32 protein-coding genes and 1 pseudogene are annotated in these 41,161 nt (G+C 39.8%); 11 read left to right on the top strand and 22 right to left on the bottom strand.

Annotated features, from left to right (window positions below):
• Nucleotides 1–26: 26 nt before the first annotated feature.
• Both gntK and gnd read right to left on the bottom strand, forming a co-directional pair.
• Nucleotides 27–1,562 carry a gluconokinase gene (gene gntK, locus BSG1_RS11105; protein WP_044022762.1) on the bottom strand — a complete coding sequence of 512 codons (1,536 nt, stop codon included), beginning with the start codon at nucleotides 1,560–1,562 and terminating at the stop codon, nucleotides 27–29.
• A gap of 194 nt (nucleotides 1,563–1,756) precedes the next feature.
• Nucleotides 1,757–2,659, bottom strand: coding sequence for a phosphogluconate dehydrogenase (NAD(+)-dependent, decarboxylating) (gnd, locus tag BSG1_RS11100; RefSeq protein ID WP_006837116.1), 903 nt, complete (start codon nucleotides 2,657–2,659; stop codon nucleotides 1,757–1,759).
• A gap of 146 nt (nucleotides 2,660–2,805) precedes the next feature.
• Here gnd and BSG1_RS11095 point away from each other — a divergent pair, with 146 nt between their 5' ends.
• The 3 genes from BSG1_RS11095 (at nucleotide 2,806) to treC (ending at nucleotide 7,530) form a co-directional block, all read left to right on the top strand.
• Complete coding sequence (locus tag BSG1_RS11095) at nucleotides 2,806–3,660, top strand: MurR/RpiR family transcriptional regulator (RefSeq protein ID WP_006837115.1); 855 nt, start codon at nucleotides 2,806–2,808, stop codon at nucleotides 3,658–3,660.
• A 494-nt stretch (nucleotides 3,661–4,154) separates the two neighbouring features.
• Nucleotides 4,155–5,570 (top strand): PTS system trehalose-specific EIIBC component, encoded by a 1,416-nt coding sequence (gene treP, locus BSG1_RS11090; RefSeq protein WP_006837114.1) that lies wholly within the window; start codon nucleotides 4,155–4,157, stop codon nucleotides 5,568–5,570.
• A gap of 265 nt (nucleotides 5,571–5,835) precedes the next feature.
• Nucleotides 5,836–7,530, top strand: a complete 1,695-nt coding sequence (treC, locus tag BSG1_RS11085; protein WP_006837113.1) for an alpha,alpha-phosphotrehalase — start codon at nucleotides 5,836–5,838, stop codon at nucleotides 7,528–7,530.
• Nucleotides 7,531–7,871: 341 nt separating this feature from the next.
• Here treC and BSG1_RS11080 read toward each other — a convergent pair whose 3' ends face one another.
• Nucleotides 7,872–8,465, bottom strand: coding sequence for a hypothetical protein (locus BSG1_RS11080; RefSeq protein ID WP_052302387.1), 594 nt, complete (start codon nucleotides 8,463–8,465; stop codon nucleotides 7,872–7,874).
• Nucleotides 8,466–8,578: 113 nt separating this feature from the next.
• Here BSG1_RS11080 and treR point away from each other — a divergent pair, with 113 nt between their 5' ends.
• Nucleotides 8,579–9,298, top strand: coding sequence for a trehalose operon repressor (gene treR / locus BSG1_RS11075; protein WP_006837111.1), 720 nt, complete (start codon nucleotides 8,579–8,581; stop codon nucleotides 9,296–9,298).
• Nucleotides 9,299–9,346: 48 nt separating this feature from the next.
• Here the strand turns inward: treR and BSG1_RS21765 are convergent, their stop codons facing one another.
• The 4 genes and pseudogenes from BSG1_RS21765 to BSG1_RS11060 form a co-directional block, all read right to left on the bottom strand.
• On the bottom strand, nucleotides 9,347–10,165 hold the full coding sequence (locus BSG1_RS21765; protein WP_442852157.1) for a methyl-accepting chemotaxis protein: 819 nt from the start codon (nucleotides 10,163–10,165) through the stop codon (nucleotides 9,347–9,349).
• A 123-nt stretch (nucleotides 10,166–10,288) separates the two neighbouring features.
• Nucleotides 10,289–10,612 (bottom strand): annotated as a pseudogene (locus BSG1_RS21760) (HAMP domain-containing protein); the annotation flags it as partial.
• A gap of 161 nt (nucleotides 10,613–10,773) precedes the next feature.
• Nucleotides 10,774–11,454, bottom strand: a complete 681-nt coding sequence (locus tag BSG1_RS11065) for a response regulator (RefSeq protein WP_198008228.1) — start codon at nucleotides 11,452–11,454, stop codon at nucleotides 10,774–10,776.
• Between the two features lie 28 nt (nucleotides 11,455–11,482).
• A complete protein-coding gene (locus BSG1_RS11060; protein WP_006837108.1) occupies nucleotides 11,483–12,598 on the bottom strand; it encodes a sensor histidine kinase in 1,116 nt (371 codons plus the stop codon).
• Nucleotides 12,599–13,124: 526 nt separating this feature from the next.
• On the opposite strand from BSG1_RS11060, the gene BSG1_RS11055 reads away from it, so the two are divergent.
• The 5 genes from BSG1_RS11055 to BSG1_RS11035 all read left to right on the top strand — a co-directional run bounded on the left by BSG1_RS11055 (nucleotide 13,125) and on the right by BSG1_RS11035 (nucleotide 19,903).
• Complete coding sequence (locus BSG1_RS11055) at nucleotides 13,125–13,766, top strand: YigZ family protein (protein ID WP_006837107.1); 642 nt, start codon at nucleotides 13,125–13,127, stop codon at nucleotides 13,764–13,766.
• A 108-nt stretch (nucleotides 13,767–13,874) separates the two neighbouring features.
• Nucleotides 13,875–14,840, top strand: a complete 966-nt coding sequence (locus tag BSG1_RS11050; protein WP_156791468.1) for an LCP family protein — start codon at nucleotides 13,875–13,877, stop codon at nucleotides 14,838–14,840.
• Between the two features lie 144 nt (nucleotides 14,841–14,984).
• Nucleotides 14,985–17,621 carry an SH3 domain-containing protein gene (locus BSG1_RS11045; protein WP_052302386.1) on the top strand — a complete coding sequence of 879 codons (2,637 nt, stop codon included), beginning with the start codon at nucleotides 14,985–14,987 and terminating at the stop codon, nucleotides 17,619–17,621.
• 52 nt (nucleotides 17,622–17,673) lie between these two features.
• A complete protein-coding gene (locus BSG1_RS11040) occupies nucleotides 17,674–18,363 on the top strand; it encodes an SH3 domain-containing protein (protein ID WP_006837104.1) in 690 nt (229 codons plus the stop codon).
• Nucleotide 18,364: 1 nt separating this feature from the next.
• Nucleotides 18,365–19,903 carry a SpoIID/LytB domain-containing protein gene (locus BSG1_RS11035; protein ID WP_006837103.1) on the top strand — a complete coding sequence of 513 codons (1,539 nt, stop codon included), beginning with the start codon at nucleotides 18,365–18,367 and terminating at the stop codon, nucleotides 19,901–19,903.
• 33 nt (nucleotides 19,904–19,936) lie between these two features.
• Here the strand turns inward: BSG1_RS11035 and BSG1_RS11030 are convergent, their stop codons facing one another.
• From BSG1_RS11030 to BSG1_RS10965, 14 genes are all read right to left on the bottom strand, one after another.
• Nucleotides 19,937–21,157: a glycosyltransferase family 4 protein gene (locus BSG1_RS11030; RefSeq protein ID WP_006837102.1), complete on the bottom strand. Its 1,221-nt coding sequence runs from the start codon at nucleotides 21,155–21,157 to the stop codon at nucleotides 19,937–19,939.
• A 13-nt stretch (nucleotides 21,158–21,170) separates the two neighbouring features.
• Nucleotides 21,171–22,031, bottom strand: a complete 861-nt coding sequence (galU, locus tag BSG1_RS11025) for a UTP--glucose-1-phosphate uridylyltransferase GalU (RefSeq protein WP_006837101.1) — start codon at nucleotides 22,029–22,031, stop codon at nucleotides 21,171–21,173.
• The gene (locus BSG1_RS11020; protein WP_006837100.1) at nucleotides 22,028–23,110 is read right to left on the bottom strand and encodes a glycosyltransferase; all 1,083 of its coding nucleotides are present in this window, start codon (nucleotides 23,108–23,110) and stop codon (nucleotides 22,028–22,030) included. Before BSG1_RS11020 ends, galU begins: the two co-directional genes overlap by 4 nt.
• Nucleotides 23,107–24,216, bottom strand: coding sequence for a glycosyltransferase (locus tag BSG1_RS11015; protein ID WP_006837099.1), 1,110 nt, complete (start codon nucleotides 24,214–24,216; stop codon nucleotides 23,107–23,109). Before BSG1_RS11015 ends, BSG1_RS11020 begins: the two co-directional genes overlap by 4 nt.
• A gap of 14 nt (nucleotides 24,217–24,230) precedes the next feature.
• Nucleotides 24,231–25,607, bottom strand: a complete 1,377-nt coding sequence (locus BSG1_RS11010; RefSeq protein WP_006837098.1) for an O-antigen polymerase — start codon at nucleotides 25,605–25,607, stop codon at nucleotides 24,231–24,233.
• 15 nt (nucleotides 25,608–25,622) lie between these two features.
• A complete protein-coding gene (gene wecB, locus BSG1_RS11005) occupies nucleotides 25,623–26,678 on the bottom strand; it encodes a non-hydrolyzing UDP-N-acetylglucosamine 2-epimerase (protein ID WP_006837097.1) in 1,056 nt (351 codons plus the stop codon).
• Complete coding sequence (locus BSG1_RS11000) at nucleotides 26,675–28,273, bottom strand: asparagine synthase family protein (protein WP_006837096.1); 1,599 nt, start codon at nucleotides 28,271–28,273, stop codon at nucleotides 26,675–26,677. Before BSG1_RS11000 ends, wecB begins: the two co-directional genes overlap by 4 nt.
• Entirely contained in the window at nucleotides 28,273–29,712 is a 1,440-nt protein-coding gene (locus tag BSG1_RS10995) for a lipopolysaccharide biosynthesis protein (RefSeq protein WP_156791467.1), read from the bottom strand. Before BSG1_RS10995 ends, BSG1_RS11000 begins: the two co-directional genes overlap by 1 nt.
• Nucleotides 29,713–30,444 carry an N-acetyltransferase gene (locus tag BSG1_RS10990; RefSeq protein ID WP_044022760.1) on the bottom strand — a complete coding sequence of 244 codons (732 nt, stop codon included), beginning with the start codon at nucleotides 30,442–30,444 and terminating at the stop codon, nucleotides 29,713–29,715. It lies immediately after the preceding gene.
• A gap of 14 nt (nucleotides 30,445–30,458) precedes the next feature.
• Complete coding sequence (locus tag BSG1_RS10985; RefSeq protein ID WP_006837093.1) at nucleotides 30,459–31,772, bottom strand: nucleotide sugar dehydrogenase; 1,314 nt, start codon at nucleotides 31,770–31,772, stop codon at nucleotides 30,459–30,461.
• 13 nt (nucleotides 31,773–31,785) lie between these two features.
• Nucleotides 31,786–32,799: a Gfo/Idh/MocA family protein gene (locus BSG1_RS10980; protein WP_006837092.1), complete on the bottom strand. Its 1,014-nt coding sequence runs from the start codon at nucleotides 32,797–32,799 to the stop codon at nucleotides 31,786–31,788.
• Nucleotides 32,792–33,529, bottom strand: coding sequence for a hypothetical protein (locus BSG1_RS19845; RefSeq protein ID WP_006837091.1), 738 nt, complete (start codon nucleotides 33,527–33,529; stop codon nucleotides 32,792–32,794). Before BSG1_RS19845 ends, BSG1_RS10980 begins: the two co-directional genes overlap by 8 nt.
• An 83-nt stretch (nucleotides 33,530–33,612) precedes the next feature.
• A complete protein-coding gene (locus BSG1_RS10970) occupies nucleotides 33,613–34,725 on the bottom strand; it encodes a DegT/DnrJ/EryC1/StrS family aminotransferase (RefSeq protein WP_006837090.1) in 1,113 nt (370 codons plus the stop codon).
• 140 nt (nucleotides 34,726–34,865) lie between these two features.
• Nucleotides 34,866–35,933, bottom strand: a complete 1,068-nt coding sequence (locus BSG1_RS10965) for a glycosyltransferase family 4 protein (RefSeq protein ID WP_006837089.1) — start codon at nucleotides 35,931–35,933, stop codon at nucleotides 34,866–34,868.
• A gap of 378 nt (nucleotides 35,934–36,311) precedes the next feature.
• Between BSG1_RS10965 and secA2 the strand changes: the two genes are divergently transcribed.
• Together secA2 and BSG1_RS10955 are read left to right on the top strand one after the other, a co-directional pair.
• Nucleotides 36,312–38,687: an accessory Sec system translocase SecA2 gene (secA2, locus tag BSG1_RS10960; protein WP_006837088.1), complete on the top strand. Its 2,376-nt coding sequence runs from the start codon at nucleotides 36,312–36,314 to the stop codon at nucleotides 38,685–38,687.
• Between the two features lies 1 nt (nucleotide 38,688).
• The gene (locus tag BSG1_RS10955; protein WP_006837087.1) at nucleotides 38,689–39,546 is read left to right on the top strand and encodes an SLAP domain-containing protein; all 858 of its coding nucleotides are present in this window, start codon (nucleotides 38,689–38,691) and stop codon (nucleotides 39,544–39,546) included.
• A 68-nt stretch (nucleotides 39,547–39,614) separates the two neighbouring features.
• Here the strand turns inward: BSG1_RS10955 and BSG1_RS10950 are convergent, their stop codons facing one another.
• Nucleotides 39,615–41,114, bottom strand: a complete 1,500-nt coding sequence (locus BSG1_RS10950; protein WP_006837086.1) for an SH3 domain-containing protein — start codon at nucleotides 41,112–41,114, stop codon at nucleotides 39,615–39,617.
• Nucleotides 41,115–41,161: the final 47 nt, after the last annotated feature.

The following is a 41,161-nucleotide window of genomic DNA, read 5'->3' as shown; positions in this document are numbered from 1 at the left end:
AAAAGGTCTGTCCCTCTCACTATTATCTATGAATATTTTCGTTGAAATTCACTGATGGCCTCGTACTCGCTTTCAAGCAGGCGCGGGATGCGGATGAAGATTGGCATCAGTTCACGGTAGATTTCGGAATTCTCACGGTTCGGCTGGTGCGAGTGCACAGATCCGACCATCTCTCCGACTACGTCAAATGAATCGATTTCGCCCAGGCCATACATTCCAAGCACGACTGCCCCCAGGCAGGAGCTTTCAAAGCTTTCCGGCACACTTACTTCTCCGTCGAAGATATCCGCCAGCATCTGTCTCCACAGCGTCGAACGGGCAAACCCGCCAGTCGCCTGGATTTTTGTCGGCGTCCCGATCAACTCTTCCAGCGCAAGCAGTACACTGTAAAGATTCATGACAATTCCTTCAAGCACGGCCCTGACCATATGCTCCTTCTTGTGGTGCATTCCCAGTCCGAAGAACGAGCCGCGGGCATTCGCATTCCAAAGCGGAGCCCTCTCTCCCGCCATATATGGATGGAACAGCAAGCCATTCGAACCGGCAGGGATTTTTTCGGCGATCTCTGTCAGTACTTCATACGGGTCCTTTCCAAGGCGTTTGGCTACTTCGACCTCTGCCCAAGCAAGTTCATCGCGGACCCAGCGGAAGATCATGCCTCCGTTATTGACCGGTCCGCCGATCACCCAATGATTTTCCGTCAGTGCGTAGCAGAAGATCCTTCCTTTCGGATCGGTAACCGGTCGGTCTGTAACGGCACGAATCGCCCCGCTTGTTCCAATTGTCACGGCAACGACGCCAGTCTCTATCGCGTTCACACCTAAATTGGACAGAACACCATCACTCGCCCCTACGATAAACGGAACATCTTCAGGAAGCCCCATCATCTTCGCAGACTCAGCCTTCAAGCCCATCAATGATTCTGTAGTAGAAACCGGACGGGAAAGCTGATCTGCCGTCACACCTGCCACTTCAAGTGCCTCCTCATCCCAATCAAGGTTTTCCAAGTGGAACATCCCCATGGCAGAAGCGATCGAGTAATCTACCACATACACGCCAAACAAACGATTAAAAACAAACTCTTTAATCCCAATAATCTTATTCCCTTTTGCCAACAGCTCCGGCTGCTCTTCTTTTAACCAAGCCAATTTCACTAGAGGAGACATGGGATGGATCGGGGTACCCGTACGCAAGTAAATCTCATGTCCGTTGTTTTCATTTTTGATCTTATCCGCCCAGGCAGCACTGCGGTTATCTGCCCAAGTAATCGAATTCGTCAGCGGCTGCCCTTCACTATCCACCACAATCAGGCTGTGCATCGCTGAACTGAAGGAAACGAAGCGGATATCTGCACCGCTGACTCCGCCGGTACTCATGCTTCCTTTTATCACCGTCAGTACGGCCTGAAAAATCTCTTCCGGGTTTTGTTCAGCCGTACCAGGAACCGGGGTATACAGCGGGTATTCAACTCCGAAGCGGCTGACCGCCTGTCCCTTTTTATCAAAAACGACTGCTTTTGTACTTGTTGTTCCAATATCAACACCAATATAATAGTTTGCCATCTTGAAAACCCTCCCGGCGGTTGAACGCCCTTTCTGTATATCCAGTTTACTATAAAGACCAGAAGATAAATCCATGTAATACAAAGAAAAGGCTGACATCCCGCTGCCAGCCTTTCTTTTTCGTTCGCAAAAACCAATAAAACCTGATGTGCCTGTTACAAACTGCTCGATTTGTATCAGGCACCATAGTTTACTTATTTATCACTTTTCTCAACAGCATGGCCGCCGAATTCATTTCTTAATGCAGCAACAACCTTGCCAGTGAAAGTATCATCTTCCAAAGAACGGTAGCGCATCATCAGCGACAGCGCGATTACCGGTGCAGCCGTCTGCAGGTCAAGGGCCGTTTCAACCGTCCATTTCCCTTCTCCAGAAGAATGCATAACGCCTTTGATGCCTTCAAGCTTCTCATCTTTAGAGAATGCGTTTTCTGTCAGTTCCATTAACCATGAACGGATAACGGAGCCATTGTTCCAAACGCGTGCCACTTTTTCGTATTCGTAATCGAATGGACTTTTTTCTAAAATATCGAAGCCTTCAGCGATCGCCTGCATCATTCCATATTCCACGCCGTTATGTACCATTTTCAAAAAGTGTCCGCTGCCGGCTTTCCCTGTATATAGGTACCCGTTTTCAACAGAGATGTCAGAGAAGATTTGCTCGATCTCTTTAAATACTTCCGCGTTTCCGCCGATCATTGTGCAGGCACCGTGACGGGCACCATCTACTCCGCCGCTAGTTCCGCAATCAAACAGGTATACACCCTTTTCAGCAGCCTGCTCATCTCTTCTTAAGGAATCCTTATAGTGAGCATTCCCGCCGTCGATGATGCGGTCTCCTTCTTCAAGGTGGGGAAGAACTTGTTGGAACACCGATTCTGTTGCATCACCCGCAGGGACCATCATCCAGACTGTTCTTGGTTTTTCCAACTTAGAAACCAATTCTTCAATCGAAGCAGCTGTCCCAACTCCTTCTGCGGAAATTTTCTTCATCGCATCTTTATTTAAGTCAAAAGCGACGACTTGATGTTTATGATCTGTAAGGTTCAGCGATAACTGATAACCCATCTTTCCTAAACCAATCATACCGATTTGCATTTGGAACACCTCAATTTTGTTTATTTATGTGTTACCTTCATTATAGAAAATATTTTCATGTTTGCAATCGATTTCAGAAAATATTTTCCCTTTCTCTGATTTCTAGTATAATATAATCATGAAAACCCTTCCAGGAGAGTGATTCTATGGAGAAAAATCACCAGCACTGCTTGGCGAGCATCCGATCACATTATTCCCAATTCAGTGATACAGAGAAAAAAATTGCCAATTATATCTTGAACAATCCAACAGATATTATTCATTCAACGATAAATGGACTTGCCGATGAACTCGGAGTTGCCGATTCGACTGTTTTCCGTTTTTGTAAAAGGATCGGTTTCAAAGGATACCAGTCCATGAAGATTGCGCTCGCGGCCGAAATTGTCACTCCCATGAGAGACATTCATGAAAATGTCGACGAGAACGATACACCGCAGACCATCGCTTCGAAAGTTTTCCGTTCTAATATGAAGACCATTGAAGATACGTTGATGGTTTTAAAAGAAAAACAGTTTCAAGAAACGGCTGATGCGATGCTGACTGCCGATAACATCGAATTTTTCGGCAGCGGCGGCTCGGGTATTGTTGCCATGGATGCCTACCATAAATTCATCCGGACGGGTTTAAGGGTCCATGCTTCAACGGATAGTCACATTCAATTGATGACAGCCTCGCAGATGACCAAGAAAGACTGCGCTGTCCTTATCTCCCACTCAGGGTCGACAAAAGATATCCTTCAAGTTATGAAGGTATTGAAAGAATCCGGCGCAAAGACCATCGCCATCACCAATTTCGCAAAATCGCCGCTGAGTGAAAAAGCCGACATTTCCTTATATACGGTTTCTGAAGAAACTGACTATCGCTCTGAAGCCCTCTCTTCAAGGATCGCCCAGCTCTCCATATTCGATGCTCTCTACGTCAGCATCATGCTGAAACGGGATCAAGACGGGCAGGATGCGCTGAAGAAAATGCGGAATGCAATTTCGGTGAAGAGGCTTTAGTGTGTACAGGCAAACCTCGAAATTTGTCGATAAATACTGGTAATATTTTATAATTAAACACCCATGAAAACCCTTTAATTAAAGGGTTTTCATGGGTTCTTTTTATTTTTCGGGGAAGTCGTTCGACAAAAATCGGGTCGCCCTTGGCAAAAGAGTGTTGACAACTTGTATATACATGATTACAATAATCTCATAACTTGTATATACAACAGTCGCTGCAAAATGTAAGCGGTTTTTGTAAGCGTTATTTCTATATGATTGTTTAATCTGCCGTCACTGGGGAATTTTGAAGAATGGATAGATTGGTTCGTTTTTCACACACTAGTAATGGAAATTATCTTTTTTAACAGACAGCAGATATCAACAATCTTATCTATTTTCTTAACACTTCTTTAAATGGAAACTGCTTTATTGGCAGCCCATTCGCTATAGAAACGTTTTCGAAAATAGCAACTTAAAAAGGGGAAACAACACCCCGCACAGGAGGGAAAACCATGAGCGTAAATAGAGAGTCTGTGCTCGAAATCATTGAAGCGATCGGCGGTAAAGAGAACATCAATACTGCGACGCACTGTGTGACCCGTCTTCGTCTGGTATTAAATGATGAGGGGCTGGTAGACAAAGAACGCCTGGAGGATATCGACCTTGTGAAAGGTTCCTTCTCCACAAATGGACAATTCCAGATCGTCATCGGTCAGGGACTTGTCGATAAAGCTTATAAGATCCTGGCAGAAGAAACAGGAGTCGAAACAGCTTCAAAAGAAGATGTAAAGAATGCAGCTGCCGAAAAAATGAATCCGCTTCAACGCGCGGTTAAAACACTGGCAGACATTTTTATTCCGATCCTGCCTGCAATCGTTACTGCCGGTTTATTGATGGGTATTAACAATATCCTGACACAGCCGGGAATTTTCATGGATGATGCAAGTGTTGTTGAAGCATTCCCGCAGTGGGCTGATATTGCTTCCATCATCAACTTGATTGCCAACACGGCATTCGTATTCCTTCCTGGTTTGATTGGTTGGAGTGCAGTGAACCGTTTCGGCGGAAGTCCGCTGTTCGGTATGGTCCTTGGTTTAATGCTTGTACACCCAGACTTGCTTAATGCATGGGGGTACGGAGCAGCACAGCAGGAAGGTGAAATTCCGACCTGGAACTTGTTTGGATTGAACGTTGAAAAGGTAGGTTATCAAGGTCAGGTCCTTCCTATCCTTGTTGCTTCATGGGTGCTCGCTAAAATTGAAGTTTGGCTTCGTAAACGGATTGCGGATGCGTTCCAATTGCTTACCGTTGCTCCAATTTCATTGTTAGTTACAGGTTTCTTGGCATTTACGATTATCGGTCCTATCACTTTCACTCTAGGTGGATGGTTAGTGGACGGCGTTACAGCTATCTTTGATGCAGCGCCGGCGATTGGCGGATTGGTTTATGGTGCTCTATACGCACCGCTCGTCATCACTGGAATGCACCATACTTTCCTTGCGGTTGACCTTCAGTTGATTGGAACAATCGGCGGAACATTCCTATGGCCAATGCTTGCCCTTTCCAACGTTGCTCAAGGTGCGGCAGCATTTGCAATGCTAGTTGTTGAAAAACATAATGAAAAAGTTAAAGGTCTTGCCGTTTCATCTGGTGTGTCTGCATGGCTTGGGATTACAGAGCCGGCGATGTTCGGGGTAAACCTTCGTTACAAATACCCATTCATCGCAGCAATCACCGGTTCAGCCATTGCCGGTCTCATCATCACAGTCGGATCAGTACTTGCTCCTTCTATCGGTGTCGGCGGTGTCCCAGCGTTCTTCTCCATCCCGTCTCAACAATGGGGAATCTTCGCTATCGGTATGCTGGTAGCAATGGTGGTACCATTCGTGCTGACACTGGTACTATCCAAGTTCAACAAAAAGAAGTAAGGCATTATCATAATTGGAAGAACCGGCGCCATTTCTACATTGGGCGCCGGCTCTTCTCTTTTGTTTTTAAAGAGATATTGAAAAGGTGCAAAACAACTCATACTATGAGGAGAATACTTATGCACTTTCACACACTAAAGCACTAAGAGGGACAGTCCCTCTTCGCGCGGTGACGCGTTAAAGCATTAAGGGGGACTGTCCCCTACAGTGCGGTGAAGGATTAAAGCACAACAATAAAAATACTTAGCAGGCAGGTGTCCTATAAATGAAGAAGCAGCAACCTTGGTGGAAGAAGTCGGTTGTTTATCAAATTTATCCGAAGAGTTTTAATGATACGTCAGGCAATGGCGTTGGGGATATCAAGGGAATCACTGAAAAATTAGACTATTTGAAGGAATTAGGCATCGATGTCGTCTGGCTGACACCGATCTATAAATCACCTCAGCGTGACAACGGCTACGACATCGCCGACTACTTCAATATTCACGAAGAGTATGGCACGATGGAAGACTTCGACGAATTGTTATCGGAGGCACATGACAGAGGCATCAAGATCATCATGGATATCGTCGTGAACCACACGTCCACAGAACATGAATGGTTCATCGAATCACGAAAGTCCAAAGACAACCCTTACCGCGACTACTATATCTGGCGTGACGGCAAAGAAGACGGTTCCGAACCAACCAACTGGCAGTCCAAATTCGGCGGCAACGCATGGCAATATGACGAGGAGACCGGTCAATACTACCTTCACCTGTTCGATGTGACTCAGGCGGACCTCAACTGGGAAAATGAAGAGCTTCGTACGAAAGTGTACGACATGATGAAATTCTGGCTGGACAAAGGCGTCGACGGCTTCCGTCTCGATGTCATCAACCTGATTTCCAAAAACCAGGACTTCCCTGACGATGACGGTTCGACAGCACCTGGCGACGGCCGTAAGTTCTATACAGACGGACCTCGCGTCCACGAATTCATGAACGAAATGAACAATGAGGTTTTCTCAAAATACGACATCATTACCGTAGGTGAAATGAGTTCAACGACCATCGATCACTGTATCAAGTATTCGAATCCTGAACGAAACGAACTGAGCATGACGTTCAACTTCCATCATTTAAAAGTCGATTATCCGAATGGTGAAAAATGGACAGTTGCGGACTTTGACTTCTTGCAGTTAAAAGACATACTGTCGACCTGGCAGCGCGAAATGCACGCAGGCGGCGGCTGGAATGCCCTGTTCTGGTGCAACCATGACCAGCCTCGCATCGTTTCCCGTTACGGAAATGATGGCGAATACCGTAACCTGTCGGCCAAGATGCTCGCAACAACGATTCATATGATGCAAGGAACTCCTTACATTTATCAAGGGGAAGAATTCGGGATGACCAATCCTAAATTCACGAGCATCGACGAGTATCGTGATGTTGAGTCGATCAACATCTTCAATATTTTAAAAGAAGAAGGTAAATCCGAAGAAGAAATCCTGGAAATCCTTCGCCATAAATCCCGTGACAATTCCCGTACACCGGTTCAATGGGATAACAGCGAGAACGCAGGTTTCACAAACAGCACTCCTTGGATTCCGGTGGCAAAAAATTATCCGGAAATCAACGCAGCAAAAGCATTGCAGGATAAGGACTCTGTCTTCTATCACTATCAAAAGCTGATTTCCCTGCGCAAAGAATACGACATCATCACGGACGGCGACTATCAGCTGCTGACACCGGAACACGCAGATGTCTTTGCTTATGCACGTAATGGCGAGAACGAAAAGCTGCTTGTCGTGAACAATTTCTACGGAAATAAAACGGTCTTTGATCTGCCTAACGACGAACTGGACATCGATGGCTGGAACAGTGAAATCCTCATTTCCAACTACGAAGACAGCCAGACCGACTTAGAACTGATCAAACTCAGACCTTATGAGTCAATCGTATACCGTTTAACAAAATAACTTTTTGATACCCGCTGACACACAAGCGGGTATCTTTTTTTATGGCTAAGTCCTGGCACAAGACACCGAATAGGTATGCAGTCACACTTTTTTCAAAAGGCTGCTTTCTCAAGGCTCTTTTTTTAAACTTTGTTGCTAATTAAAATGAATTTCGAAAAATATAGACATCTCTCACACGAAATATCGAGCTACTCTCCCTATTCCGAGAGAAAAAACCTTGTAGGCAGGGAAAAAATCCGACACTAGGGACTTTTCAATCATGTTGGTTTTTATATGACAACAATACTTAGAAAAAGAATTCATCAAAAAAAGCACCAGCACAGGGCCGGTACTCCTCAAACTTATTCAGAATCAGAAGCAGATTCTGATTCATCCTTATTTTTCATCACTTTAATCATCGATACTTTCCAGCCTTCATCTGTCTTCTGGAAGATTGTCAATTGTTTTCCACTTGTTGTTGCCTGTTTATCACTGTCAGGATCTTTTGTCACGACTTCCAAGTCAGCATAAACATCCGCTTTCTTCCCTTGGTAATTGATAATTTTCACATTGGAAGCTTCACGTCTAACATCCAGTTTGCTGAAGACATTGTTAACAGCAGCTTCTTCTTCTTCCAGTGTAAAGTTGATCGGTGTATCGGAAAGAGTCGCCAAGTATCTGTCTACATCTTCATCGTTGAATGATTCGATATATTCATTAAACGCATCCAGGATTGCCTGCTTTTCTTCTTGGGGAACATCTTTCGCTTCCTCCAGATTCTCAGCATCCTCCAGGATTTGAGCCGTTTGCTCTTCAAGAGGATTCGTTGCTTCTTCCTGCGTTTCTTCGGGCTTGTCCGTATTTTCAGCACCCTGTTCATTATTGTTACAGCCTGCCAACAAAAGGCTGCTTACTCCAAGACCTATCATGATTTTCTTCCAAAGCTGTGTAGTCAAATCCTTCACCCTTTTCTAAAATATGCGATAACTCCATTTTACCTGAAAAATCCTAAAACTCTCAAGCTCTTATTCAAAATACCTAAGTATGGTAGAATAAATATGGTGATATTATGACAAAAAAGAACAAATATATGCAGATATATCAAGAGCTCGCTGATAAAATCAAGGACGGTACCTATCCTGCGAACGAAACACTCCCCTCGGAAAATGAACTCTCAGAACTCTATGAGACTTCGCGGGAAACCATTCGCAAGGCGCTGACCCTTCTTTCACAGCGTGGATTCATTCAAAAGATACGCGGCAAAGGGTCATTGGTACTGGATATGTCCAAGCTGAGCTTTCCAATTTCCGGACTCGTCAGTTTCAAGGAACTTCAAGGTTCCCTTGGAGGCGAATCTCAAACAATCGTCTATGATTTCGGCCTCATCACGCCTGATAAAAGGCTCGCCAAACAACTCGGCTGCCAACAGGAGGAAGAGGTATGGAAAGTTGTCCGGGCCCGCAATATCAAAGGAGAACGCATCATCCTTGATAAAGACTACTTTTTGAAAAAGAGCGTTCCTCTTTTGACCAAAGAAATATGCGAGAAATCCATCTATGAATACCTTGAAAATGAACTGAAGCTTCCGATTTCCTATGCTAAAAAAGAAATTGTCGTGGAAGAATGTACAGAGGAAGACCGCTCATACCTTGATCTGGACGGCTTTGACCATGTAGTCGTCGTGAAAAACTACGTGCATTTAGAAGACACCACACTCTTCCAATATACAGAATCACGACACCGGCTGGATAAGTTCCGGTTTGTTGATTTTGCGCGGAGGAAGCACTAAACAGGTTGTTCCAATTGGAACAACCTGTTTTTTTATCTTTCTTAAGAGTTAAACCTTAAATCTTTGGATTAACTTATTCAAATCATCCGCCAAGTAGGATAATGATACCGCTGATGTAGAAACTTCCTCAGTAGAAGCCAACTGTTCATCAGTAGCAGACGTCACGGTCTCCATACTATGAAGGGAGCTCAACATAACGCTTCTTACAGCATCTACCGATTCTGTCACTTTTCCCGTATTGTTTTCAATCTCATAGGTCTTTGCAGAAACCGTACCTATTTCATGTCGCAGTTTCTCAATCGCTTCTCGGATATCTGAAAATGTTTTATTCAAGGTTGATACTTTTTGGATACCGGACGTAACATCATTCGTTGAGGTATCCATTGTTTTCAGCACTTGTGTCGTCTCTGCCTGCATTGCTTGTATTAATTCAGTGATTTTCTGGGAGGAATCCGATGATTCTTCTGCAAGTTTTCGAACCTCACTTGCGACTACAGAGAAACCTTTCCCGTGTTCACCTGCTCTGGCTGCTTCAATAGCGGCATTTAAGGCAAGTAAATTGGTTTGTTCTGAAATACCTCTTATAACACCAATGATATTGCCAATTTGTTTGGAGTGATCACCAAGTTTAAGCATGGTTGAAGACAGTTGCTTGACCGAGTCGCTTATAAGATTAAGCTGACCCAACGCCAGTTTAATTTCCTCACTCCCGATACTTGTTTTTTCAGAAGCGGAGCTTGTTAATTGTTCCACACTCGTAGTGCTTTGAGAGATGATTCTAATATCTTCCACTAATTCATCAATAACCTTTTTGCTTTCTTCCACCCTTGCTACTTGGTTTTCAGCTACAGTCAGCTGCTGATTCATTGTAGCTGAAATTTGTTTGCTGGCCGTTGATGTTTCTTCAGAGGTAGCAGATAATTCTTGTGAAGAAGACGCAACCTGGTGACCACTATTCTGAATCTCCTGAATCAATGTCTGTATATTGTCAGCCAGTTGGTTAAAAACCTCTCCTATATCTTCAAACTGATCCCTTGTCTTTAGATTGACCCGCTGTGTAAAGTCATTTTCTTTAAAGAGGGCTGCGATGCCCGTTAACTTTGCCAAGGGCTTTTCCACAAAATACTTAATTAAAAAGTAAATGATTGCAGCTCCTGCCAAAATAGTAACTGCCGCTGAGCTTATATTAATCAACAGAGTGTCTTCAAAAACCTTATTGGATATCCCGACAATTGTAGTTCTAATGGAAATCAGAAAAAATAATAGAATCGATAGGCTTAGGGTCAGTTTAAATTGCAAGCTTCTAAGTTTCATAAATTACCTCCATAAAATTGAATGCCTCGATTTGAAATTTCCAGCATTTCATCTATTGTTATTATCGTCGGGCTTTGGAAAAACTGAATAGACTTAATGTAATTGGAATGATTTACAAAAAAAGACAAGCTCCCTTTAACCAAGAGCTTGTCTCATATTTTTTATCGAACTTCCACCCAGCCATTTTTAATTCCAGTCACAACGGCTTGTGTACGGTCGTTTACGTTCATTTTTTGCAAGATGTTACTTACATGGTTCTTAACAGTTTTCTCACTGATATACAAAGCTTCACCAATACCACGGTTGCTTTTTCCATCAGCTAGCATCTGCAGGACTTCACACTCACGGCGGGTCAATAGGTGCAGCGGGCGTCTTACTTCCGTCTGCTTGAATCCGCCTGTTTCCTGAGTATTTGCCAAACGGCGGTAATCACTGATTAGGTTGTGGGTAACCTTAGGATGGATATATGATCCACCAGCAGCTACCACCTTAACCGCCTCAATCAGTGCTTCGGAGTCCATTTCCTTCAAAAGATATCCTAAAGCCCCTGTTTTTAATGCGTGGCTCACATAGTTTTCATCGTCATGGATGGACAGGATGATGACCTTTGTATCAGGATACTTATTTACAAGCTCTTGAGTAGCCTCAACACCATTTTTTTCAGGCATATTGATATCCATCAATACAACATCAGGATTGTGTTGTTCTACGAGCCTCATTGCCTCTGAACCGTCATCTCCCTCTGCTAATACATTAAAAGTTGGCTCGAATTCTAAGATGCGTTTTACCCCTTCACGAAATAACTGATGATCGTCTATAATGACAATATTTGTTGTCATAATTTCGCCTCCCTATGTGTACGAGAAAAATTTATTCTGTTAATGGCACCTGGACAAGGATGACGGTGCCTGAGCCGGTTTTTGAGTCAATACTCATTTCCCCGTCAAGGATATCTACCCGTTCCTTCATGCCCATGATTCCAAAAGATCCGCTTTTCTTTTGTGTTGTGTCGAATCCCTTCCCATTATCTTTAATGATAACGGTCACTTTATCTTTGGTGATTTCCAATTTCACTTGAATTTCAGAAGCTCCAGAGTGCTTTAGGGCATTTTGAACGGATTCCTGTATCAATCTGAATAAGGCGACTTCATATTTGGATGGCAGCCTTTTTTCCTGCCCCAAGTTCAAGAATCTTATAGTTGTACTGTTATGATACTCTTCGATGGTACTTAAGTATTTTGTGAGGGTCGGAACCAATCCTAAATCATCCAATGCCATTGGCCTTAAGTCATAGATGATCCGCCGGACTTCATATAAGGCGGAACGGACCATTTTTTTCAGATCCTTGATTTCCCCCAAGGCAGCCATCGGCCCATTCTCCCGGTAAACCCTGTCAATCAGATCCGATCTCAGAAGGACGTTAGCCAGCATTTGGGCAGGTCCATCGTGAATCTCCCTTGATAGCTTCTTGCGTTCATCCTCTTGGGCTTCAATAATCTGAAGACCAAAGTCATGCCTTTCCTTAGCGTCTTCAAGGGCAGCGCCCATCTGCTTCAAGTCACTGCTCAGGTAATTCATCACAACGGTAATTTGGGAGTTCAACTGATCTGCCCGGTCGATGGTATCCTCAAGATTCCTGATTCGCCTCTCAAGGTCATTCCGCCTTTCCCGCAGCCTGGCTTCCGTCTGTCTGTTTAAAGAAAGCTTCATTTGCAAATCATGGGCTTGCTCATAAGCTTCTCTTACCTGCCCCTCGGAAAACTTTTGAAAGTGCTGGCTGACTTCCGAGAGCCTCTTCCTCGCAAACCTGGACTTCCGCTCCAGCTCATCACCTTCTTGAATGACCTTGTAGACAGATTCTTTTATGACTTTTAATTCATTAGTAATGGATTCATAATCCTGTCGACACTGTTCGCCGATTTCAAAAACATCATTTTTACTGCGGCCGACCGTGTCGATCATCTGCTCTAAAATGTTATCCAACATCTTGGTGTTCACCTTTTTAATGGACACGGGACCCTCCTCCTAGTAACAAGTTCATTGTACATGGAATTTATTGCATTACTATTTCAGGATAATTAAAAATTAGCTTTTCAGCTAAAATAGTTATAAAGCCACAGCTGTTATGTAACCTGCGCACCTTTATTCCTATATAATGCTCAATCAATATAATGTTAATTTAAAAATTCCCTATTGCTTTTCAAATTCCTTTATTCATCTAGGCATATTTTAAAATAGAAGTCATATCACCAAATCCACGTCTATTATACCATGTCACATTTTGTCGGATATTAAGATTTCATTACATATTATTACCCGTCCCATAAACCTTTAGCGCTTTAAACCACTAAGAGGGACTGTCCCTCTTAGTGGTTTAAAGCGCTAAAGCAAACACTCAATAATGATTTGTCGGTTTATGTATAGTAAAATGAGGAGGAAGCTTTATTTTTGTCGAAACATGATTTAATACCCATATAAATGAGAGATAAACCTTTCTGAGAGGAGTTTTATTTTGCTGCAAAAGTATTTAACGGTAAAAGAAGCCGGTGAACATGAAATTACTATTGAACGTTCAAGATTTATTGCCCACATAAAACGTGTCGAAACGGAAGAAGAAGCGCAAGAATTCATTAACCAAATCAAAAAAGAACACTGGAGTGCCAACCATAACTGCTCCGCATATATGATCGGTGAACAAAACCTCATCCAGAAAGCCAATGACGACGGTGAGCCGAGCGGAACAGCAGGTGTCCCTATGCTCGAAGTACTTAAGAAGAGAGACCTGAAGGACACTGTCGTCGTCGTGACACGCTATTTCGGCGGTATTAAGCTTGGGGCCGGCGGGTTAATCAGAGCATACGGAAAATCCGTCTCTGAGGGCCTCAACGCCGTGGGTATTGTCGAAAGAACGCTCATGCGGGTCATGAAGACAAAAATCGACTATACATGGTTGGGGAAAGTGGAGAATGAAGTGCGGTCTTCGAAGTATCCATTAAAGGAAATCTATTATTTAGATTATGTCGAAGTGGAAACATATGTCGAAGAGGATAAAAAAGAGGAATTTGTCGAGTGGATGACGGAACTGACGAATGGGCAGGGAGAAATTAAAGAGGGAAAACTAGAATACTTGGAGGAAGCTGAAAAGAAAAAATAACTATATACCAAAACACTTAATAGTTTCAATTTCACTTGAGGTTTACGAAACTATTGAATTATTATAGAATGAACCGGTGAAAGAAATTATGTTGAAGTGGGGATAATATTGCACGATTCTCGTATTACAAAAAAGAGCATTAGGCGCAAACGAAGAAGACGAATAATTGGCAGTATTTTATTATTAATTATTTTAACAGGAACTGCCGGCTTAACCGTTTTCGGATTTAAACTTTATAAGGATACCAAAAATACTACTAATAAAATTTATCAAGAATTAGACTCTTCAAACCTTCCTAATAACAGTTCGGAAATTGAAATTACCAAACAACCTTTTTCAATATTATTAGTTGGGATCGAGAACCAAAAAGGTGGATTAGGTCGGTCTGATGTTCTTCTTCTTTTAACAGTAAACCCCGGTACCCACGATATTAAAATGGTTAGTATACCAAGGGATACATTAACATACATTCCAGCTGCTGGAATTGATACAAAAATAGCCCATTCTTATGGTTATGGAGGAATAGAGCCTACAATAGAAGCTATTAATAAATTTATTGATGTTCCTATTGACTATTATATAACAACGAACTTCCAAGGGTTTGAAGACATTGTAGATTCTTTAGGCGGTATCACTGTTGATATACCATTTACCTTTACAGCACAATTGACTGGGAGTTTAAATTGGAAAACCTTTTATGAAGGCTCTGAAAAGCTTAACGGCAATGAAGCACTTGCCTATGTAAGAATGAGGAAACAAGATCCAAAAGGAGATCTGGGGAGGAATGAGAGACAACAACAAGTAATGAAAGCCATCGTTGATAAAGGAACTTCCTTCTCTACTATTACTAAAGCTGATGATATTTTAGAAGACTTGGGTAACAACGTCAAAACGAATATCCCTCCCTCTAAGTTCATAAGCCTTGTTAAACTGTATTCTAAGATAAAAGACGAGGAATTTAACCTACTTAAATTAGAAGGATATGATGATTATATTGATGGAGTTTACTATTACGTTCCAGACATGAACTCTATAAAAGAAATATCCGCACAACTGAATGAAACATTACTATAAAAAAGAAGAGGGCAGCCTTTTCTTTTTTTATATTAAAATTGGAATAATTTTCAAACCATAATACTATTCATAACGGATTGTAATAATTGACATATTTCGATAAAATGTAATAGGAATGAACCAATAACCATTTGGAGGTAAAAAGTGAAAAGAATAATAGCTTCCTCAGTGCTTTCAACAGCATTTTTGTTTCCTTGGGTAGTCAATGCCGACGAACTCTCACTAAAAGATAATGTTGAGGTCAGAAAAGGCGCTACTCCTCAGTATCCAGTTGTAATGCACTTAGAAAAAGGAACAGAAATTAATGTAATTGATGAATTTACAAATGCCCAAGGTGAAAAATGGTATAGAATAGATTTAGGTAAGGTAAAAGGATGGGTTCCCAGTGCCAGTACAGCGGAAAGTAGTTTAATAGGTAAAGAGACAACTATTAATGCTGACACTGTTAATATTCGCAAAGGTGCCAGCACCTCATATTCTGTCATTGATAAACTAAATACTGGTAAAGTTGTAAAAGTAATAGATACGTTTGAAAACAGTCTTAATGAATTATGGTACCGAATTGAATTTGACGGTAAAAGAGGCTGGGTTTTTCACAGGCTATTGTCAGAGACGCCTCTGATATCTGCACCTGGACCTTCTGCTGAAACTAAACAAAAAGTTGTTATTCTATCTTCTGTCGTAAAAAAAGGCGCAACAGAAGCATATGACGAAGTGGCCAGGGTCCAAGCTGGAGATACTGTTATTATTTTAGACTCCTTTACTAATAGTCAAAAGGAATTATGGTATAGAGTCGACTTAGGCACTGTTAAAGGCTGGGTAAACTCAAAAGCATTTAAAGAGGCTGAAACTCCCCTCCCCCCCGAAATTAAATTAATGAGAGTGACAGTAGATTCCGCCTTTGTACATAAAGGTGCTACAAGTGATTATGACGTAGTGCACACTGTCAGGAAATCAGATGAATTAACTGTAATAGACTCCTTTACCAATTCTAAAGGGGAAGCGTGGCACAGGGTTGACTTAGGAACAACTAAAGGTTGGATTCATAATACTGCCTTTAGAGAACAGGCTCCACCTTCTCAAGATACAGAACCTGAAACAGAGATAGTTTTACCTGATAATATGTATGCAAAAGTTAATGGAGTAAATGTTCATAGCGGGGCAACTACCAGCTATAAAATTGTAGAAAAGCTCCGTGCTAATCAAAAGGTGAAAGTTATAAGCACCTTTGAAAATGGTTTTAATGAAACATGGGTTCGAGTACAAGTCAGCGATCAACTGAGCGGTTGGGTGATCATTGATTCATTAACTGAAAGTTCAAGTATAAATAAATCTCTTTATATAAGTGTAGATGTAGCCAATTTAAGAAGTGCTCCATCCTTAGACAGTCTGGTAGTAGATCAAACATCTAAAGGGACACATATTACTGCTGTTAGAGAAGAAAAAGACAGTAACGGCAACACTTGGTATAACGCATTATATAATGGACAGTTCATATGGGCACATGAATCAGTTGTTACTGACTCAACCATCAAATTAAATACAACCATTAATATAAGAACACAGCGTGGTATCATGCGCTCAGGTGCCACCTATCAGTATCCTGTAAAACGCACAATATCCTATAGTGATAGAGTTACCCTGCTTTCAGAGTTTATAAACTCTTCTAATGAAAAATGGATAAATGTTCAATTACAAGACGGCACCAAAGGCTGGGTGCCTGATTATGAAGTTAAAACTGACTACGTTAGAATTTATGCACTTCAAAAAGCTGTTCTAAGAAAAGGTGCGAGCTCACATTATGCAATATCAGAAAATCTTGAGCTGAATGAAACCTTACTGGTTTTGCGAGAGTTAAACGATTGGATAAACGTAGAGACAGCAGATGGTGAAAGAGGCTGGGTCAATAAGTCTCAGGTTTCTAATATCTCTAAACAAAGTTTAATCCAGCCAGCTACCTCTTCAGTTGGGAAAGATCTCTATGTAACTTGGAAAAAACCATCAGAGTTTGACTTATCTTATTCTTCGTTGTCAAAAAACAAAATTAAAATATTTGGAGGATTAACTGATCTTGTTATCCCATCAAGTAATCCGAAAGGCATCTCATCAATAGAATCTCAAACACTCTCAAACGGTGAGAAAGCAATGATCATAACATTTTCTCCTGGCTACACTTATACATTAAGAGATCATGATGATAGTCTTTCAATTAAAGTCTTACCTAAAGGCTTATCTGGTAAAAAAATTATCATTGATGCAGGCCACGGTGGACATGATAGTGGTGCAACAGGTATAACGGGGCTGTTGGAAAAAGAAGTAAATTTATATACTGCCCTCTATCTGAAAGAAGAACTAGAAAGAGCAGGTGCGGTTGTAAAACTTACAAGAAGCAATGATACTTTCTTAGAACTCTATGAAAGAACGGATATTTCCAATAAATCGGACTATGACGCATTTATAAGCATACATGCTGATTCTTTCACTAGAGAAGCGGCCGGTTCCACCACTTTTTATAATAAATCGGTTAATTTTAATGGCCCCAAAAGCTACTTACTAGGAAAAGCCGTCCAAAGTCATATGGTCTCTCAAATAGGCACAGCCAACCGAGGTGTTAAAGAGCAACTATTCCATGTTAACAGAGAAAATGAACTTCCAAGTGTCCTTGTTGAGTTGGCATTCCTCTCAAATCCAACAGAAGAAGCTAAGTTGAAAACAGAGAGTTTTAGAAGACAAGCAGCCTTAGGAATTAGAAAAGGTCTAGAAGAGTACTTTAACTATTAAAAAATTAAGGGTGATAATCTATCACCCTTTTAAATTAAAAGGAGTGTAAAAAATGTTCAAATCGAAGAAAATAGTAGCTGCTTTAGCAGTGACAGTAGGTCTAGCAACTGGGATTGGAATGTCAACACCTGCAAACACATCTGCTAATTCAAATGTTCTATTAGCAAGTGTAGATTGGGTGAAATCCCAACTATCTCCGGTTAATAGCAGGATCAGTCAATTAGAACAAACCGTCCAGTCACAACAAACACAAATCAATGCATTAAAAGAAAAGATCGATAATGGAGATGTTGGGTCAGGTGATGTAACTCCTGCATTGCCATCTACTGTGTACACTATCAATGACAATGTTACCATTCATTCAGGGGCAACTCGCCAGTATAAAGTTGTTGCAACTAAATCCCATGGTTCTTCTTTAAAAGTAATAGATAAATATACTACCAGTATGGGGCTATGGTATAGAGTGGAATTATCCAGTACAGTAAAAGGTTGGATTTATTCCGGTGATGTTTCTACAACTAAGCAAAGTAATCCTGCGCCAACTCAAGTTGTAACAAAAAGTGATGTTCACCTGAGAGCTGGAGCCACCACGAACTATACTATCAAGACTACTATTCCAGGGGGAACCACTTTAAAGTATATTCAATCTTTCAAAAATACCCTAGGTGAAACCTGGTACAATGTAGAAATGTCGAACGGAGACCGCGGGTGGATAATCAGCAGCTTGGCTGAGGTGAGATAAAATGAAGAAATTTACTATTATTATAATAGGATTTTTCTTGATCTCGTTGTTAAATCCTCAGACATTTAAAGCAATGCAACCAGTCCAATACAATAAACAAACAAATGTATCAATTGTTAACTCTACTTCCGGAAGCATTATTACCGAAGGGACCTTTCAGCTTGTTAACCTTGATACCAATGCAGTAAGCTATCTTCCTACAAAAACGACTATTAATTTCAAAAAACTAACCAGTGGAATTTCTGCTCAATTTTCAAGCAGCACTATTAACTCTACCAAAGGGTTTAAACTTGAAGAATTAGATTCATTACCTAAAATGGTAGTTTTCGGTCAGCAAACTGCCTTAAGGAAGGGTGCTACTTCTTCGTATGAAGTCATCAAACAGTTTAACGCAGGTGAAGCAGCCCCATACATCGGTATTTTCACTAATTCTTCAGGTGAAGTTTGGTATAATGTCTCTTCAACTAATGGAAATGGCTGGGTCCCGGGCAACAATGTAACATTCCAAGAGGCAATAAATAACACACTCAATTTAGGAAAAGTAAATAATGGCAGATCCTACAGAGGGAGCTATAAAGTAACCTCAAATGGGGGTAATTTGCAGATTGTTAACTACCTGGATTTAGAAAACTATTTAAAAGGTGTAGTTCCTAATGAAATGCCTGCCTCTTGGCCAAAAGAGGCATTGAAAGCACAGGCGATTGCTGCAAGAAGTTATGCTGCAAACTCCATGACACTTTCAGATACAGCATCCAGTCAAGTCTACAGAGGATACTCAAGCGAAGATTCCCGGACGAATGCTGCTATCCAGGAAACAAATGGTCTAGTCGTACGATATAATGGTAAGGTTATTCAAACATTTTTCTTTTCCACCAGCGGCGGCCGGACTGCTAATGTTGGAGATGTTTGGAACTCAAATCAATCGTCATATCCATACCTATCATCAGTAGATGATCCATATGAAAAATCTGTATACAGTAATTGGACGGTAGACTTTTCGCCAGAACAGGTATTGACTCAGTTTGGGTTTAACCCTTCTACCACTTCCCTGTTGGATATGTCACTTTCCAAGCCAGGACAAAATGGTGAAGTAAGAGGGGTAACAGTACAAACGACAGATGGTTCCAAAACCATCAATGGGAATGAATCTGTAATAAGAAAGCTTTTCCCTTTACCTAGTTCCAGTGTTTACAATATGCTCTATTCTAACTGGTTTGATATGAAATTAACAAAGCAAGTAAATACTTTTAGTGTACAGACAACGAGCGGTATTGTTACGCTTGAGGGAATGGATGGGCAATCGGTTCAGACCTCTTCAGGTATTACTGCAATCTCTGCAGATGAAGTCAATGTTCAAACTCCTACTGGAATACAGGCTTATCCTACCATCAATGGTATAACGAACATCACCCTTAACGGTAAAGGTTGGGGGCATCGGATCGGTATGAGCCAATATGGAGCAAAAGGTTATGCTGAACAAGGCTGGACTGCTGAACAAATCATTACTCACTACTTCCAAGGTACAACCGTATCTAAATAGAAACACAAAAAATAAGCACAGGATAACCTGTGCTTATTTTTTTTCAATATTAATCAATAAATCGTCTACAATTCTTTTCCAGGAATACTCATCTACCGCGAGTTCCCTTCCATTTTTAGCCATCTCCCCATATTCCTCTTTAGTAAGATTCTCTAAATCCTTTATGACGTTCGCAATTCCTTCAGGATCCTCTGGAGGTGCAATTCTGCCACAGTTTTTAGTTTCCAGGATTTTTGCTGATTCCCCAACCCCGCAATAAATTACAGGAGTTCCTGTAGATAGAGCAGGGAATATCTTTGAAGGCCGTGCTCCTTTAAACAAATTAATGTTTCTCAAGGAAACGATACTAAAGTCAGAAATTGAAAAGACCTGCGGCATTCTTTCTAAAGGAACCGCCCCATAAAAAGTAACATTTGAAAGCTTTAATTCTTCCTTAAGAGCTAATAATGTATCCTTTTCCGGACCGTCCCCGACAAATAAGAAATGAATATCAGGATGATTCTCTTGAAGGATTGCCGCGGTTTTCAGAATGGAATCCAACCCTTGGGCATATCCAAGATTACCGCCGTAAGTAATTACGGTTTTGCCTTGAAGGTTTAATTCTTCCAACAAACCTTTATCTGGAGGTGCAGGCATAAAGAAATCCGTATTCACGCCATTCGGGAGTAAGAAAATATCTTCAGAAGGTTTTCCCTTTTTTATCATATAATCGCTGATCCCTTCAGTTGCAGCAGCTATCTTCCAGGACTTTCTATATAAGAAAGTCTCCAAAATCTCAGCCAATTTAATGAATGTTTTATTCTTTAAAATCCCAAGCTCCACTGCAGATTCAGGCCAAATATCTGCAATATTGAATACAAATTTAGCACCTTTTAACTTTGCACCTAAATACCCTGTAATACCTAAAAACAGGGGCGGTGAATTACAAATAATGACGTCCGTAGGCTTTGCCCTCAATAGCCCATAGAAAGAGCTGAAGGTAAATGAAAAGTAAGAAGCTAAGCGTTTCCAGAAGGACCCTTTTGCTGACGGGTATATCCATGTACGATGGACAGGTACCCCTTCCCACTCTTCAAACATATAAAACTTCCCTCTATACTCTTGAGGAATTACCCCGTGTGGATGATGAGGAAAAGCTGTAATGACTTCTATTTGATGCCCCTGTTTAAGAAGCTCTTTGCTTACTTCGAACACCCTAATCTGCGGTGCTCCGGTTTCAGGAGGGAAATGCTGACACAAATAAATTACTCTCATTAATTAACCCTCACTATTTCTCGATGTTTTTTAAATACGATTTAAGTTTTTCACTTAAATCTTCACGTTTAAGAGCAAAATCTATTGAGGCTTGTAAGAATCCGAATTTATCTCCTACATCATAACGATTCCCTTGTAGAATATAAGAGTAGATATCTTCTTTATCCAGCAATTTATCGATAGCTTCAGTTAATTGGATTTCTCCCTTTTTATCTGGTTTAACTGTTTCCAGAGTTTCAAAAATTGTCGGTGATAAAATGTATCTTCCCACTATCGCCTGAGTAGAAGGGGCATCCTCAACAGCTGGTTTTTCAACTAAGCTGTCTACTTTGTATAATTCCCCTTGCTGTTCTTGATAAGATACAATCCCATACTTATCTACTTCAGACCTCGGAACCTCATTTACTCCAAGGATGCTTGATTGAACGATGTTATATTGATCCATCATCTGCTTTAATGCGGGAACTTCATTGTCAATGATATCGTCTCCTAATAATACTGCAAATGGTTCGTCACCTATGAATTTTTTTGCACATAAAACCGCATGTCCAAGACCTAGTGGTTCTTTTTGTCTTACATAGTGAATATCCACCAAATTGGATATGGATTCTACAATTTCCAGCATCTCATGCTTCCCAGTACGTTCAAGTAGCATTTCCAGTTCTACGGATTTATCGAAATGGTCTTCTATCGCACGCTTGCTTCTGCCAGTAACAATAATGATATCCTCTATACCCGACTTTACCGCTTCTTCAATGATATATTGAATGGTTGGTTTATCTACTATAGGCAGCATTTCCTTCGGCTGAGCTTTAGTAGCAGGCAGAAAGCGAGTACCTAAGCCTGCTGCAGGAATAACAGCTTTTTTAATCATACTCCTTCTCCTCCCTTTAGGGTTTTGTCGTAAAGAGTCAACATGTAATTGGCATTATCTATCCAATTAAAATGTTTAGCTACATGCTTTATCCCTTCTTCTCCCATTCGAACAGCAAGTTGACGATCCTCAATGATTCTTGTAAATGCTTCTGCCAACTTCTGGGGGTTCTCTTTTGGAACTACAATACCGGTTATGCCGTCCACTACAACTTCAGGTAACCCTCCTATGTTTGACACAACAACAGGTACTCCACACGCCATAGATTCTACTGCAGCCACTCCAAAACTTTCACTGTTTTCGGTTGATGGAACAGCAAAGACAGTCATCTTTTTAATATAATCAGGAACTTCCTCGTTAGGTACCTTTCCGGTAAAGGTGGTTACATTTGCAATGCCAAGTTGGGCTGCCAGATCCTCGTATTCCTTTCTCTGACGTCCGTCCCCTACTATCAACAACTCAGTATCAGGATGATTCTCATGGACGATAGCAAATGCCCTTACAAGGTCTCCTATACCATATTTATCTTCTAAGGCTTTTACAGTGCCAATTACCTTCTTATCGTGTCCAATCTCGTTGTTTTCCGGATTGAAATACTCCATATTGACCCCAAATGGCGTAACGTGAATTTCTTTATCTGTATACAAGTTTGTTTCTACAGCCATCACTTTACTAGTTGAACAGATAACATCAGCTTTTTTCAGAGCAAATTCTACAAGCTTTTTATTGACTTGTCCCTGTTGAGGAAATTGAAAGACATCCCTTCCCCAAACAGATACATAATAGGGATGAAAATTAGCCAGCGCCCCTAATACACCGTAACTGGATACATAATGGGCATGAAGAATATCCGGCTTAAATTCATTAATTAATTTCCTCAATGCAAATACAGCTGAGAAATAAGACATCTTTCCTGGAAGGTGTTTAGGAAGAGTAAAGGTATCTACCTGCTTGGCATTTTCCTCGGAATAATGATCAGAAAACGTAGCAACCTTAACCTGAATGCCTCTTTCCTGATAAAACTTTGCCCATTTATGTGTGTGTATTGACCTACTCGGAGCTAATAAGATTACTTTCATGACTTCTCCTTTAACAATGTTTTTTGAACCTTTTCAACACGTGCATCCCAGGAATGATTAGTTAAAAAGTTTTCTACAATCTTTTCATTATAGAAGGGTAAATTGTCACTAATCTTTTCAATAGCTTGAATAAAGCTATTGACATTGGCTTCCCCTACTACACCATACGGACCTGACTCAATAAATTCTTGTTGAGCTGCACAGTTGGTAGCCACAACCGGGAGTCCATTTGAAAGATATTCCACCAATTTTACCGGAACTGAAAAGTCATTATAGGTTGTTTTCTCTCTCGGTATGAAAGCGATATCAGTTCTTTTATAAACCTCATCTAGCTCTGAACCGCTCACATGCAAAACATTAACATTTAATTGTTGTATATCCCTTAGAATATCCTGTGAAACTTTTTTAAGCTCGTCCTTTCTACAGACAACAGTAAGCGACAATCGTTCTTCTTTTTCGTTGAATATTTTTAAAGCTTTAAGTAATAAAGGCAAGCCATATGCTTCATTATTGATTCCGCCAACATATAGCCCTCTTAATTGAGAAGTTTGTTCTTTTGAATTCAGCTCTTGGCTTTTCCCGCCTGGCGGCAAAGCGACTTTGTTCCTATTTATATTTACAAATTTCCCCATTGCATCACTCGGGAGGTAAATAACCTCGCAATATTTCTCATAAAACCTTTCCTCGAGCTTGTAAATCGATTGCATGATTGTTTTCTTTATACCTGAAAGAGGGTATAAGTCATCAAACTTCCAATAAACATCCCGATAAAAAACTCCAGTTGGAACATTTCGCGCTTTTAAAAAGGAGAAAACTTTCCTGTCAATGAAGGGCTTTTTTGGAATATGGTTTTCGTCTGTTAACCATAAGGGAATAGTTTGATTCTCCATATAACAGAAAAGGAGGTGCTCAAACTTACCTTCCTTTCTCAATGTGTCAAATTGTGAACTTCTTTCCTCGGAATTTCCTGAAATCAAGACGATTTCAATACCATTCCGTTTTCCCCATTTAAGGAATGCTTTGTACATTTCAATAGGTCTAAGCTTGGAACCGCTATTAGCATTTTCTACCATTGTAAAAGGGTAGTATAAAAGGACAGATTTCATATGATTTCCCCTTACTATTTATAAGCCTTGAATCTCTTTTGCAGAACCGGCACGTAGTGAATCACTTGCTCTGCAATCAGTAAACCCACCAATACAACTGTGATTAAAACCCATATTGGATTAAACAGAAAATCTGCAAATCCTCCAACTAAAGTTCGAGGAATATTGACTGTAAAGTAAACGAACAATCCAATAAACACCGGGTTCTTAGGAAGCCGTAAAAAGCAGATATACAAAAGTTGTATAAGCAAACCTAAATATATTGTACCAATCAAAATACCCAAGTATCCAAAATTTGCATAAGCTTCACCAATATATAAAGTATTTAGAACTCCTGCCGTGCCATCTTCCACTTTAGCCGGGAATGTATTTTCCATTACCAACCGGGCGGAACGAACAGTTTCTACATCAAACCACCCAACAATTATTGAAGGCAGGCTTTGGCCCTGTAAAAAAGGAACAGATTCATTAAAAAGGTTTAGATGCAGGAAAGCCGGTGATACTTGTGCAAGGATGATTCTCCCGATAGGTCCGGAAGAATAGGATAAGTACTCATTTATATTGCTAACACCTTGGATGGAGATATACATGCCTATTAATAAAGTACTTCCCACCACTAAATAAAGACTTATCCTTTTCCAATTTAGTTTCATGCTTCCTATATATAACCTTACTAGGATAAACATAATAATATAGAAAAAGACTGGCGACTTTGCTAAGTCATAAACACTTATTAAAATCGATAGAAAAAATAGAACCAAGAACAGAAATTTCCATCGTAATGTCTTTAGATGATAACTGACTATATAAGCTATGAGAGATAATATTGGGGTTAGAGCAATAGCGAATATATTTCTCACATATATATTTCCATTAAAGCTTCGTGCAGCTTCTATTCTTAACAGGGCTAAATCGTTAAAATTCCCTTTCAATAATTCAAAAAGTGGAATTGTTTCTGTCTTTAGAAACGTGTAAAAAACAGCCAAAATTGAAATACTTGATAAGGAAAAAAACAACCAAAAAAACGTATCGGAATTCTGACTTGATTTATAGTGGATTGGTTTTTTCAGGTACTCATTAAATTCCTTTTTTGAATTGAAACCTAATAACTTGTTAACCATCAGCATCGTTAATGGAAGAAATATCATGACAAAAGATATACATAGGAAACCTATCCGCCTATATTTTTCATGGTCTAACCTGTTAATCATGTAATAATGATCAATATCCAAGGCAATCAGAACACTTCCAATAAAACTTGAAATAAGTAATGAGTAATAAAAAATAATCGATATTAAGTTGGGCTTTAGTGGAGAAAGGCTTCCTGCCACATTGCGAAACAGCAGCACAGAAGCCGATAATACTACAATGAAAATTGAAATTTCGAGCACTTACAAGCACCCTCTTTATTTATTGATTATGTTTAAAATCTTCTCAGCTGCATGTCCATCACCGAATACATTCAAATACTCCGGCGTACCTTCTTTCTCTACAGCTTCAAGTATTTTCGCCTTATCCGTACCTGTAAGTATATTCGCATCAAATTGCAGGGTTTCAACCCACTCTGTTTGTTCGCGGACGGTTACACAAGGAACTCTCATGAAATAGGCCTCTTTTTGAACACCGCCTGAATCAGTAATTATCTTCTTTGCTTTAGACTCCAACGTTAACATATCCAAATACCCAACCGGTTCAATAACTTTCAGGTTATGTACCTTATCCAGGTCATAGCCCATATTGCTGAGAACATTTTTTGTACGCGGATGGATCGGCCATAATTTTAAAGTGTCGATTTCATTTAAAGCTTCCAAAATATTTTTAATTCTATCAGGATCATCTGTGTTTTCCGCACGGTGAATGGTAATTAAGTGATAGTCTTTATCAAGAAGATCATGAGTATTAAGGATTTGGGATTTTTCTTTTGCAAGCCCTTGGTTATAAAGAACTGCGTCATACATTACATCCCCGATATTGAAAACATTTTTAGTGATATTCTCGTTTTTCAAATTCTCTACTGCAGTATCTGTAGGACAGAACAAGAATTCAGAAATATGATCGGTTAGAATTCTGTTAACTTCTTCCGGCATCTTCTTGTTAAAGCTTCTTAGGCCTGCTTCAATATGAATAATTGGAATATGCAGTTTTGAAGCAGCTAATGACCCTGCCAATGTAGAGTTTGTATCGCCATATACCAAAACATAATCAGGATCTTCTTTTAAGAAAATCTCTTCTATTCCAGCAAGCATTTCACCAGTCTGTTTTCCATGAGAACCAGAGCCAATCGCTAACTGATAATCCGGTTTAGGAATATTCAGCTCTTCGAAAAAGATATCAGACATGTTGGCATCATAATGCTGGCCTGTGTGTATGATAAGCTCTTGCACATGCTCTCTCAAAACCCTTGAGACTGGAGCTGCTTTAATAAATTGAGGTCTTGCTCCTATGACTGTAATAATTTTCATTTAAGGAAAACCCTCCTGTTTTTCAAGATATAATCCTTTACTAAGAAAGAATTAATATTATATGGATTTTTATAGGTTAATCCATTAATCCTAAAACGAAGTGCTAATATATAGCTCTTATAATCTGGAAATATTCCATACCATTCCATTGGATCTTTATAATATTGTTGCCAAAGCTTCTTTTTTTGATAAACTTTTTTCCCAACACCATAGAGCTTTCCGTACTTTTGTGAAAGGGATGCTTCTTTTCCCGACAACTTTTGTGGCATATCAAAGTAGTCTGGAAACATTCTGTGCAAGGTATAATCATACAGGTATTTATTAAATCTTAATGAAACTGGGACCTTTTTGAAAAAATCCATGATCCGGTCGTCCCATAAGGGGATTTCCCAATTCTGTTGATAGAATTCGTAGACCCTTAACGAATTGATGATAAATTTCGCTTGCCTTTCTTTCCAATCCCAATATTCGAATGAAGCACTTGCCTCTTCATTACTCTTATAAGGAAGGTGTTGAATGGACTCTCTGATTTCATTGATTAAGTCTGGTCTTTTTTCAGCAATTGAGCCGATATCCCAGAGCTTATAGTGTTTTTTCAAAATAAATGAAATAACGTCATCCATGCTAAAATTACGGTCCTCTGTGATTTCATAAGGTAAATGGCTGCCTGCAACGAAATCTCCTGAATGACCAGGAATAAACACAAGATCTTCCGGGTGATTCTCAACCAGTTTTGTAACCGCAGGCCAATCTTGTAAATGTGCTAAATTGCTGCCGTTAACGGCAAAATCCACATATTTTTGCCATTGGTCGGAATTGTACCAAGAGTACCAGTCCTCTTTTTTATATTCATAGAATTCCCAGGGGATATTAAGACCGTGGGCAATCCCTTCGCTAATACCAGCTTCTTTATTTTGTCTTTTGCCATATGTAAAAGCAATGATATTGTCATTACCAAACTTCTTTAGAAGCAATGCAATAATTCTGGAGTCATATCCCCCGCTTAAAGGCAAAACGATCTTTTTGTTTTTCGTGCGTTCACCTAAATCTTTGAATACCTCTATCAATACCGACTCAAATTCCTCACTAAGAGAAATAAGGTCCTTTTCAATTGGAGAATGGTAAAAAGAATAATAGCGATACATCTTAAGGTTATCCGTTTCATTCTTAATATAACAACCGGCCTCAACTTGCTTTACACCTTTAAAAAGTGTTTTATCATTGGTTGTAACCCCTGTTATAATAAATTCTGTAACCGCCGTATCAACCAGTTCTCCCTTGTATAAACTGGATACCTTATCTGTAACAATCCACTGATCATTTTTCTGATAGAAATACAAAGGGATACTGCGCTTACGATCGACCGCAGCAACTACTTGCTCCCCTCTTTCAATTATGAGAACAAATTCTCCTCTAATTTCCTGTAAAACCTTCTCAAAATCATCGGTGGCTTTCTGCTGTATCAATTCAATTATGGATTTCCCTGTAAACAGCGTGTTTCCATAATAAACATACCCAGCAAAATATATGATTTCGCTACTGGTTGCATATCGCTTGATCAATTGTTTATTATTAACTTCTATACGGACTGACATCAAGATTCAACACCTTCATTTAAGCCTTTTGATAAAAGGTCCTTATGAATTCCTACTGCAAACAACCCAATAAGATAAAATAGCCATACATAAATAATGTTCACATCAGAAATTGCTGCATGTTCTTGTATGTAAACTATTCCTATTACAGATACGATGACCCAAAGAAATTGAATAGACATTTTCATACCTGACACCGGTACATAAAAAAGCTTTTGACTCCGAATAAAGATATATACAATCGCCACTATATAGGATAGTAAATATGCGGCTACTGCACCCCATATCGAAAATTTAGGAATCAGCGCTATGTTCAGGATAACATTGACTATTGCTGCCATGCCAAAAGCATAAGAGATGTATTTTGTTTTCTTTGTGAAAAATATTCCGATCGAAATAATCATATAGTAAAAGTTTAAAAACGTTGTCGTCGAGATAAGAGCCACATATTTGTATGCTTCCCAATAGTTTGAATCCAACACTTTAATGACCCATGGCATGATAGTAGCAACAATCATGATTCCAAAAGTTCCTATCAACAGGATGGCCATATAAATTTTAGAAAAAATCCGGGCGTTGTTTTCTTTGTCTTTAAGTGACATAGAAAAAGGTCTCCATGCCATTTGCACACCACTGGTAACCAACGTGATGAGCGCCGCAAATTTGATAGCAGTACCGTAAATACCCACTTCCTCAAACGAGGTATATTCCTTTAGGAACATCGTATTGGCATTGACGATTACCCAAAAAGCAAGCGATGCCGGGACTAAAGGAGCCGCATACTTTAAAACTTCAACCAGAAGTTTCTTATCAAAATAGGGTCGTACGTATTTAACGGCATACTTAAATAACAGCAAGGCTACAAAACCAACACTCAATATACGTGCTGCAAGGATCCCAGTGACCGTTGGCCAGATAGTAATGAGCATTAAATAGGAAACTACAGCAATAAGAAGCATCTTAAGTACTGTAAAGAATACTACACGTTTCGTAAAGAAATCATATCTTAACACTGTTAAGATCAGTGTGAGGATTGTATCGAAAAATAGTGTTCCAATGGCAATGAGTAATAAATATGATTTCCCTGTTTCTTCAAGGAGCAACTCTGATAACCAGTCTCCCCCAGCAAAAACAACCAATCCAAGTATCATGACAATGACCAGACGGAACATCATGACCGTTCTCACATAGTAATCCCTCAGCTTCTGATCTTTTGCTTCAAAGTAATAATAAGCAAGGGCTGAATCTGTTCCGAATATGACTAAAAACGTCAACATGGACGTAATCCTATCAATATAATCTAAGACACCATATTGGGAGGGGTCAGATAAAAACCTTGTATATATAGGAAGCATGATAAAGGCAATTATCTTGGTCCCTACATTCATAAAAGCGTAAAGGAGCGAATCCGCCCCTAAACGCTTTAAATGCTTTATCAATTATAACAACTCTCTCTCTTCAACCATGCGGGCAAATTTAGCTGGTACCCCTTTAATTAAGGTTTTCGGCTCGGTATCCTTTGTAACAAGAGCACCTGCTGCAATAAAGGTTTCTTCCTCAATAGTAATACCAGGCAGAATTATTGAGGCTCCACCAACACGGGCCCCCCTCTTGACGGTCGCCCCTTTGATACTATCAAACCGTTCTTCTGTTCTTCCCATTAAGTTATCATTTGTAGTGGTTACACAAGGTGCAATAAATACTTGCTCTTCCAGTGTTGTATAAGCTGTAATATATGAATTTGACTGGATCTTTGTTTTGCTTCCAATTTTCACATGGTTTTCAACTGTAACACCACGCCCGACAATAACATAGTCCGCAATTTCAACATTTTCTCTTACGCTTGCCAAATCAGCAACAAGTGTAAAGGAACCAATGCTAGCCCCACGGTATAACACAGCATTAGCCCCAATTGTACACTCGTCACCGATTGTAAGGCCAGGAATATCCCCTTGAAGCTTTACAGTACTTGTCTTTGCCGGTTTAGGGGGTTTCCCTAAAACAGCACCATCAGAAATCACTGTATTATCGCCTATGAAGGTATCTTTGTGGATTGTTACCCTGTTACCAATTTGCACATTTTTCCCGACTTGAACACCTTCTTCAATGACGGCAAAATAACCCACTGTAACAGATTCATCAAGCTTTACACTATCATGAACAAAATTCATTACACTCTCTCCCATTACAATTTAATATATTTGTTAGGTTTCTCTACATTTTGCAATGCATTTCTTGTGTCAAAAATAACGTTGCTTTCCTTGGCAATCATTTCATAGTTAAAGTCAGTATGATCCGTTGTTAATAGCACAATATCAGAATCATTCAATAGCTCTCTGTTTGCTTCGATTGTTTCAATCGTCTTACCTGCAGCTTTAAAGGAAGTTACATACGGATCGACAACTTTGTAATCTGCGCCTTGTGCTTCTAATTGCTCAATGATTTTCAGGACCGGAGATTCGCGCACATCATCAATGTCCTTTTTATACGCTACGCCCATAACTGTAACTTTGGCACCACGTAGTGCTTTTCCATCTTCATTAAGAATCTGCATTGTTCTGTTGATGACATATTCAGGCATGCTATTGTTAATTTCCCCGGCTAATTCAATTAAGCGGGTGTGGTAATTATACTCTCTTGCCTTCCAAGTCAAATAGAATGGATCGATTGGAATACAGTGTCCGCCTAAACCAGGCCCTGGATAGAATGCCATGAAACCATATGGTTTGGTTTTGGCTGCATCGATTACTTCCCAAACATCAATGCCCATTTTTTCACAAAGAATGGCCATTTCATTTGAAAGGGCGATATTGATATGACGGAAGGTATTTTCAAAAATCTTTTCCATTTCGGCTACTGCCGGACTGGAAACTTCAAACACATCACCTTCCAGGACATTTTTGTAAAGGCTGGCTGCAACAGCAGTACATTTTTCTGTGATTCCTCCAACTACTTTTGGAGTGTTCTTTGTTTTGAATTGTTTATTACCTGGATCTACGCGTTCCGGTGAATAGGCGATAAAAATATCTTCCCCGGTTTTGTACCCTTTTGCTTCTAATGTAGGCTTAACAATTTCCTCTGTTGTTCCTGGATAAGTAGTGGACTCAAGAACAACCAACGTTCCTTGCTTAGCATATTTAGCGATTTCTGTAGAAGAGCTTTTCACATAAGAAGTATCCGGCTGCTGGTAAATATCCAAAGGTGTAGGTACACAAATCGCTACAGCATCCACTTCCGCAATTTGCGCATAATCTGTAGTGGCAATCAGACGCCCAGATTTAACCATATCAACTAAATCTTCATCTACCACATCACCAATGTAGTTAACACCTTTATTAACTTCATCTACCCTGGATTGCTGGACATCAAAACCGATGACTTTATATCCTGCTTTCGCTTTTTCTACTGCGAGCGGCAATCCAACATACCCAAGTCCAACCACACCAATAACCGCTTCTTTATTCTCTATTTTGTTTAATAAATTTTCATAATGGTTCATAGCCCTAGCTCCTTTATAGGTCGATTCTCTTTCCAGTTTCTGCTGATTCTAAAATGGCATGGATCAGTTTGACCGGAGCCATACCATCTGCTCCTGAGACAATTGGTTCACGGTCTTCATTGATTGCCCTAATCATATCTTCAATGATGCATTGATGGCCAGGAGTGCCGAATGGATCCTTCTTAATCTGCCCAGTCAATGTGTTTGTTTCCTCTTCAGTTACTGCTTCAAAGTCCCAATGCTCGATGAGGTTGGCTGTTTTGCCGCCTACTTTAGCTGACCCTGTTTCTCCAAAAATAGCAAGTGATTCTTCTAAGTTGGTCGGATAAATGGTAGTAGCAGCTTCAATTACCCCCAATGCGCCTGATTCAAACTGAACAGTCGCCACTGCCACATCCTCTGTCTCAATCTTTCTTAACCTTGTTGCTGCCATAGCTTGTACGCTTTTCACAGGACCCATCAGCCATAATAAAAGATCAAGGTCATGAATCGCCTGGTTCATAAGGACACCACCATCGAATTCCTTGGTCCCTCTCCATGGCGCCTGATCATAATAAGCTTGATTACGATTCCAGCGCACGGTTGCATTAGCGTGACTTAGCGTACCAAATTTATTAGTTTTTACTGCTTCTTTTAATGCCTGAATGGCTGGCCTGAAACGGTTTGGATGAACTACAGCCAATTTTACACCATTCTCTTTAGCATCCTGAATCATGGATTCACCGTCTTCTAGTTTCAATACCATTGGTTTCTCAACGATAACATGTCGTTTAAAAGAGGTGACGATTTTAGTCAACGGGGCATGCAAACCGGATGGAACACAGATGTTCACGACATGAATATCTTCATTTTCTGTCAACATTTGATTTAGATCTGTATATTTTTTATACCCGTGGTACTCTGGTAAGTTCAATCTTTCTTCGTTTGTATCACAAACGGCTACCAAACGAGCGCCTTCCACATTGTTAACTGCTTCGATATGTTTCTTTGCTATATGTCCTACCCCTACAACAGCAAAATTAATCAATTTTAGATGCCCTCCTTGCGTCCAGAATATATTTCCATAAAATCAACATCACTACTGCCAAGAACAGCCCCAGAATAAAGCCACCAATTACATATTCTAATGTATGGTTGTCTACTTTAGAGACATTCACAGAGCTGACTTCAGGTTTTTCGAAGAAAGCCAGATCCGCGTTAACCCGGTCAATTTTAGCAAGAGACGAGGCAATTTCTACATCATTTTGTCTCACTATTTCTTCGAACACTGCACTATCTTCTTCTGACAATGCACTATCAAGCCTGTTCAAATATTGCTCTTGAGCAGACTCAAGTTGGCTTAAGTAATTTTCTGTTCTCTCAATAATACTTTCAGTTTCTTGGAATCGCTTCTCGTATTCGTTCATAAGGTCACTTTCCAAGTCAGTTCTGAAAGCTTCTAATTTATTTTCAAGATAGGATTCATCGTCCCCATAGACTTTAACTTTTAGGAAGTTGTTAGCTGAAACATAGAACTCATCCTCTGGGTTCAGACCATAACGGTCGGCAACCATAGCCCTGTCATTTAGTATTTCCAAGTATACGGAACCTGTGTAAACAGTTGTCTGTCCAATATATTCAGCTTTTTTGGGGACAAGGTAAGATGCCGCGCCCCCCAGAACCAACCCTATCAAAGGAATAAGTATTAAGAAAAGTTTTTTTCTCCAGAAAAAAAGTAAGTATTCATAAAGAGTAAACTGTTTTTTTTTATCTTCCAAAAATCACACCAACCTTTTTGGCTATTATGGTCACCAATAAATAGAAACGCCCCTAGTGCCTAGGTGACGCTTCTGGAATAGATTTACTTATTAAAGAACTCAGCAATCTTCTGAACTACATAGATCTGCTGCTCTTCTTTAAGTTCAGGGAACATCGGAAGAGACAACGCTTCCTTGGCTGCCTTTTCTGCAACCGGGAAGTCTCCTTCGCTATATCCCAAATCTTTGAATACCGGCTGAACGTGTAATGGCAGCGGATAGTAAATCATTGTAGCTACACCTTGTTCTTTAAGGAAAGCCTGAAGTTCGTCACGCTTTTCTACCCGGATTGTATACTGATGGAATACATGATAACTCCCTTCAACCTCAACTGGAGTAGTTACTTTTTCTCCTGCCATCTCATGAAGTAGCTTTGTATATGTGTCAGCTTTTTCCCTTCTTAGTTGGCTCCACTTATCCAAGTGAGGGAATTTCACATTAAGGACAGCTGCCTGAAGTTCATCAAGACGACTGTTATACCCTAATACATGATGGTAATATTTAGGTTTGCTGCCATGAACACGGATTACACGGCTTTTTTCCGCAATATCCTCATCGTTAGTGACAATCATACCTCCGTCTCCATATGCTCCAAGGTTCTTGGTCGGGAAGAAACTGTATGTAGCAGCTGTCCCTAACTCTCCAACACTTTTGCCGTTGTGCTTTGCCCCAATTGCTTGTGCAGCATCTTCAATAACAAAAAGGTTATGCTTTTCGGCGATTTGTTGAATGCGCGTCATATCCGCCATTTGTCCATATAAGTGAACAGGAATAATTGCTTTTGTTTTATCTGTAATAGCTTTTTCAATAGCTTCCGGATCAATATTGAATGTTACCGGATCGATATCAACATAAACCGGCGTAGCGTTCGCTCTCGCAATGGCCCCACCAGTGGCGAAGAAGGTAAATGGTGTAGTGATAACCTCATCTCCAGCGCCAACTCCAGCAGCTTGAAGGGCTATATGTATGGCGTCACTTCCATTTCCACAACCGATCCCATGTGGAACCTTACTATACTCAGCAATATCTTGCTCCAATTTCTTAACATTATCCCCCAGGATAAAACGTGAACTGGACATAACTTCATCTAAAGTTTTAAGTACTTCTTCTCTTAACTCACTATATTGTTCGGAAAGATCTAACATAGGGACTTTCATTTAAATTCCTCCATTAATTTCAAAATCTGACAACCTATATTTTAACATAATAAAATATGCCAAAAACTATACTACATTGTGACAACTTTCGCATGCATTTTTTAAAAAAGCCGCTTGTGGAAACCACAAACGGCCATATTTTATTGTTTTCCTGTCACTTTTCGATACAGCTTAATAACCGGCTTATATCTGTCGTGGACCAATCCAATGGTTTCCGCAATAATTTCCGTAATTAGAAGCAAACCAAAAACAATCAGTATACTTCCCCACATAGTAGAAGCTTCCAATGTTATCGCACTTATACTGAAGAGCAATCCAAATGCATAGATAACCAGAACAGTGTTTCGATGCGATAGCCCCAACGCTAACAACCTATGATGCAGATGTGACTTATCAGGTGCTGATATCGGCTTTTTATTGGCTATTCTCCTAATTATCGCAAAGGTCGTGTCAAAAACCGGCACTCCCAAAATAATAATAGGAATAATAAAGCTAAATAAGGTTACACTCTTATACAGCCCCAATAATGATAGGATGGCAATTGAATATCCTAAGAATAATGCACCTGTATCTCCCATGAATATCTTCGCCGGGAAAAAGTTGTGATAAAGGAAACCCAACGCACTACCTAATAAAATCAGGGAGAGCATAAGAATCAACGGCTTACCTGCCAGGCCTGCCATAAAGGCTATTGTACCAATGACAATAGAAGAGATCCCGGCAGACAATCCATCCAATCCATCAATTAAATTAATGGCATTGGTAATGGCTACTATCCAGAAAAAAGTGACAAAATATGACCAGTTCCCCAACTCAAAAGTATCTATAAAGGGAATGGTAATAATATCTATTGTAAGCCCGCTTCCTACAACTGCTCCTGCAGCAAGAAACTGCCCAGCCAATTTATATTTGGCAGAAAGTTCATATTTATCATCTAATATCCCGACAGCCATAATCAGAATGGCTCCGAGAATAATGCCCGTGATCTTCTCATTGTAAAGTCCTCCGGCAAAGTAACCGGCAACTACTCCAATGAAGATAGCCAGGCCGCCCATTCGCGGCATGATTTTTTGATGTACTTTTCGTTTATTTGGTTCATCTGTAGCGCCAATCTTGATAGCCAACTTAATCACTAATGGAGTAATGATTAAAGATGTAGCCATGGAAATGATGAAAGGCAGCAAGAAATTTATTATATCCACTAGCATCACCTAGTTTTTCTCAAATTTTAATGCTTGTTAAAACCATTGTAATCGTATCATATTTCAACAAGAATTCAATCCCTTTTATATTACAATTTTTTATCTTTATTTACACGAAGAAACTTTTTACATAATATTATTACCTAAAACCATAGCCCCCTCCCACTAATAATAGACGAAATTAGAAGGAAAAGGTTTCAACTGAGCAAAATTTGTCGCTTTTGTTACATTAAATACCTTTATTGGTTAATACTTAAACTTCTACAAAATGTCTATGTACTAAATCACTGGTTTTTTAGCAGTTTTTGTAATAGATTGCAGATTAGGCTTACTAAATATGGTATAATTTAACCAGAAATTATGGGGATATAGGTGATTACATTTATGATAAAAAACATCAAAAAATTTATAAGCGACAGCTCATTCAAAGAATTAAGAAGACTCAAAAAAGAACTGAATAGAATCAACTCCCTTGAATCAACATATAAAAAAATGTCAGACAAACAATTACAAGAGCAAGTTTCACTTTTAAGAAAGCGTCTTGTAAGTGGAGCTTCTATAAATGAAATTATCCATGATGCTTTCGCATTAGTCAGAGAAACTTCCGAAAGGGTTCTCGGTATGCGGCATCACGATGTTCAAATCCTTGGTGGTCTATCTCTCGCTGAAGGTAATATAGCAGAAATGCAAACCGGAGAAGGAAAGACCCTTGTAGCAGCACTCCCAAGCTTTCTTCATGCCTTGCAAGGCAGAGGCGTCCATGTAATAACCGCAAATGAATATCTCGCAAGGCGTGATTTTGAGCACATCGGCAGTATACATACATTTCTGGGATTAAGCGTTGGTCTTAACATTTCCGGTCTCACCTCTGAACTAAAACAGGAAGCTTATCAAAAAGATATTACCTATGGAACTGCGAATGAGTTCGGGTTTGATTATCTGAGAGACCATATGGTTACCGACAATCAAGAAAAGGTTCAGCGCCCTTTATACTTTTCGATTATTGATGAAATTGACAGCATATTAATTGATGAGGCAAGAACTCCATTAATTATCGCAAACAAATCAAACCATTCTGCTGAACTGTACAATATTACATCCATTGTTGTCCGTTCATTTGAAGAGGAATCCGATTACGAATATTATCCGGAATCTAAACAAATTTATCTTACAGACGAAGGTACTACAAAAGTGGAAGAAGCTTTCGGGATATCAAACTTGTTCGATGCAGAGCATCAGATACTTCTTCACTTTATTATGCAGTCTTTGCGTGCCCACGTGATCATGAAGCGGGATGTTGACTATATTGTCCGGAACGAACAAGCTCTGCTTGTCGATCCATTTACAGGTAGAATCATGGAGGGCAGAAGCTACAGCGATGGCCTTCAACAAGCAATTGAAGCAAAGGAAGGAATTCCAATTCAGGATGAAAATCAAACCATGGCATCCATCACCGTCCAGAATTACTTTAAACTATATGAACTCGTTTCCGGCATGACCGGGACCGCAGCAACCGAGAAAAAAGAGTTTTTCGAAACTTATGGAATGAATGTAATTGAAATTCCTACAAACAAGCCAACTATCCGGGTAGACTTTCAAGATTTAATCTATAACGATCTTCCTTCTAAGTTAGAAAGAATCATGGAAGAAGTAAAACAGCTGAATAAATCAGGAAGGCCTGTTTTGATAGGGACAACTTCCATCGAACAATCAGAAAAAATTGCTGAAGAGTTCACTAAAAACGGCATTCCGTTTGAATTGTTGAATGCAAAGACAGAAGAGCAAGAGGCCCAAATTATCGCCAAAGCCGGTCAAAAAGGTAAGGTCACCATCGCAACCAACATGGCTGGACGCGGGACAGACATTGCAATTGATACAGAAGTTCGTGACCTTGGTGGACTTCATATCATTGGCACAGACCGTCATGAAAGCAGAAGGATTGACAACCAACTGCGAGGCAGGTCAGGAAGGCAAGGAGATCCTGGTTCCACACAATTTATTCTCTCCATGGATGACAGAATCATTACTTATTATGACGATGAAGATGTGAGGAAGTGGAAGAAAAAGGTGAAAACAGATACTACAGGTTTGATCCTTCAGCCTAATCCTATTAAGTTCCTGGACAAGATTCAACTTACAGTTGAAAGCAGTCATTTCTCTTCACGTTCCAGCCTGGTAAGGTTCGATAATATTATCGACCAACAGCGGCGCGCTGTATATTCGCAGAGGAACCGCCTTCTTGCTAATGAAGATATCTTTTTTATAGTGAAAGAATTAATAGAAGCAAACATAGCTTCTATATTCGAAAAGTATTGTCCAAAAGATCAAATGCACGAAGAATGGAACATCCGTGGGTTAGTAGAAGAGATATCCCTTTTATTCCCGTTTGCAAACCTCAAACAGGAAGACTTTGAAAATTTGGAATATATATCATTAAAAGAAAGAATAGAGACAGTTAAGGCAGAGGCATTTTCATTTATGGAGACCCATTCCTCAATGATAGAAGTTAATAAACAAATGAAATCAATAACTCTTGCTATCCTGGATCAAGTTTGGGTCGAACATCTCGAGAATATGGAAAAGTTAAAAGAAGGAGTACATTTGCAGGCCTTTGGACAGGAAGATCCTTTCAGATATTTCGAAAGAGAAGGATACGAAATGTTCTTATACTTGTTGCAACAGCTACACTCTCGAATTGCAAGAAGATTTTCTGTACTTATCAGGCAATATTTTGATACCAAGAGCGAGGTGAACAGCTAACATGAATGCTCAAAAAGAAAACACAACCCTGTCAGAAGGATTACACAAAACCAGCCTATACTTTCATCCCTCTTGGAACATGGCAGACCAAGAGAAGTATATTTATATGTACCATCATGCAAAATTGTCCGGATTAAGAGAGAACCAACTCTCTTTTTTAGGCATTGAACTTATTGAAAACGACGATAAAAGCCTTGTAATAACGGCATTTATCCGAAATGCGTTTAAAAAGCTGACTAGACTTCAGAATATTGTTTTGACTATTGTCGATGAGAATCACCATAAGATCGCCAGTAAACTGGTTGAACTGGAAGATTTAGGATCATTGCCACCCTGCACGAGTGTACCTTGGCGCTTCCTTTTCAGTAAGGAAGACCGTTTCACTAATAAACCCATAAGTAAAAATGGTTGGAAACTACTTGTTGACTTAAAACCCAAGATCAGTAAGCCGATACTTGACCTGGAGCCGATATGGGCCGAAAGATTAAACGATGCACAAAAAGGGGCTTTACAAAGAATTGTTGATCAGCAGCCAACTCTCGTAAATAAAAATGATTTTAACCTGATGGGACTAGAACTACATCTCGATAAAAATAAGAAAGAAGTCATTGCCAATGTATTTTTAAGAAATACGACAGAACAAACAATTAGATTGGATTCTTTAACGCTATGCTTGGAAGACGCCTTTGAGAATGAAGTGACAAGGAACAACTTCCTTTTCGAGGAGCTTGAAGTTAAACCAAATACGTACAAACCATGGTCATTTATCTTTCCATTATCAGGTAGTCATATAATAGAAGAAATTGATTTTCGAAGGTGGAGAGTGACTCCGGTAGATACAAAGGCTGTGGGTAAATGATTGAAATAGTGAAAAAGCAAAGGGGCAGTCTTTTCTGGACTACCCCCTTGCTTTTTTTTACTTATTTATTAAAAACTTACGGATGCCACATACCCTTCATCTCCATTTGGCAATGATACTCGATACCACACAAAATGGTTACTCGGGTTATTATCACTCTCCGGTTTACCCAGAAATTTTAACGTTGAACCTGCAGGCAGCGATGAAATAAAATCACCGGAAGTAGTCGGCTTGCTTCTCAAAGCGACACTATGCTTTAATATTGCTGTTTCACCTATTTCAAACACCTGAGTTGTTTTTGTCGTCCTAGAGGTCTGGTAATACATCTTGGCACCAAACTCCATGATATTAGAGTTTTCTTTATAAGTTATCATAATATCGTCTTTTGATAGGGCCTCAGGGTTCACCTGACTATTATTACTGATAGTAGTGTATATCCTTTGCTGATAGGTTGCAGGATATATAGTAGGATCATTAATCTTTGACAATCCATTATAAGCTAAAATAGCAAAATACCAATTTTCCAGAAAAGCAAGATCACCATTATTGATTACAGGAATGTCATAGTCAAGCTTTTGTTTTAAAATCTCTGCGCCTACCTGAATATTGTAGGCAGTGTCAAATTTTAATCTTTGGTAATCATAAGGACTGTTGTTAGAGTCTACAGTTATCTGCATCAAGCCAACTCCATTATCAAAACTGATATTCGGCCCATAATTACGACCAAATTGAGTAAATGCAGTTTCATTGTAGGCAATAGCTTTTAGGATTTCCGGCGGGATACCTGTTCTTTTAGCTTGCTGAGTCAAAAGATCTTTTAGTTCAGCATACGACATTTTGACAGTATTATTAGCATTCTCAACCCCTGAATAGAGTTCATTCCAAAATGGACTGCTCCCTTTCACATTTTTAATATGAATATTAGCTTGTTCTAATCGAGGATGTGAAACACCCTTTGCAATTTGTCCTTCTACATCATTTAAAGCATTATAAACCGTTATTTCATATATTACAGCTCTCAGCAGGCTTTCTGCAGGATCTTTAAACTCCTCAAGAATGGCGTCTCTTGTAGATTTTCCATACACTCGATATAATAACACTGCCTGCTTCCTGATCTCCGCGCTTAAAGTATCATAGGACGCTTTTGTTTTTTCAATATCTTCATAAACATATATATTATTATGAAGTGTTGCCTTATGAGCTTGGATTTTCTTGCCTGACGTTATAGCGTCGATGTAAGCCATGGCACGCTTGAAATGAATCGTTACCTTGGATTCCAAGCGTTCCTCTAACTGTCGTTTTTGTTCACTTTCGGGTAAAGCAGATACAGCTTTTTGAGCCTCCGACAAAGCTACCTTAGTACTATTATAAGTATCCATGTTTGGGTAGTCGACTTTACCAATGTACTCAATAGAAATGGCCCACTTTAGGGCACCTCCCCATGACTCCGCTTCTTTAACCAATGTTTCAGCATGAGTAGTCCTTGCTGCAGTGGTTGGTTGACTACTGTATAAAAATACAAAACCACCTAAGAATAGAGCTACAAATAGATATTGAAGATTTCTCAATGTTATCCCCCTTATTCAAAAAATAAAGCCCTGGTTCGTCCCAAGGC

The sequence above is a fragment of the Bacillus sp. SG-1 genome (assembly GCF_000181495.1).
Taxonomy (GTDB): domain Bacteria; phylum Bacillota; class Bacilli; order Bacillales; family Bacillaceae_B; genus Rossellomorea.
This window is presented reverse-complemented; position numbering and strand designations above follow the sequence as displayed.

Excerpts from the sequence above, each read along its gene's own strand:
- gntK (WP_044022762.1), bottom strand. The coding sequence starts at position 1,562 with ATGGCAAACTATTATATTGGTGTTGATATTGGAACAACAAGTACAAAA.
- gnd (WP_006837116.1), bottom strand. The coding sequence starts at position 2,659 with ATGCAAATCGGTATGATTGGTTTAGGAAAGATGGGTTATCAGTTATCG.
- BSG1_RS11095 (WP_006837115.1), top strand. The coding sequence starts at position 2,806 with ATGGAGAAAAATCACCAGCACTGCTTGGCGAGCATCCGATCACATTAT.
- treP (WP_006837114.1), top strand. The coding sequence starts at position 4,155 with ATGAGCGTAAATAGAGAGTCTGTGCTCGAAATCATTGAAGCGATCGGC.
- treC (WP_006837113.1), top strand. The coding sequence starts at position 5,836 with ATGAAGAAGCAGCAACCTTGGTGGAAGAAGTCGGTTGTTTATCAAATT.
- treR (WP_006837111.1), top strand. The coding sequence starts at position 8,579 with ATGACAAAAAAGAACAAATATATGCAGATATATCAAGAGCTCGCTGAT.
- BSG1_RS21765 (WP_442852157.1), bottom strand. The coding sequence starts at position 10,165 with ATGAATCAGCAGCTGACTGTAGCTGAAAACCAAGTAGCAAGGGTGGAA.
- BSG1_RS11060 (WP_006837108.1), bottom strand. The coding sequence starts at position 12,598 with ATGTTGGATAACATTTTAGAGCAGATGATCGACACGGTCGGCCGCAGT.
- BSG1_RS11040 (WP_006837104.1), top strand. The coding sequence starts at position 17,674 with ATGTTCAAATCGAAGAAAATAGTAGCTGCTTTAGCAGTGACAGTAGGT.
- BSG1_RS11035 (WP_006837103.1), top strand. The coding sequence starts at position 18,365 with ATGAAGAAATTTACTATTATTATAATAGGATTTTTCTTGATCTCGTTG.
- BSG1_RS11030 (WP_006837102.1), bottom strand. The coding sequence starts at position 21,157 with ATGAGAGTAATTTATTTGTGTCAGCATTTCCCTCCTGAAACCGGAGCA.
- galU (WP_006837101.1), bottom strand. The coding sequence starts at position 22,031 with ATGATTAAAAAAGCTGTTATTCCTGCAGCAGGCTTAGGTACTCGCTTT.
- BSG1_RS11020 (WP_006837100.1), bottom strand. The coding sequence starts at position 23,110 with ATGAAAGTAATCTTATTAGCTCCGAGTAGGTCAATACACACACATAAA.
- BSG1_RS11015 (WP_006837099.1), bottom strand. The coding sequence starts at position 24,216 with ATGAAATCTGTCCTTTTATACTACCCTTTTACAATGGTAGAAAATGCT.
- wecB (WP_006837097.1), bottom strand. The coding sequence starts at position 26,678 with ATGAAAATTATTACAGTCATAGGAGCAAGACCTCAATTTATTAAAGCA.
- BSG1_RS11000 (WP_006837096.1), bottom strand. The coding sequence starts at position 28,273 with ATGTCAGTCCGTATAGAAGTTAATAATAAACAATTGATCAAGCGATAT.
- BSG1_RS10990 (WP_044022760.1), bottom strand. The coding sequence starts at position 30,444 with ATGAATTTTGTTCATGATAGTGTAAAGCTTGATGAATCTGTTACAGTG.
- BSG1_RS10985 (WP_006837093.1), bottom strand. The coding sequence starts at position 31,772 with ATGAACCATTATGAAAATTTATTAAACAAAATAGAGAATAAAGAAGCG.
- BSG1_RS10970 (WP_006837090.1), bottom strand. The coding sequence starts at position 34,725 with ATGAAAGTCCCTATGTTAGATCTTTCCGAACAATATAGTGAGTTAAGA.
- BSG1_RS10965 (WP_006837089.1), bottom strand. The coding sequence starts at position 35,933 with ATGCTAGTGGATATAATAAATTTCTTGCTGCCTTTCATCATTTCCATG.
- secA2 (WP_006837088.1), top strand. The coding sequence starts at position 36,312 with ATGATAAAAAACATCAAAAAATTTATAAGCGACAGCTCATTCAAAGAA.
- BSG1_RS10955 (WP_006837087.1), top strand. The coding sequence starts at position 38,689 with ATGAATGCTCAAAAAGAAAACACAACCCTGTCAGAAGGATTACACAAA.